Source organism: Flavobacterium frigidum, assembly GCF_048286735.1.
In the GTDB taxonomy this organism is placed as follows: Bacteria; Bacteroidota; Bacteroidia; order Flavobacteriales; family Flavobacteriaceae; genus Flavobacterium.
Genome location: NZ_JBLVPU010000006.1, coordinates 57,672 through 115,342 on the forward strand (window position 1 = coordinate 57,672; position 57,671 = coordinate 115,342).

The window sequence follows — 57,671 nt, forward strand, 5'->3', positions numbered from 1 at the left end:
CCTAAGGGACCAATAATGATAGGTTGTTTGTAATACAACTGCAGCTTATCGTATTTGAAATCACTGTTTAAAAGCCCTTTAAATCCGTGACTGTAATTGACAAAAAAGCGACTATAAGGGCTGTCTACATTGCTTCTTTCTACACCAAAACCGATTGTCTTACGCTTTGGAGAATATTCAATTTGAAAGTTTGCTTCAGATTGTTTGACATCACTTTTTGTAATTCCATTAGCGATATCCGTGTAATAGTCCAGACTAAATGTGGGCGAAGCAGACTCGAGTGTACGGTATGAAATTCCCGCTTGCAACACTAAATTTTTAACAGGCTCCATTTCTATTGCCATATTAGTTAAGTTTATTTTCGTCAATTTTCCATTACTACCCGACGAAAACACTGCTGAAGAGGCAAAACTTCTGCCCAAAATATCGTTTGTAGTTGTTAAACTAGCTCCTATTTGCTCAATGTCTCGCCTATTCCCTAGAGACAAAATGACTCTGTTTTTTTTATCGACCATCCATTTTCCAGAGAGTCCGTATTTAAACTTATCATCATCAAATCCATAAGCAGTATAGGCTTGAACACGCCATGGATCATTCGGCCCAAAATATGTTCTACCGCCAACACGCAAACGAATACCTTCTACTTCATTGTATCCAAAACTCGAAAAAACAGGTCCATAATCGAAATTTTTAAACTCGACATACCCACTTCCTAAAATAGAAACCATACTGTATAATTGCTTAAATCGGTTTACTGTTTGCAACGTATCAAGCATTTTGTATACGCCCAATTCATCTTTGCTTAAATTCTCAAAACGATTCTCATTCCAGTATTCCTCTGATTTTTTATAGACTTCATCATCCATATAATTGACCTCATCCTTGTAGAATGCTACTGGCAACTCTTTATTGAACTGATGATTTCTATAAAAACTGGTACGTTTTCCATAAACACCCTTAGAACTTTCTTTTTTGTTCAAAGCAAAATCAGACATCAAATAATCCTTGGTTAAAAGAAAAACAGAATCACTGACAACTTCAAATTCCTGCTCTAAATAAATATCTTTCACCCAATTGATATTGGCACTTTTGGTAACTGCCATATTAATTTTCTTGATGGCAAATGTGGAATCATTCACCCAAAAATCACCTTTAAATGTTAATTCATTTTTACGCCTTGGATAAAAAACAATATTGTAACACCATTTTTTGTCAATGAAAGCACTGTCTTTTAACACATAATTATAGACATCAATTCCCGTTTTAGATAACGGACTGGTAAAACTTTTATCAAAGAAAGTCAAGTAGTTGTTGTAGATGTTGTAATCTGAATACAAGTCTTTCACAAAAGATAATATCTGTTGGTTTCCATTAAAACCAGATGTTTTACTGGCTTTAATTTTCTCCTTTACTTTATTTAGTTTCGCATCTCCATAAACATCTATCAATGATTCATTGATAAAAATAGGCAAATACGTTTTACCTGTAATTTTCGAAGTATCCATTTGGTTGAAAATGAATTCCATTCCTTTAAACACCCTGTTTTTCATAAAAGCACTGTCAATAGAGTTCATGTCGAATTCTATTTTTTCGTACTTTTCCATTTGGTATTGGTTGTACATAAACAGACCGTTTTTACGCTTTCGTTCCCAAATTTTGCGCAAAATATCTAATGCAGGATTATTTTTTTTAGAAGTTTTACCAGCAAAAACAACTACTTCATTCAAACTTTCGGCTTCACTCAGCTGAATTTTAAAATTATAATTGACTGCTTTGTCTAACGTTATTTCTTTTTCAGAAAATCCTACTGAGGAAATTAGTAATGTAACGTACGTTTTAGCGGATTCTAAGTAAAACTTACCATCTTCATTAGTCACTATTCCTTCACTAGATCCCTTGAAAACTACATTCGCAAATGGAATAGGCTGGTTTTGTTTATCTACCACAACACCGCTCACTTTGGTTTGAGCAAAAGCAATTGTAGTCGAGATCACTACAAAAAACAGAAAAAACAAGAAATTTTTTTTCATAATCATTCAAAAAAAAACTTCATCAAATTAAAAAATTGATGAAGTTTCAAATATAGTTAATTTAAGCTAGTGCCATATTGAATACTTAATGAGCATTTTTATAAAACATATTAAATATCAAATCATTTGGAACTGACTATTTTTTATACATCACTTTTTTTACTGCTTTTACAACATCACCAGCATTTGGCAACCACTCTTTCAACAAAACAGGAGAATACGGTGCCGGAGTATCTGCTGTGGTAATACGTTGGATAGGTGCATCTAGAAAATCAAAAGCACGCTCTTGCACAATATAGGTAATCTCCGAAGCAACACTTGCAAATGGCCAAGCTTCCTCAAGAACTACTAGTCTATTTGTTTTTCTAACCGAAGTTAAAATCGTTTCGTAATCCATAGGACGTACGGTTCTCAAATCGACAATTTCACAAGAAATACCTTCTTTAGCTAATTCATCAGCAGCAATGTGCGCTTCTTTGATGATTTTTCCAAAAGATACAATTGTAACATCAGTACCTTCACGTTTGATGTCAGCAACTCCAAGCGGAATTGTATATTCTCCATCTGGCACTTCACCTTTGTCACCATACATTTGCTCTGATTCCATAAAAATTACAGGATCATTATCGCGAATAGCGGCTTTTAATAAACCTTTTGCATCATAAACCGTAGATGGAACTACCACTTTAAGACCTGGCGTGTTTGCAAACCAGTTTTCTAACGCTTGTGAGTGCGTAGCGCCTAATTGTCCCGCTGAAGCGGTTGGTCCACGGAAAACGATAGGTACATTAAATTGCCCACCAGTCATCTGACGCATTTTGGCAGCGTTGTTTATAATTTGGTCAATTCCCACTAAACAAAAATTAAAGGTCATGTATTCCACAATTGGTCTACATCCGTTCATGGCTGATCCCACTGCAATACCAGTAAAACCAAGCTCTGCAATAGGAGTATCAATCACTCGTTTCTCACCAAACTCTGCAAGCATCCCTTTAGATGCTTTGTATGCGCCATTATATTCGGCAACTTCCTCACCCATTAAGTATATAGACTCGTCGTGACGCATTTCTTCGCTCATCGCTTCACAAATAGCCTCTCTAAATTGTATCGTTCTCATATTTTATGTTGTATGTGTCTAATTTTCGAACAGCAAAAATAAATATTTTAAATCACTTAAAAGCATAAATTTCTCTAAATTAATTCAGGATTTCAAGCGCTATTTTAAGGAGCTATTTCCGGCTCTTCGCTGTATCTTCGTGTGGCTAAAGGAGCCACAAGAAGGATGCCGCTGCTATCCGGGCTACGAAAACGATGTAATAAACCTTAATTATTTTAGTATGATAGTTTTACTAGAACTGACAAATGATTATAAACGATTTTAAAAACACAACTAACTTGAATTTAAAATTATAAAAAAAATCAAGTTTTTTCTTGCAAGAGTTGTTTTTTTTTTTTATCTAGCATGTATAACCTTAAAACATTATACTATGAAAAAATTATTATTTACAGCAGTTGCATTAATTGCTTTTTCTGGATTAGCGGTAGCCAATAACGAGTCAAAAACTGTTAGCAACACTGAAAAATTACCAGTAACAAGAGAAGAAAATACAAAAACGAACACTTTAGAAGAGAAAGATGTTTGGTTTTGCTATAAAGTTTCAGAATCTACAAGTTATAATGGTTTAAACGGCGTAACAACCGTTACAACTACTTATCATTGCACTTGGTATTCCTTAGCGGCTGAATAAACCGAACATTTTAAATATACAAATACGAAAGGGTGAAACTCCCTTTCATTTTTTTAATCAAACCACATATGAATTATAATTTTTTTTCAATCGTACTTATATTGTTTTTTAATTTTACAACTGCACAAACTCTAAAGGCTATTCTTATAGAAAAACCAATTAAAGGAATTGGAGACGAGACAACACTTTCTGACAAAGCACTTAAACCAATGGTTTTTTCCTATCTCTATTCAGAAAATAAATCAATACAAAATTTAATTTCTAACGAAAAATCCTCAATTGATACAACCTATATTGAAAAATACGGAATAAAACACCAAACAACATCGTCCATAAGTCGACCTTCCTCTTTCAATAGATTTAAAGATTTCAACTTAAAAAAATTAAAAATTGTTTTTACTCAAGATAATAAGGACATAAATATAAAAGAATCATTACCCGTATTTAAATGGAAATTAATTAGCGAAAGCCAAACTATTAACGGTTATGTTTGTAAAAAAGCAACAACAATCAATACCACATTCAACTCCAATCAATCCATCGTTGCTTGGTACACTGAAGATATACCAATTAACGATGGACCCATGCACTACAGCGGCTTACCCGGATTCATAATACAAGTGGAGATTAGTGACATTACAGTTTTAACTTTTGACAAATTGGTTTTCAACAAAGAAAACACACCAATCGAAGAACCTAACAACAGAGCTACAGAAATGAGTTTCAGTGACTATTCGAAACAAAGTAACAAATAATGATTCATTTTTTTCAGGATATTTGTTCACTAAAAAAGCAGTTTCTCTGCTTTTTTTTATTGTTTGCTGTACCTATATTTAGTCAAAATAACGTGACCGGTTCAGTCGTGGACATCTCCAGTAAACCAATAAGTCAGGCAACTATACAATTAAAAGATATTAAAAATGATCAAATTTTCGCTTTTTCCTTTTCTGACACTTCAGGAAATTTTCGCCTAGTGGTAGACAAGAAAGGTTTATATATACTAAAAATAAGTTATTTGGGTTTCAAGTCTTTCACAAAGGAAATTGAAATAACAAATAATTTGCTAGACGTAGGCAAAATTACACTCGAAGAAAACAAAATTGATCTGGAAAATGTAATCATTAAGAACGAGGCTGCGGGAATGACTGAAATTGGCGATACACTAAGATACCGGATTGAAAAATTTCTAAATGGTACCGAAGAAACTTTGAAAGATGTCATCAAAAAATTACCTGGCCTAGACATAGACTCGCAAGGCAAAATCAAAGCAAATGGAAAAGAAGTAGACAAACTTTTAATTGATGGAGAGGAATTTTTTATTAACCAACAAAAAATAGCCACCGAAAACATCACTGCTGAAATGGTTAAAAATATTGAATTAATAAAAAACTATACTGAATTTAAGACTATTAAAAAAAACAATAAATCTGAGATTACTGCATTAAACATCAACATCAAAGAACAATTTAAAAATAAACTTACAGGAAACGTATCCGCGGGAGCTGGCGATAACAAATATAAAGTACACGCCACACTATTCAATTTTAGCAAAAAAACGTTATTTAGTCTGATTAGCGATTCTAATAATACGGGGGAACTTTCCATGAATATTGACGATTACACCAAATTTACAAACCAAAAAGAAGAGGGTACTATTGGTGAAACCACATTTTCGAAAAATGATGATTTACCCCGATTTTTAACCATTGGAAATAATGTAAAAGAACGATCCTCCTATTTCACTGGTTTAAATCTGAAATATTCACCCAATAAAAAAACGCAGGTAAACTTCTACTCGATTTTTAATAGTGTAGATCAAATTGAACAACAGTCAAATACGCAATTCTACTACTCCAACTCTGGAGTTTTCTCCAATAAAGACAGTAGATTTAGTACTGAAGAAACCGTTTTTACTAATTCCTCTATAGATATTGCCCACAAACCAAATAAAAAAACATTAATCAGCTATAAAGGGTCTTTTTCGGGCATAAATAAAACCAATTCAATTGAAATTGACAACAACCCAAAACAATTAAACAATGCGACAGAACTAACAGACTACACATTCAATCATCAATTGAATTTCGCTACACTTTTCGAAAATAACAGAGGCTTTAATTTTTCTTTAAAACAGCAAATTCTCAAAAAATCAAACCTTTTAAATATCGAATCCAACCTTCCTTTTTTAGCTTTAAACTTTGAGAATAATGCTTACAAAATTATTCAGAATAGCGACTTAAACAAGAACAATATAGATGTTAACGCCAATTACACCTTCAATGTAAAAAAGACAGCTAACGAATTTTTTATGGAGTCCTCGTCAAGAAAAGATAATTATAAAAGTACTGAAGAGCAGTTTTCGCAATTTGAAAATGACGTAGTCACAGAAAACAGCGTTCAAAGTTTTGGACTACAAACTAAATTTAAATTTTCAGCCAAAACGACATTCTCATCTGCTTTTTCCTACTCCAGAATTAAATTTAAAATGGATAATTCAACCGATACAAAGTGGTTATTTGCACCCAAAATAAGCTTAAAAACAGACTTTAGCTCCACTCATTATATCAAATTATCTTTTTCTAGAAACAACGGCCTCACAGAAGCAGAAAATCTAATACCAAACAGTCTTATTAGTGATTACAGAACCATTTACTCAAATGTAAACCTTAGATTAAACAGTGTGTCACCAAACAATCAAGTAGGAATTGATTATTTCTATTTTGATAATAAAAAAAAATTATCCATTATTTCTAATCTTTCATATTATAAGGCAACAAATATCATGTCCAATAACTCCAGTGCCGATGCAGCGGTAAATTTGATTCAATATCAGCTGGCTCCATTTGAAAACCGTTTTAACTCGATGCTTTATTCAGAGAAAACACTTTCTTTTGTTCCCTATTCAATTAGAGCAAGTACTTCCTATTCCTCTAGTTCTAAAATTTTATTTTCAAATAACCTTAATCAAAATTTAAAAACAGAATCGACTTCTGGATATCTTTCGTTTATATCAAGATTAAGACAAACCAGTTTACAATTTGAAACCGGAGTGGCAGTATCAAAAGACGTATATAAAGATGTCCTTTTTAATAATCGCATTTCAATACTAAATCCTTTTATCGAAACTAGTTTTAAAATCTCCAATACTATATCATTCGTAAATAAATTCTCTTACAAAAAAATAAGCGCTTCCACTTCATCTAACGAAATTTATCAGCTCAGTCCAAGACTTCGTGTAAATTTCCCAAAGTCACAAGTCGAAATAAGCGTAATAGCATACGACATTCTGAACATTAAAAATTACGAACAAATTACACTAACTCGATTCGATAATTTTACAGAAGAAAGAATTTCTCAATCGCTAACAGGTTATTATTTGTTAAATATTAAATTTAAACTGTAAAGTAACGAAAACGAAATAGTTAACAAAAAATATTATGCACGCATAGTATATTATTCAAATTAATATTTTAAATTTGTAAAAGAAATTAAGATTAATAAAAAATATAGGTATGAAAATATTAGTTTGCATCAGTCACGTTCCTGATACTACATCAAAAATTAACTTTGTTAACGGTGATTCTGAATTTGACACAAACGGTGTTCAATATGTAATTAACCCAAACGATGAATTTGGATTAACACGTGCTATTTGGTTTCAAGAACAACAAGGCGCAACGGTAACAGTTGTAAATGTTGGAGGACCTGATACAGAGCCTACTTTAAGAAAAGCTTTAGCCATTGGTGCTAACGAAGCGATCCGAGTAAATGCAACACCTACTGACGGATTTTTTGTTGCCAAACAATTAGCAGAGGTTATCAAAAACGGAGGATACGATCTTGTTATCGCCGGAAAAGAATCATTAGATTATAACGGAGGTATGGTTCCAGGAATGATCGCTGGAATTTTAGGATACAATTTCCTAAACTCTTGTACAAACCTAACGGTTGATGGAACAAGCGTAACTGCAGTTCGCGAAATCGATGGGGGAAAAGAAACAGTAGCAACTAGTTTACCATTAATAATTGGTGGTCAAAAAGGATTGGTTGAGGAAAAAGACTTACGTATTCCAAATATGAGAGGAATCATGACTGCAAGAACAAAAGCCTTAACGATATTAGAGCCAGTAGCCGCAAATGTTAACACTAAAGCAGTGAAATTTGAAAAACCAGCAGCTAAATCAGCAGTAAAATTAATTTCAGCTGATAATTTAGATGAGTTAATTAATTTACTACACAACGAAGCAAAAGTAATCTAACTGTCATAACGTCGAAGGTCAAAAGTCAAAAGGATAGAATTTTACATTAATTTCACTTTAAGACTTTAGACTTTAAAACTTTAAGACTAAAATAAAAAATTATGTCAATATTAATATACGCGGAGTACGCAGAAGGAAAATTTAAAAAAGTAGCATTCGAACTAGCTTCTTATGCGAAAAAAGTAGCTGAAACTTTAGGCACAACGGTTACTGCTGTAACGGTAAATGCCGGAGATGTTTCGGAGTTATCAAAATACGGTGTAGACAAAGTATTAAAAGTAAACAATGACAAACTATCTGGATTTACTGCAAAAGCCTATGCTGATGTCATCAAACAAGCTGCTGAAAAAGAAAACGTAAAATTAGTTTTGCTATCTTCTACAACAGACAGTATTTATCTTTCATCTCTAGTTGCAGTAGCTCTAGAAGCAGGTTATGCATCAAATGTAGTTGGACTACCGATCTCGACAACTCCTTTTCAAGTGAAAAGAACGGCTTTCTCGAACAAGGCATTCAACATTACAGAAATTGAAACCGAAGTTAAAGTACTTGGACTTGCAAAAAACTCATACGGTATTTTCGAAACTCCTTCGACACTTACCGAAGAGGATTTTAATCCTACCATTGGTGACAATGATTTTGGTGTAAAAGTAGAATCAGTAGAAAAAGCATCTGGAAAAGTTTCTATTGCTGATGCTGACATTGTTGTTTCAGCAGGTCGTGGATTAAAAGGTCCTGAGAATTGGGGAATGGTAGAAGAATTAGCTACAGTTCTTGGAGCTGCAACCGCTTGTTCAAAACCAGTTTCAGATTTAGGATGGAGACCTCACGGAGAACACGTAGGACAGACTGGAAAACCCGTAGCTACAAACTTGTATATCGCCATTGGAATTTCGGGAGCGATACAACACATCGCAGGAATCAACTCCTCAAAAGTAAAAGTAGTTATCAATAGTGATGCAGATGCGCCTTTCTTTAAAGTAGCTGATTATGGTATTGTAGGTGATGCCTTTGAAATAGTACCTCAATTGATAGAAAAATTCAAAGCATTCAAAGCTCAGAATTAGAATTCTAAAACATTCACATTACAATTATTGCTGTCCAAAAATAAAAGTTATTCGTACCTTTGCTTTTGGACAGCTTTTTTTATGGTCTATTATCAAAAAATTGCATCCTTATTTTATTAAAAAAAGTACACCGTACTTTTCCATCACAACAATTATGAGCTTAGTTAAATTATCCATAAAAGGAATTTCATACAGTCAAACACAAAACGGAGCTTACGCTTTGATATTGAACGAAGTCGATGGTGACAGAAAATTACCCATTGTCATTGGTGCTTTTGAAGCTCAATCCATTGCTATCGCATTAGAGAAAGAAATAAAACCACCGCGTCCTTTAACACATGACCTTTTCAAGAATTTTGCTGAGCGTTTTGATATCGTAGTAAAACAAGTCATCATTCACAAGTTAGTTGATGGCGTTTTTTATTCCAGTATAATTTGCGAGAGAGATAAAATTGAGGAAATTATCGATGCTAGAACTTCGGACGCAATTGCTCTAGCGCTACGTTTCAATGCTCCAATTTTTACCTATAAAAACATTTTGGACAAAGCAGGAATATACCTCAAAGCAAATCCATTGGAACCCAACAAAGACTCTCAAGAAATTGATGACGTATTGTCTAATCCAGAAACCTTTGGTCGTGAGGAAGAAAGCAATCAATCTGGTTCTACCTATTCTAAGCACAGCTTGCAAGAATTGAATGAATTGTTAGACCAAGCCGTGTCGCATGAAGATTATGAGAAAGCTGCTAAAATTAGAGATGAAATTTCAAAAAGATAATTTTAATATTGCGTTTCATTATGATTTTCTTTAATAGAGATTAAATATTAAAAATTAAGATGTAGTGAAAAATGCTGTTTTATCTATTTTTTATTCACATCTGTTATAAAAATTATTCTATGAAAACAAAAATTTTAGGTGTTGTCGCATCCCTATTCATTTCAACAATTGCATTTTCCCAAGATTATTACCTTCACTGTGGAAAAATTCTTAATACTCTTACTGGTAAAGAATTATCCAACCAAACTATAATTGTTTCTAAAAACAAAATCATAAAAATTCAGGATGGTTTTATTGTCAAAACCAAACCCGAAGACATTGAAATTGACCTGAAAAACAAGTATATACTGCCGGGCTTGATCGATCTTCATGTACATATTGAAGGCGAACAAAATACAAAAAGCTATATGTCAAAATATTTGGAAAACGAGGCTGACATCGCTTTTCAGGCAGTTCGTTGTGCAGAAATCACTCTTCTAGCTGGCTTTACAACGGTACGCGATTTAGGCGGAACAGGTGTTAATATCTCCATTAGAAACGCTATTAACAAAGGAATTGTAAAAGGTCCAAGAATCTTCACTGCAGGGAAAGCTATTGCCACTACAGGCGGACATGCTGACCCAACGAACGGAAGCAACCGAAAACTTGTAGGAGATCCTGGTCCACACGAAGGTGTAATTAATTCTCCTGAAGAAGCAGTAAAAGCAGTAAGAGAACGGTACAAAGAAGGAGCCGATGTTATTAAAATTACAGCTACAGGCGGTGTTTTAAGCGTAGCGAAAAGCGGTAAAAATCCACAATTTTCTTTAGAAGAAATCAAAGCCATTACTACAACTGCCAAAGATTATAACATGTTAACTGCCGCGCACGCACACGGCGATGAAGGAATGCAGCGAGCCATACTTGGCGGCATAAAAACTATCGAACATGGCACTTTCATGAGCGAAGAAACTATGGAATTAATGAAAAAGTATGATGCGTATTTGGTCCCTACGCTTACTGCCGGTAAAGAAGTAGAAAAAAATGCAGAGATTAATGGATTTTATCCCGAAATTGTGGTTCCCAAGGCTAGAGAAGTAGGTCCGCAACTAAAAGCTACTTTTGCAAAAGCATACCAAAAAGGAGTGAAAATCGCTTTTGGAACAGATGCTGGTGTTTATCCCCATGGCATCAATGCTAAGGAATTTGGCTATATGGTAGATGCTGGAATGCCACAGTTAGCAGCCATTCAATCAGCAACAATAACTAATGCTATGTTGCTGGGTATGGGTAATGAAATAGGACAAATCAAAGAAACCTTTCTGGCAGATATTATCGCAGTAAATGAAAATCCGTTGTCAAATATCAAAACGCTAGAAAAAATGTCGTTTGTGATGAAAGACGGAAAAATATATAAAAACTAAAATCAGTACCATTTATACAACTGCAGGATAATGAAGCAATATTTAGACTTAGTACAACACGTCATGGAAAACGGTTGTCAAAAAGGAGATCGCACAGGCACAGGCACTAAAAGTGTGTTTGGTTACCAAATGCGTTTTGATTTAAGTGAAGGTTTCCCAATGGTTACTACCAAAAAGCTACACCTAAAATCAATAATTTATGAATTACTTTGGTTTTTAAAAGGCGATACAAATATTAAGTACCTTCAGGAAAACGGAGTTAAAATTTGGGATGCTTGGGCTGATACCAATGGCGATTTAGGACCCGTTTATGGCCAGCAATGGCGCAACTGGAACGGTGAAGAGATTGATCAAATCTCAGAATTGATTAAAGAGTTAAAAACCAATCCTAACAGCCGCAGAATGCTGGTTTCTGCATGGAATCCCTCAGTTCTTCCTGACACTACAAAATCATTTGACGATAATGTAGCTAACAATAAAGCCGCTTTGCCTCCTTGTCATGCATTCTTTCAGTTTTATGTATCGGACGGTAAATTATCGTGTCAATTGTACCAGCGAAGTGCTGACATTTTTTTAGGTGTTCCTTTTAATATTGCTTCTTACGCGCTACTCACGATGATGATTGCGCAGGTTTGCGACTTGGAACCAGGGGAATTCATTCACACTTTTGGCGATGCGCATATTTACAACAATCATTTTGAACAACTCGAATTGCAATTGTCCCGTGAGCCAAAACCATTACCAAAAATGATTTTAAATCCAGATATAAAAGATATTTTCGATTTCGATTTCGAAGATTTCACACTCGAAGGTTATGAACCGCATCCTATCATAAAAGGTACTGTAGCTATTTAAAGAATAAAAAAACGGTGTTTTAGTTATACGACTAAAACACCGTTTTCATTTCCTGCAAATGCATTCCATTTGAAAGAATCTGCGTCAGGCTCATTGACAAATGTGCCATCAATAACGTACTTAAATTCATAAGAAGCGTTTCTATTTACATCAAATACCCCTTTGAACGTACCATTTTTTAATTTATTCAAAGTTCCTTCAGCACTATTCCAGTTATTAAAATCCCCTACAACCGAAGCGTGATTTGCTTCTTTTGCTGCAACTGAAAAAGTAGCTTTACATACTGGTTTTGTTTTTACAAACTGTTTTTTGATAGCCATAACTATTTCATTTATAGATTTATATGGCAAAGTAAATAAAAGAAAGTGAAGTTTCAACACCAACTATAAAATTTAATAGAATGGTGTAAACTATGTTAATTTATACCTGATTTAATAATTAAAAATAGCTAAATTTACTATTCGGAAATCCGAAAACGTTTTCATTACAAATTATCAACTGGCAAAATAGTGCCTTTCCAAAATATATTTTACCTTTATAAACAAAATTATAATTGATGGAAAAAGAACTACACGAGCAGTACGAATATGCCCGAAGAAGAATAAAACAAAAAAAAGGACTCTATTTCCATTTTGTTGTTTTCGTTTTAGGAAGTTTAATGCTATTTATTGCTAATAAATTTTTCGAAATTGCTGTAGATTCTCATTGGTCTATTTGGATAATTACAATCTGGTTGTTCCTTTTTATTCTACATTTTATAAAAATTTTCATAACAGATCGTTTTATGAACAAAAATTGGGAAAGAGAGCAAATAGACCGACTTGTAGCATTACAGCAAAAGAAAATAGATCAATTACAAACGCAGGTTAACAATGATAACCAACAATAAAAAGTACATTTATAATGATAATAATGATTGCGGCCGTTGCCGAAAATAATGCATTGGGAAAAAACAATGATTTGCTTTGGCACTTACCTAATGATTTCAAAAGGTTCAAATCACTTACCTCTGGACACCACATTATAATGGGAAGAAAGACTTTTGAAAGTTTTCCAAAACCATTACCAAATAGAACTCACATTATCATAACTAGAGAAAAAGGATACAAAGCAGAAGGGTGTATAATAGTAGATAGTATAGACAAAGCGTTAGCGGTTTGTCCCAAAGATCAAGATAAGTATATCATTGGTGGTGGTGAAATTTATACCTTAGGACTTCCCTACGCTGATAAACTAGACATTACTAGAGTACACCACTCTTTTGAGGCAGATACTTACTTTCCAGATATCGATTCTAAAATTTGGGAACTTTCTGATTCTGTGTTTAATAGTAAAGACGATCATCATATGTATGATTTTACCTTTCAAACTTTCCTTAGAAAATAAAACAAAAAAACATCCTTTTTACAGGATGTTTTTTTTTACCATTGATTTAAGAGATGACCTACTCTTGAAAGAGTATTTGATAACATAAAATAAAATTTACAAATAGTAGTAAAACTCCAGAAACGAGGATTATTACATTTGATGTTTTCTGAGAATACATCTCAAAAAAGCCTTTAATACCAAATACCACGAAGGTACTAAAGACGAAAAAAATTAAAATTTCCAAAAACAAATTTAATCCTAAGAACGTGTTTGGCGCTTTAACAACAACACTGTCGTTTAAAACAGTATTTTCAAAACAGCTAACAAGAACAAATGAGATAAAAAACGCTAGAATTATCCACTTGATTTGGTTGATCAATTCTCTTTTAATCATTTAATATGGTTATTTTCCTGAATTACAAATTTGTACAATTAAATCCTTTAACGCAATACCCACTTTTAGTGATATTTCAATTAAAATGAAAATTAACATCACATTCATCTTTTTTTGACTAGAGATAAACTTGTCTCAATTTTTTGAAACTCATTTTAAGTTCATTAAGATTGTATTATATTTGCACAAACTAAAATAATGTCAGAGAAAATAACGCCCTATAAAGATTCAGCCCTCGGTAAAAAAGAACAAGTCGCACAAATGTTTGACACCATTTCTGGAAATTATGACAATCTAAATCGTGTCATTTCTTTTGGTATTGATATCAAATGGCGTAAAAAAGTATTGCATATGGTTGCGAAATCAAATCCAAAGATAATTCTTGATATTGCAACAGGAACAGGTGATTTGGCAATATTGATGGCGCAGACAAAAGCAGAAAAAATTATTGGTTTAGATATCTCTGCTGGTATGCTAGAGGTAGGCGTAAAAAAAATAGCTTCAAAAAACCTTTCTAACACCATCGAAATGATTTTGGGTGATTCTGAAAACATGCCTTTTGAGGACAACTACTTTGACGCAATTACTGTTGCATTTGGCGTACGTAATTTTGAAACTTTAGAAAAAGGTTTGGCTGAAATCTTAAGAGTTTTGAAACCAAATGGCGTATTTGTAATTCTAGAAACTTCTGTCCCAGACAAAACACCTTATAAACAAGGCTACAATTTTTACAGTAAAAACATACTTCCTATAATTGGCAAGATCTTTTCAAAAGATACTGTTGCCTATGGCTATTTATCAGAATCTGCTGCAGCGTTTCCATATGGAGAAGCTTTGAACAATATTTTAAGAAAAATTGGGTTTATAGATGTCGTAGCCTTACCGCAAACTTTTGGTGTTGCTACCATTTACTCTGCTTCTAAAAAATAATATTGAAGATTTCAGCATAAATATGAAAAAATTAATTGTCTTACTGTTTTTTGCTTTTGTAATAAAAGGATACACACAAAATTCTAAAAACATATTTAGCAAAGACCCCATTATTAATTTGGAAAATTTTCAAAAAAAGAGAGTATACTATGGATTTTACCTCGGATTCAATTCCTATGATTTCAAAATTGATTACAAAACAGTAGGACCTGATATTCTCATTAAAAAAACTACCGGATTTAACGTAGGAATCGTAGGCGATTTAAAACTTCAAGAATACATTAATTTACGATTTGAACCTGGTTTGTATTACACAAAAAGAGATTTGTATTATCCTCCAAATTCAGCTTTTACAAAAAATAGTGATGCGTTAAGAGAGGTAAATAGCACTAACATACACTTTCCTTTATTGTTGAAATTCTCCTCTTTGCGTACCGGAAATATTCGACCGTATGCGCTAGGAGGTGTATCTGCAACATTAAATTTATCTAGTAATTCTAAATTAATTGACGACAATCTAGAACAACGATTTCGAGTAAAATCATGGACAACCAATTATGAATTGGGTTTAGGAATTGATCTTTTCTCTGAATATTTCATATTTTCACCATCAATCAGAGGTGTTTTTGGTATGAATGATGAATTAATTAGGGACAAAGACCCAAATAGTCCCTGGACCAGCAATATAGAATCTTTGAAAACTCGTGCTGTGTTCATTAATTTCACGTTCCATTAAAGTCCTTTAAAAATATTATTTGAGACTTTAAATGGCATTAAAATAAATTTTAGCTCCGACAAAACTCACTCAATACAATGGCAGTTGCCGTAGCGACATTAAGACTTTCCGTTTTTTGAACTGCTCCAAAACGAGGAATCGTCAGTCGGTTTTGTACCAATTTTTCTAATTCAACCGATATTCCATTGGCCTCATTCCCCATAATTAGTATTCCCTCGTTGGGCAAAGCCGATTTGTAAATATTATCTCCGTCCATAAAAGTACCAAAAACGGGCAATTTCGACTCAGCAATAAAATGCTCTAAATCAATGTAATTCACATTGACCCTACCGATAGAACCCATAGTAGCTTGAACTACTTTTGGATTATAAATATCGACAGTCTCCTTAGAACATAGAATCTGCTTCACGCCAAACCAATCACACAATCTCAAAATAGTTCCTAAATTTCCTGGATCACGAATAGTATCGAGCGCAAGGATTAATCCAGTTGTTGTAATTGATTCTTCTTGAGGCATCTTAAAAACTCCCAAACAGGTATTTGGGGTTGCTAATGCACTTATTTTTTTTAAATCACTTTCTTGAATAATCGTTTTTTTAAACATTGCCACTTCTTCAAAATCATGCTGGATCGTATACAAATGTTCTAGTACAAAATTAGAAGATAATAACTCTTGAATCCCTTTTACGCCTTCGGCAAAAAATAATTTATTGGCAATTCTATATTTTTTTTGCTGCAAACTCGTTATAAGCTTTATTTGGTTTTTACTAACCATAAAATAATGTACTTTTGGATTAAATATTCTAGAACACTTGAAAAAAACTTCTACAAAAATAACTGCATTTATTCTAATTGCAATACTAATTTGCGCTTGTAACGCTGTAAAAAGAGTTCCAGAGGGGAAATTGCTGCTTACTAAAAACGAGATTGCCGTAAATGACAAAAAAATTAAGGACGAAACTGTTTTTAATCAACTGTATCAAAAACCAAACAGTACTTTATTAGGCTATCGTTTGCGATTGAATCTGTATAATCTTGCCAATCTAAATCCGGACTCTACGTATCAAGCTAAATTTACAAATAATCCAGAAAAATTTAGAAGAAAATCAAAATGGTTGTCTGAAAAGCAAGTAAACAGACTTGGCAAATCATTCTGGTATTACGGAATTCATGATTTCCTAAAAAAAACTGGAGAACCACCCGTTATTATTGATAAAGACAGGGCCGACAAATCCCTTTTGCGCCTCAAATATTATTATTTTAATAATGGCTTTTTTAATGTGGATGCTTCCTATAAAATTGACACGTTGAGTGTCAAAAAAGGGAGAATAAAATATGCTATTACATCTGGAAATGCCTATTTTTTAGATTCCTTAAAAACTACTATTTTGACCCCAGCGTTAGATTCTTTATATGAAACCAACAAATCTAATACCTTCATAAAGTCTAGGAATCAATACAAAACAGAAGATTTTGACAATGAAAAAAATCGTATTAACACTCATTTTAGAAACAACGGTGTTTATTATTTTCAGCCTAATTATGTGACCTTTGACATAGACACCATTAAGAAAGTGAATCAGGCCAACATCAATTTGAGAATTGCAAATTACTCCTACCAGCAGCAAGATTCGAGCAGAACAGAACCCTTTAAAATTTACAAAATAAGTGATGTAAATATATACACGGATTATTCTTCAAGCACCAATAACCAAAAAATCACAGATAGTACTACCTATAAAAACTTTAACTTATACAGCCAAGATAAATTAAAATACAAACCAAAAGCTATTACAAATGCGATCTTCATTACCAAAGGCGGCTTGTTTGCAGATTATAAAACGGTACTTACCACCCGTTATTTAAACAATCTCAAAATCTTTAATTACCCATCGATACAATATGAAGTTGACCCAAGAGACACAACTGCACAATCCTTAATTGCAAAAGTGTATTTGACCCCTCGAAAAAAATATAGTTTCGGCACCAATTTAGATGTTACCCACTCTAACATACAAAATTTTGGTATTGGAGTTAGCGTGTCAGAAACGGTACGAAATATATTTAATGGTGCAGAAACACTAGAACTTGCTGTAAGAGGAAATATTGGATCTTCTAGAAAATTAGCTAATCCTAATAATAATTTCTTTAATGTTTCAGAGTATGGGTTAGATTTAAAACTGAACATTCCTAGGATTTTCATGCCGTTCAGTACTGAAAAAATTATTCCAAAAAGTATGATTCCGTCAACGTTAATCACATTGGGTTTTGCAAAACAACAAAATATTGGTTTAGACAAAGAAAATTTCACTAGTACTTTATCCTACAATTGGACCCCGACTAGAAACTCAACTGCCCGATTTGATTTGTTCAACACACAGTTTGTGCGCAACCTAAACCCGCAGAATTACTTTAATGTATACGGTTCTAGTTATAATGCGTTGAACGAAATTAGCAAAGAATACAATACCAATTCATCTTATTACAACAATAGCATTGACCAAGATTTACTAATTGAAGAAGGAACTGATGGGTTCACTAACGATGTGCTGACTGGCAATGCCAATTTCTTGAAACCACTAGAGCTGGAAGATTTTCAAGCTGTAAAAAGTATTGAGGAACGAAGACTCCGACTTACAGAAAATGACTTCATTTTGGCTACCAGTTTTACTTTTTCAAAAACGACAAAAAAGGATTTAACAGACAACAATTTTTATCTTTTTAAGACCAAAATAGAATCGGCAGGAACTGTTTTAACAGCTGTTGCATCCACAACCAATCAAAAGAAAAACTCTAATGGAAATTATGAGATTTTCAATTTAGAATATTCTGAATACATCAAAACAGAATTTGATTACATCAAACATTGGGATTTATCCAAAGAAAAAATAGTAGCCTTTAGATCTTTTTTTGGCATAGCAATCCCTTTTGGCAACTCTGATTATGTACCGTTCTCCAGAAGTTATTTTTCGGGCGGATCTAATGACAACAGAGCTTGGCAACCTTATGGTTTAGGACCAGGAAGCAGTGGTGCTTTAGATGATTTTAATGAAGCCAATATGAAAATTGCGATTAGTGCAGAATTTCGATTTAAGATATTAGGCAGTTTGAAAGGAGCTCTTTTTGCAGATGCAGGAAACATATGGAACGTATTAGATAATGTTGAAGATGAAAAATCTACTTTCACCCAATTCAAAGATTTAAAAGACATTGCCTTGGGAACAGGATTTGGGCTCAGATACGACTTGAGCTTTTTTGTAATACGTTTTGATTTTGGATTTAAAACCTACAATCCTGCTGATGAAATCAACAAAAGATGGTTTAGAGATTACAACTTTGCCAACTCGGTTTTAAATTTTGGAATAAATTACCCCTTCTAATGCTAATTAATTCTTATTTTTGCACAACTAAAAACTAATAAAAAACAACTAAAAAAAGTACAATGGCACACAATATAAAACCTGGAGTAGCAACTGGAGATCAAGTTCAAGAAATTTTTAATTATGCTAAAGAAAAAGGATTTGCACTTCCAGCAGTAAATGTTACCGGATCGAACACCGTTAATTGTGTCCTTGAAACTGCAGCAAAATTAAACGCACCAGTTATCATTCAGTTTTCGAATGGCGGAGCACAATTCAACGCTGGAAAAGGACTTTCTAATGCTGGCGAAAAAGCTGCAATAGCAGGCGGCATAGCAGGTGCATTACACATTCATACCTTGGCGGAAGCTTACGGAGCAACCGTGATTTTACATACTGATCACTGTGCAAAAAAACTATTGCCTTGGATTGATGGATTATTAGACGCTTCAGAAGCACATTTTGCTAAAACTGGAAAACCTTTATATTCATCACATATGATTGATTTATCTGAGGAGCCAATTGAAGAAAACATCGAAATTTGCAAAGGCTATTTAGAGCGAATGAGCAAAATGGGTATGACTCTTGAAATTGAACTAGGGATTACAGGTGGTGAAGAAGATGGCGTAGACAACTCTGATGTTGATAGTTCAAAATTATACACACAACCTGAAGAAGTTGCATACGCATACGAAGAACTTTCTAAAATAAGCCCTCGTTTTACAATTGCAGCCGCTTTTGGAAACGTACACGGAGTATACAAACCAGGAAATGTAAAATTGACACCGAAAATTTTGAAAAACTCTCAAGATTTTGTTCAAAATAAATTCAATACTGGTCACAATCCAGTAGATTTCGTTTTCCATGGTGGATCTGGTTCAACACTTGAAGAAATTAGAGAAGGCATTAGCTACGGAGTTATAAAAATGAATATTGATACCGACTTGCAATTTGCATTTACAGAAGGTATTCGTGATTATATGGTGAAAAATATTGAGTACTTAAAAACTCAAATTGGAAACCCAGAAGGTGCCGATGTTCCTAATAAAAAACATTACGATCCAAGAAAATGGTTGCGTGAAAGTGAAATCACTTTCAATACAAGATTGGAGCAAGCATTTGCAGATTTAAATAACGTAAATACACTTTAAACTATTTTAAATTTTGAGTTATAAATTTTAAATTCTACTATGGAATAATTTATAATTCAAAATTTATAATTTATAATAATTAGGGATATGGCTTGGTTTAAGAGAAAAGAAAAAGGGATTACTACTGCTACCGAAGACAAAATGGACATTCCAAAAGGACTTTGGTACAAATCTCCAACTGGAAAAATTATCGATGCTGATGAACTAGCGCGTAACTTATTTGTAAGTCCCGAAGATGGTTTTCATGTTCGAATTGGAAGTACTGAATATTTTCAAATTTTATTTGACAACAATGAATTTGTTGAACTTGATAAAAACATGACCTCTAAAGATCCTTTGCATTTTGTGGACACAAAAAAATATGCAGATCGATTGAAAGATGTGATGGAAAAAACCAAACTTAAAGATGCTGTACGCACTGGAGTTGGAAAATCAAAAGGGAAAGAATTGGTGATTTGCTGTATGGATTTTGCTTTTATCGGTGGTTCTATGGGAGCTGTAGTTGGAGAAAAAATCGCACGAGGAATTGATCACGCAATTAAAAACAACTTGCCTTTTGTGATGATTTCAAAATCAGGTGGCGCCAGAATGATGGAAGCTGCTTATTCCTTAATGCAATTAGCCAAAACATCTGTTAAGTTAGCACAACTTGCCGAAGCAAAACTTCCTTACATTTCACTATGTACAGATCCGACAACTGGAGGTACAACTGCCTCTTACGCGATGCTGGGCGATATTAACATTGCCGAACCAGGGGCATTAATTGGATTTGCTGGCCCGCGAGTAGTACGAGACACAACCGGTAAAGATTTACCAGAAGGTTTTCAGACTGCTGAGTTCTTACTTGAGCATGGTTTCTTAGACTTTATTACTCCGCGAAAGGAACTAAAAGATAAGATCAACTTGTATATTGATTTAATTCAAAACAACACCATTAGATAAATGCCGATCTTCATAAAATAAAAATTCCTGTTTGCATTAGTAAACAGGAGTTTTTTATTTTAAGGAATACTTTTTTTTAAAAGTTGTATCGAAATCCCCCATATATATTTCTTCCGGGCGCATTAATTCCTGACGAAAATGTACGGTATTGAGTATCTAAAATATTTTCGACACCTGCAAATAAGGTAGCATTGTGATACACTTCAACACTAGTTTTTACGTTGTAGGTTTCCCAAGCTGGCATTCCGTTAACCGGTGCATATTGCAAATTATCTTCACCACTTGAAGAATAATCACTTCTTTTTTTCTTACCATTGTACAGCAAGTATGCTTCTATGCTTGCCCTAGAATTCGCATACAGAATACCAATTTTCCCAAAAAAAGGCGCTATATGATCTAATGGAGCTTGTGGCGCACCTTCTTCAATAATTCTACCCAAATTATAATTAAAATTAGCATCGACCTTTACTTTTGATACAACCATCGCACTAAATTTAGTGGACAATCCTGTAATAAAAGCTTTTCCCTTATTTTGATTGGCAAAAACCTTACTTAATGTTCCATCATATAAAATCACGCTTTGCCCCTCATATTGAAATGGGGATGTTGCAATAGCATTGTACATTCTGGTATAGAAATACGTGTTTTCAAATTTTATTTTTTTAGAATTAGTTTGCATAACAATCCCGATATCAGCAGTAACAGTTTTTTCTGGTTTCAATTTTGAATTAGGAACTATAAGCGTTCCTTGTACTGATTCGAAAACTTTGGCTAAGTCGTCAATGTTTGGAACTCTAAATCCGCTAGATACATTCGCCTTTAAAGCACAATGCTCTGATGTATTTTTAACAATTCCTATAGTACCGCTATACGTGAAATTATTCTGCTCTATTTTCGAAAATGGTAATGAAAAAAAAGAATTATCAGCAATAGTACTTTTTAGAGCAGTATTACCAACACGAGCGCCTAAATTCCAGAATGTGTTGTCGGCTATTTTATCATTATAGGAAATATAGATTTCGTTTCGCAACATTGCATTATCTCCATTGGGATATCGTGTACTGATTGAATTTTTTGAGCCAGTGTTTATATTAGTAGAATGTGCTGAAGAATTCAAGTTTTCATAATACGATTCTAATCCGTAAAACAACTCCCCGCTTTTAAATTTCCTAGTCAAGTCTACTGCAACAGAATACATTTTCACTTCTTCTTCTCTACTTTGTAAATTATAGTTTCCAAACCTTCTGTTGTGCCTGCTTTCCTTTACATTTTGAAAAGCAACAGTTAGTTTCAAGTCGCTAGAAATAAAAGCTTTTTTCTTATTCAAAGAATAAATTCCCAATACTCGCTCTTGTGGACCATAATACCATTGCGCATGCCTTAAACCTGTTGACGGATCCGTTTCTGTCAATCGATCGTAACGAGGAATATCTGTTGATGTCGAAAATTGTAAATTCAAACCATGCTCAAAACCTAAATTTGTTTTATAGCTTAATTTTTGCATGAGATTGTATTGCTTGAATGCTGTGTTTTTTTGAACGTATTTATCTTTATTCGCAACCAACTGATCCAAGCTATTTATTGTCGCAACAAAAAATGGGCGTTCTCCAAAAAAATCTTCCTTGTGATTTTTATTTTTTCCCATTTTTAAATCTCCAAAATCATTAAACGAAACTAGAGTCAAAGCGGCAAATTTTTTGGAAGCATAATTCAAATTTAAAGCAATAGATTGCTCTTGATTAATCGTACTGTAACGCATATTTACAGCTCCTGTCCATTTGTTCTGGACTTCATCTAAAAACTTTGCTTTTTTTGTTGTCATGCTAACGGCACCACCAAGTGCATCACTACCAAATAATGTAGAAGCAGGACCATAAAAAATACCTACATTATCAAGCATACTCTCATCGACTGTAATAACGTTTTGAAGATGTCCAGCTCTAAATATCAAATTATTCATACGAACACCATCCACTAATAACAAAACCCTACTGGCCTCAAAGCCGCGAATGGAAGGACTCCCACCACCTTGTTGCGATTTTTGAACAAATAATGAGCCCGAGTTGGACAAAACATCTGCGGTACTTTGAAAATTTTGAAAATCCATTTGTGCAGCAGAGATTACCACTACTTGAAACGGCAATGAAACTATTGGAACAGGCACTTTGTACGTCAAGACAACATCAGCAAGCTGGGTAGTATCCCTCTGATTTTGTGCGTATCCAGAAAACGAGAGCACTAACATGCTAAGAAAGATGACTTTTTTTATCAAACTAAAAAATGAGTAAAAGATGAAAGATCAACTGTTATTACATCCCTGTTCTAATTGCTTCAACAGGGTCTAGTTTTGAAGCAGAAATAGCTGGCAATATTCCCGATATTAATCCAATTATTGCGGCCAATCCTGTTCCTAGAATAATATTTCCCGCACTTAAAACAAACTCAAAATCCAATGCATTGGTCAAAATAAGAGAGATAATCCAAACTAGTAAAAGACCAATTATTCCACCAATTACGGACAATATTATAGCTTCAAACAAGAACTGAAACAATATAAATCTGTTTTTGGCACCTAGTGATTTTTGAATCCCAATTAAATTTGTTCGCTCTTTCACGGAAACAAACATGATATTGGCAATTCCAAAACCACCAACTAAAAGTGAAAAACCGCTAATAATCCAGCCCACAACATTCATTTGACCCAGAATCCCATCTATCAAATCTGTAAATCCAGAAAAAACATTTATAAAAAAATTATCAATTTCTCCAGCTTTCAAACCTCTATATCCTCTTAATTTTTGAGATAATTCACTTTTAAAAGCGTCCATATCTACTCCCTTTTCTGGTTTAATTATTATTGCATTTGTTAAAGAATCATTATTATCTCCATACAATTGACGTACAAAATTGACTGGAATATAAGCGGTCGTATCATTACTATCCCCAAATAAACCAGCTCCTTCTTTTTTCAAAACACCAATTACGGTAAAACGTTTGCCATACAAACGAACATTCTTACCTATGGGTTCCGCGCCCTCAAACAATGATTTTGCAATTTCATTTCCTAGTACAATAACTGAACTTCCCGAATTTGCTTCTGATTCATTGTAAAATCTGCCAGTTTCAAATTCTAAGCCTTGAATGTCGATAAATTCATGTGAAGATGGCACAATATTGATGTCGCTTACCGTTTTAGAATCAAATTTTATAGATTCTCTGCGGGTGAATATTTGAAACGCCATTTCATCAGTATTGGTCATAGCGCCTTTTAAATAAGTGTACTCGTCATACTTTATATTTGGAAATTGTTCTCGCTTCCATTGTGGAATTTCGGAAGGTCCAAAAGAAAATTTAATCAAGTAAATCGTGTTTTTATCCAAGCTACTCAAATCTTTAGTAATTTTTCTATCCAAGGAATCTACAGCAGCTAGAACCGCTATAATAGAAAAAATTCCAATCGTAACTCCTAACAAAGAAAGTAAAGTCCTTAACTTATTGTTTCGCAATGCATTCATAGCAAAACCCAAACTCTCTTTTAATAATCGAAAGTAAACTATCATAAATTATTTTTTATATTAAAGTAAAATTCAATAAATAGGATTCAAAATCCTAATGGAAAATGTATTCGTTGCTGACCGAGTCAATTATTATATCTTTACTCAAAAATAGGGATGAAAAATCACTATTATCTCATTTTCAAATGGCTTTATTTTCACATTAAAAAACTATTTTTGCATTTTATAACTATAACTACATAATGAACACAACAAAAAAAATTCAATCGGCATTAATCTCTGTCTTTTCAAAAGAAGGATTAGAACCTATAGTAAGACAACTAAACAGTCAAAATGTTACACTTTATTCTACAGGAGGAACAGAGGATTTTATAAAAAATTTAGGAATTCCTGTAATTCCTGTCGAAGATGTCACTTCTTACCCTTCTATTCTTGGTGGTAGAGTTAAAACATTACACCCAAAAGTTTTTGGCGGAATACTAAACCGCCAAGACAACGAGAGTGATGTGCAGCAAATGATCGAATTTGACATTCCACAAATTGACTTAGTAATTGTTGACTTGTACCCTTTTGAAAAAACAGTTGCCTCGGGCGCAAGCGAAGCTGATATTATTGAAAAAATCGATATTGGCGGAATTTCTTTAATTCGTGCTGCTGCAAAAAACTTCAAGGACACTGTAATTGTAGCTTCGGTAGATCAATACGGCTTGCTTTTAGATTTAATTACAACCCAAAACGGAGCTACAACACTAGAAAACAGAAAATTATTGGCTACTAAAGCATTTCATGTTTCTTCTCATTATGACGCTGCCATTTTTAACTACTTCAATACCGACGAAACAATTTACAAAGAAAGTATTGCTGATGGTCAAGTTCTAAGATATGGTGAAAATCCACATCAAAAAGGCTTTTTCTTTGGTGATTTTGATGCCATGTTTAAAAAAATTCATGGAAAAGAATTGTCGTATAACAATTTACTAGATGTAGATGCTGCGGTAAATTTAATTGCTGAATTTAAAAATGATGGCCCAACTTTTGCCATTTTAAAACACAACAACGCTTGCGGTTTGGCTACCAGAACTTCAATTAGCGATGCCTATGCTGCGGCTTTATCTTGCGATCCAACATCTGCTTTTGGAGGAGTTTTAATTTCAAATACAACAATTGATGTTACTACTGCGGCAGAAATAAATAAATTATTTTGCGAAGTGGTAATTGCTCCCAAATATGATGAAGAGGCCATAGTTATTTTACAAGAAAAGAAAAACCGAATAATTTTGGTTCAAAATGAAGTAGCATTACCACAAAAACAAGTTCGTACGTGCTTAAACGGAATTTTAGTTCAGGACAGAAACAATAGTACTGACAATAAACAAGACTTAAAAACCGTTACAGTAACAGAACCTACTGAACAGGAAATCCAGGATTTAATTTTCGCCTCTAAAATCTGTAAAAACACCAAATCTAACACGATTGTTTTTGCAAAAAACGGGACTCTTATTGCCTCTGGAACAGGACAAACATCACGAGTTGATGCGTTACAACAAGCCATAGAAAAAGCTAAAAATTTTCATTTTGACTTGCAGGGTGCTGTAATGGCAAGCGATGCATTTTTCCCTTTTCCTGATTGCGTAGAACTCGCGAAAAAAGCGGGTATTACAGCTGTAATTCAGCCTGGAGGTTCCATAAAAGACGAATTAAGTATTAATTACTGCAACGAAAATAAAGTTGCTATGGTATTTACAGGAACTCGTCATTTTAAACATTAATTTGTTTAACTTTGCTCGTCACAATTTTATAACTTTTAACCCTTAAAAAACTTATGGGATTTTTTGATTTCATGACCGAGGATATCGCGATAGACCTTGGTACCGCTAATACTTTAATCATACATAATGATAAAGTTGTAATAGACAGCCCTTCGATAGTTGCTCGTGATAGAATTTCAGGCAAAATTATCGCTGTTGGTAAAGAGGCCAATATGATGCAGGGAAAAACACATGAAAACATTAAAACGATAAGACCTTTGAAAGATGGTGTAATTGCTGATTTTGATGCTTCAGAAAAAATGATTAGTATGTTCATAAAGAGCATACCCGCTTTAAAAAAGAGAATGTTTACTCCCGCTTTACGAATGGTAGTTTGTATTCCTTCAGGAATTACTGAAGTGGAAATGAGAGCTGTAAAAGAATCTTGTGAAAGAGTAAATGGTAAAGAAGTATATTTGATTCACGAACCAATGGCAGCCGCTATTGGAATTGGCATTGACATCATGCAACCTAAAGGAAACATGATTGTTGATATTGGCGGTGGAACAACTGAAATTGCAGTAATTGCCTTGGGTGGAATTGTATGTGACAAATCAGTAAAAATTGCTGGTGATGTTTTTACCAATGATATCGTATATTACATGCGTACACAACACAATCTTTTTGTTGGAGAAAGTACCGCTGAAAAAATAAAAATTCAAATTGGTGCCGCTATCGAAGATCTAGAAACTCCTCCAGAGGATATGTCTGTTCAAGGTAGAGATTTACTTACTGGTAAACCAAAACAGGTTGAAGTTTCTTATAGAGAAATTGCAAAGGCATTAGACAAATCCATTCAAAGGATTGAGGATGCTGTTATGGAAACTTTATCTCAAACACCACCAGAATTAGCCGCCGACATCTACAACACCGGAATCTACCTTGCCGGTGGAGGATCTATGTTGAGAGGTCTTGACAAAAGAATTTCACAAAAAACGGACTTGCCTGTTTACATCGCTGAAGATCCATTACGAGCAGTTGTAAGAGGAACTGGAATGGCTCTAAAAAACATTACAAAATTTAAGAGCATTCTAATTAAGTAATTTTTAAGGTATTCCTTTCTTACTTTGAGAAGTACGTTATTTTTAGACTTATAAAATACATTCAGTTATTTACATTATACCGCTAAGAAATGCAGCAAATATTTAATTTTATTTTTAAAAACAGTAATCGGTTACTGTTTTTGCTGCTTTTGGGTGTTTCGTTAACCCTCACCATTCAATCCCATTCTTTCCACAGGAGCAAAATCATCAGCTCTGCAAATTTTTTAAGTGGCGGAGTTTATGAAAGGGTGAATGTTCTAAACGAGTATTTAAATTTAAAAACACAAAATGATGCTCTTGCTCTTGAAAACGCACAGCTGAAAAATCTTTTATTTAATCGTAAAGACACCACTTTAGTCCAGAAATTAGACAGTATCAAGGGTGTTAAACCAAGTGATATTGTAGTGTCAAAAGTGATACATAACTCCTATAATGTACATGAAAATTATCTAACTTTAAATTCGGGTGAGTTAGAAGGTATTAAACCCGATATGGGCGTAATAAACAGTTTGGGAATTGTTGGTATTATTGAAAACACTTCTCCTAATTATGCTACTGTCATTAGTATCTTAAACAAAAAATCACAAATCAATGCCAAAATCAAGAAGTCAAATCATTTTGGTTCTTTGATTTGGAACGGTAAAAGTACCGGATTCGTTCAATTGGTCGATGTACCAAGATTAGCTGCGATACGAAAAGGAGATACCATTGTTACCGGTGGACAATCTGTAATTTTCCCAGAAAATATTAATATTGGAACAATTGACAAGATAGAAATAGACAATCAAACAAATTATTACACGATAACTGTGAGATTGTTTAATGACATGACCAACTTAGGCCATGTGTACATCATAAAAAATAAAGATCGAGAAGAGATTACTAATTTAGAAAAAAAGGGTAAAGATGAATAGCGCATTGTTAGTCAATATTTTTCGATTTATTCTATTATTAGCATTTCAAATTATCATATTCAACAATATGAATTTTTTGGGCTACATCAGTCCTTTTCCATATTTATTATTCATCATACTGTATCCTGTCAATGGAAACAAAACAGGTCTTGTGGTAGCTAGTTTTTTACTCGGTATTATGATGGACATGTTCAGTAATTCAGGAGGGATACATGCAACTGCCTGTTTGCTCCTAGCCTACTTTAGAACCTCTATTTTTAAATTCTCATTTGGTTTAAGTTATGAGTATCAAACGGTAAAATTAAATGACGTATTAACCCCTGAGCGGTTCTCGTTTATTTTACTATCAATAGTCATACATCATTTTACACTATTTTTATTAGAAGCTTTCCAGTTTAGCCTAATTTTTGATGTATTACTTAGAACTGTATTGAGCACTGTTTTTACACTAATTATTTGTATTATTATCATTTATCTTATTAAGCCAAACAAAAGATGAGAAAAGTCTTGTTGCCTTCTTTAATCATTCTAGCAACCTCTTTGCTTGTGGTTCGCATCTTTTATTTGCAAATTGTTGACGATACTTTAAAGCTAAAGTCCGAAAACAACGCCATTAAAAAAAAATACGATTATCCAGAACGCGGTTACATCTATGACAGAAAGGGAAAGCTATTAGTTGCCAATCAAGCTTCCTATGACATTATGGTTATTCCTCGAGAGGTAAAAAACACCGATACTTTAGAATTCTGTCAATTATTGAACATCACCAAAGAAGATTTTATAAAAAAAATTGAGAAAGCTACAGTTTACAGTCCGCGATTACCGTCTGTTTTTTTACCACAATTGAATAAAAGCGAATTTGCTGCTTTTCAAGAAAAAATAAGAAAGTATGAAGGCTTCTATTTTCAAAAACGTTCCTTACGTGACTACGAAGTGGCTTTTGGTGCAAATGTGTTTGGCTTTATTACTCAGGTAAATGAAAAGCTGGTCGCAAAAAATCCGTATTACAATAGTGGTGACTTAATAGGAAGACAGGGAGTTGAAGAAAGTTACGAAGATCTTTTACGCGGAATTAAAGGAGTCAAATACATTCAAAAAGATAAATTTAACCGTGAAATAGGTTCCTATAAAAATGGAAAATACGACACCATTGCAGTACAAGGAGAAGATATCAATCTAACTCTAGATGCCGAACTCCAAAAATACGGTGAAGAATTAATGATCAACAAAAGAGGTGGGATTGTTGCTATTGAACCCAGTAGTGGTGAAATATTAGCATTAGTCACAGCTCCATCCTATGATCCAGGAATACTAGTCGGAAGACAGCGCTCTAAAAACTATACCCAATTATACCGCGACTCCATAGCAAAACCGTTGTATGATCGTGGATTACTTGCAGAATATCCTCCAGGATCACCATTTAAAATACTTACTGGTCTTATAGCATTGCAGGAAGGTGTAGTCGATGAGCAGACCACTTTCTTCTGCAACGGTGGATTTAGTTATGGCCGAGGTCGTTTTCAAAAATGCCACTGCAAATCATTTGGACCACTACAATTACACAATGGAATTTACAAATCGTGTAACGCTTATTTCTCCAATGCCTATTTGAAAACAATTGGCAAATATGCTAAACCTGCTATTTCAGTAGACATTTGGTCCAATCACGTAAAAAGTTTTGGTCTGGGTCAATTTATGGGTTATGATTTACCTACAGGTAAAAAAGGGAACATCCCAGATTCAAAAACATATAAAAAAGTGTATCCAAATGGCGGCTGGAGAGGAACAACGATCATATCTAATGCTATTGGTCAAGGGGAAGTACTGATGACTCCCATTCAATTAGCGAATATGATGGCAACGGTAGCAAATGAAGGCTATTATTACACCCCTCATATTATCAAAAGAATAGAAGGTCATAAAATTGATGAAAAATTCACAACTAAACACGTTACCTCTATTGATAAAAAACATTTCAAACCTATGATTAGCGGCTTGTTTGATGTGTATAATTTAGGAACTGCTAGTGCGCTAAGAGTGGATGGCATTACTATTTGTGGGAAAACTGGTACTGCAGAAAATTATGCCAAAATTGGCGGGATGCGTGTAAAAATGGAAGATCATTCTATCTTTGTAGCTTTTGCACCAATGGAAAATCCAAAAATTGCCATTGCTGTAATGATTGAAAATGGTGGATTCGGGTCTGCAATTGCTGGACCTATTGCCAGTTTACTAATTGAAAAATACCTTCTTCAAAAAATAACTAGAGTTGATCTAGAAAAAAAAGTACTTGCAACAAGTTTACAAGGTCGTTATGCTAAATTAGGGGGATTGTCAGAAGCAATAAAATTACAACTACGCATTGCTGACTCACTCCAAAAAAAGAAAACAGCAATTCCTGCAGTCAAAGCCAAAATAGACACTACAAAAACGAACAAACAAGCCATTTAAATAAAATGAAAAACCAAAGCATAGCCAATAATATTGACTGGATAAGCATTATAATCTATGCTTTATTGGTTATTTTGGGATGGCTCAACATCTATTCCTCGTCACTCTCCTCCATGGAGGATACCTATGAAAAACAATTAATTTTTATTGTATTAACCATACCTTTAATATTTATTGTTTTGTCAGTTGACGGGAAATTTTACGAAAAATATGCTACAATTATATTTGGAATATCCCTGCTAACACTGGCAGGACTATTCTTATTTGGAAAAACGATTGCAGGACAGCGTTGCTGGTATGCAATAGGAAGTTTTACCATACAACCATCTGAATTTGCGAAAGCAGCAACATCATTAGCATTAGCAAAATTTCTAAGTGATACACAAATAAATCTTAAAGAAACGAATAGGCAAATACAGGCACTTGCAATCCTTTTATTACCAGTTTTACTTATATTACCACAACCAGATCCAGGAAGTGCTTTAATTTATAGCATATTCATTATCGTTTTATATCGCGAAGGACTTCCGTCTTGGTATGTTTGGACTGGGTCTATCACCGTACTATTATTTGTTTTAACCTTAATTCTAGAACCACAATATGTAATATTATCTGCCTTACTTGTTTTAGTATTAGTGCATTTTAAATCCCGATTAGCGGATAGAAACATAGTGGTTAGCAGTATTCTTTTGGTCCTAATATCAGGCTTTGTATTTTCTGTAGATTATATTTTTGATAACGTTTTCAAGCAACATCACAGAGACCGATTTAACATCTTACTGGGGAAATCTGTAGACATGAGTGGATCCGGATACAATACCAATCAATCTGAAATAGCTATTGGATCAGGCGGATGGTTAGGAAAAGGATTCCTCGAGGGCACTCAAACCAAAGGAGGCTTTGTTCCAGAACAGCATACCGATTATATCTTTACTACAGTAGGCGAAGAATGGGGTTTTGCTGGTTCCTTAGTTGTAATGGCGCTATTTGCAGGATTGTTGCTCAGAATAATTTACTTAGCAGAACGACAAAAAACAAAATTCAGCAGGGTATATGGCTACTGCGTTGCAGGAATTTTATTTACCCATTTCTTTGTAAATATTGCCATGGTTTCAGGCATCTTCCCTACTATTGGAGTTCCACTTCCGTTTTTCTCTTACGGAGGGTCTGGACTTTGGGGCTTTACAATTTTACTATTTACTTTTATCAAAATGGATGCAAATAAAGTAAACGAATGGTAAAAATTAGCTCTTTAAAATACAAAAAATGCGATTAGGGTATGAACAAACGCTTACTACTGAAAACTAAAACTAGATTACTCAAAACTCCAGTTTTTATAACTACTTCCTTTTTCTAATGTATTTTCGAGTACGTCATTCAATTTTGGAAAAAAATTAATACCCGTTAATTTTTCGATAGCATCTACCGATACCACAAATTGATATAAAGGTGCGTTACTTTCTTTATTAGGGATTAAAAACCCTATCATCTTGCAATTTTTCTCTGATCTTCTGAGCACTATTTTATAAAACAGTTTAGGAACAGCCACTTTCTCTTTACCAATAGTTGCCAAAGTAGGTTCTAAAACACCACCTGTCACCACATAAAGACCATCATATTTAACTGCCCAATACCTCACTTTCTGCTCTAACCTATTCCATACTCCATTATTAAAATTATGCTCTTGCGGTGCAATGTTGGACGTCAAAAAAGTATCATTATATCCATTTACATCAAATTCCATATCACCTGCTGGACAAAGATGTCCTTTATCTAAAGATGACTTTTTATAATTTCTCCAATCAGCAGAGCCAGTCTTAACTTTGATGTCTTTGATAAAAAAAGGGCGTTTGAAATTATTGTTTTTAACATAGCTACTTTTCAACTCATAGGCAACCCATTCTGCTTGTTCATACTCTTCATTATAGGATAAAGAATAATACTGATGCTTTACTATTTGATTGGTGGTAGATACAGGCAAAAAATCAAAAACTAACGCTCTTGTTGTTGCTCTTTCTGTTTTAGATTCGTCTAACGCGCTACTATCAATAGCGAAAGGGCGACCACTACTCACATTATCTTTTGACAGATTTGTTACTTCATCCTTTTTGCAAGAGGACACGAATAAAACAATACTGCTAAAAATAACTACGCTACCAAAAGACTTCCATTTCATATTTGATTCTATTAATTATTTCTATTATAAATACGCATATCACATTAAGAATGACCGTCCATTTCTCAAAAACCAAACTTCAATTTCATTTTTAATACTATCAATTTACTTATTCAAAAAGTTTATTTACCCTAATTTCAAAATAAAAACGCTCCATAAATTCTCAGTGAATTTATAGAGCGCTTTGCTTTACTAAATGTTATAACTTACTTAACAATGCCTATTTATGATTTAGCCAATTTATCCTTTTTAATTTTAACTGGTATATCTTTTGCAGACATTGATCTTGGTTGCAAATCATCCAAAACATTTATTGCTTCCTCCATATAAATATCTTTTGACAAAGCCTCATGCCAACTGTCTCTTTTTTCTTTTAATGAGGCATCTTTACTCATTGCCTCCATTTCATTTGGTAAAGAAGAAAAACTCAATGTGCTTTTATAGTTTACAAGTGGTTTGTATTTTTTAGCTTTCTCTTCAATTTCCGCTTGAGCAACTTTAAATTTATCGATGTTTAGGCTATACACATTCTCTTCACTTCTACTATCAATCCATTTTGCATTTTCTTCAATTAATTGAAAGTTTGGATTAATACTAATTCTATTCTTACTATTTGTAATGGCTTGATTAAAATTAGAATTGTTGTTCCAAATAGTATAATCAGTAGGATCAATTTTATCCCAAGGCATAGCATTATCAATATCACGCTCCCCCATTTTTAAATAAGTATAACGATCTGGCATAACAATATCACTGCTTACTCCTTCTAATTGTGTAGACCCACCATTTATTCTATAAAATTTTTGAGTAGTTGTTTTAATAGCTCCAAGGTCGCCTACTGCATTGCTTCTTACAAACTGATTTAAATCAATTACATTTTGAACCGTACCTTTACCATAGGTTTGTTTACTACCAATGATTATACCTCTTTTATAATCTTGTATAGCTGCTGCAAGAATTTCTGATGCTGATGCTGAAAAGCTATTTACCATAATCACTAAAGGACCATCCCACTCAATTTTTTTGTCTCGATCATACAGAACCTCTTTTCTAATACCCGCAGATTTTATTTGAACAATAGGACCTTGTTCTATGAATAATCCGGCAATATCAACTACTGTTGACAACGATCCACCACCATCATCACGTACGTCAAGAACAATACCACTGACTCCAGCTTTTTTCAATCGGCTAACTTCTAATGCGATATCTTTACCTGCATCTCTACCGTCTTTATTTTCAAAATCAATGTAGAATTTTGGCAAATAAATGACACCATACTTTAATCCGTTCTTATTTACAATGCTAGACTTGGCATACGTTTCCTCAATTTCAACGATGTCTCTAATGATAGAAATAATTTTAATAGTACCATCTACTTTTTTAACTGTAAGACGCACTTCAGAACCTTTTGGTCCTTTAATTTTCTTTACAACATCATCCAGACGCATTCCAACTACATCAACTGCATCGCTTTTGCCTTGAGCAACTTTCATAATTAAATCTCCAGCTTCTAACTCTTTTCCTCTCCAGGCTGGACCGCCTGAAATAAGTTCAGAAATCTCTGTAAGGTCATTCTTTTTTTGTAAACGAGCACCAATTCCTTCCAGTTTACCGCTAATACTTACATCGAAACGCTCTTTTTCTTCTGCTGCAAAATAATTGGTATGCGGATCAAAACGAGCGGTTATAGAATTAATATAAACTGAAAACCAATCATTTCTATCTAAATCTTTGATAAAACCAAAATATTCATCAAGTGCTTTTTTAGAACTTTCTCTAGTTTCTTTTTCTAAAGCATAATAAGACTTCGTTTGATACTTTGGGTCATTTTTCTTTTTGTCTTGTTCAAGTTTTTGCTTATCAACAAGGGAAGAAAGTGTAGATAATTTAATTTGCTTGCGCCACTTATCGTTAAGCTCTGCTGCGTTTTTGGAATAAGGCGCTTTTTCGTAATCGATATTAAAACTTTCATCCACAGCATAATCAAAAGGCTTGCTTAATACACTATTGTAAATTCTAGTACTTTCTTCCATACGTTTCACCAAACGATCGTAAGTAAGATTGAAAAAACTCAAATCTTTATTCAACAACTGATTGTCTAATTGTAGTTCATATTTTGAAAATTCATCAATATCCGATTGCAAAAAGAAACGTTTAGAAGGATCTAAAGCTTGAATATAATCTTTATAAATACCTTTAGAAAAGGCATCATCAATCGTCGAGGGACTGTAATGTCCTTTCTCGATAACAAAAGTCAACAACTCTAATAGTAACTTATCTTTTTCTGGATCTGTTGTCTTTGTAGCATTCATTTTGAATGCAAATAGTGTAACCGATAGGCCTAAAACAACTAGAAGTATTTTATAATTTCTTTTCATAAAGGTAACAATAGTATTCATGAATTTTTTTATCTAAAGTACAGTAAAAACTGTGCCAACGGTGGCATAACTCGCATAAATTTTTGTTAAAGATATAAAATGTTCTTTCCTTTTAACGTAAATAAAACAACATTAACTATTTTTATTTTTTGTTTATAATTTCAGATACATGTAGTTACATTTGTCTTACAAAAAATAAATATACTATCGCTTTTTGAACCCTAAATGATGATGAAAAACAAACCTTTAATTTTGATTACCAATGATGATGGTATAGCTGCACCAGGAATACGTGCTTTAATCGATGTTATGTCTCAAATTGGCGAAATCGTAGTGGTAGCACCAGACAAGCCACAAAGCGCTATGGGACACGCCATTACTATAAATAGTACGTTATATCTCAATAAAATATCAAAAGAGAGTGATCCTTTTTTAGAGTACAGTTGCTCTGGAACACCGGTTGACTGTGTAAAACTTGCTGTAAATGAAATCCTAAAGCGCAAACCGGATCTTTGCGTTTCTGGAGTAAACCACGGATCTAATTCCTCTATAAATGTGATCTATTCTGGAACAATGAGCGCAGCCGTTGAAGCAGGCATAGAAGGAATTCCTGCTATTGGTTTCTCATTATTGGATTATGACTGGAATGCCGATTTTGAAACCATAAAATCTTTTATCCGAAAAATAACTTTAGAAGTTTTAGAAAACGGGCTGCCTAATGGTGTCGTTTTGAACGTGAATTTCCCTAAGTTAAAAGAATCAGAAATTAAAGGAATCCGAATTTGTCGTCAAGCTAAAGCGCTTTGGGTAGAGAAATTTGACAAGCGAAAAACACCTCAAGGAAAAGACTATTACTGGCTTGCAGGAGAATTTGTAAACCAAGACAAGGGAGAAGATACCGATGAATGGGCGCTACAAAATGATTTCATATCGGTTGTACCCGTGCAATTTGACTTGACTGCCCATCACACGATACAAGAACTTAACACTTGGAAATGGAATGAATAAAAAAGACTTGTTTTTAGGTTTTATCCTCGGATTTGTTACAACCTTATTGGGTAGTTATATTTTTATAACTCTTTTCACTGACTTTACTTTTACAGCCGGAATCCAAATCATGCATTCGCAAGGAAAGCTTGGTAAAATCATAACCTTAGGGACCATTTTGACACTAATAACTTTCGGAGTTTTGCTAAAATTAAATAGAGAAACAATGGCACGAGGTGTTGTTTTAGCAGTGATAACGATGACTTTTTTAACCCTATTTATTTAAGAAATAATATAAGTTTATCTTTGCGATTGCAAAATAACGATACAAAAACAAAAACGTGACTGGTTTGTTATCTTACTCATAAATTCCTAATCAATAAAGTATGAAATATTATATTATCGCAGGTGAAGCGTCTGGAGATTTGCACGGTTCAAATTTGATGAAAGAATTATACAAAAAAGATCCCAATGCCAACATTCGATTTTGGGGTGGAGACTTGATGAAAAATGAAGGCGGTACTCTTGTTAAGCACTATCGAGAGTTGGCATTTATGGGTTTCATCGAAGTGATTTTTAATTTAAAAACTATTTTGAATAATATCACAATATGTAAAAAAGACATTCTAGAGTTTCAGCCTGATGTTTTAATTTTTATCGATTATCCAGGTTTTAATATGCGCATTGCAAAATGGGCTCAAGCTTTAGGAATGAAAACACATTATTATATATCTCCACAAATATGGGCATGGAAAGAAAGTAGAATAAGCGCCATAAAACGGGATATTGATAAAATGTACGTGATTTTGCCTTTCGAAAAACAATTTTACGAAGACAAGCATCACTTCCCTGTTGCGTTCGTAGGACATCCGCTCATCGATGCTATTCAAAATCAGCCTGCGATCGATGCCACTACTTTTAGAAGAGAAAATCAGTTGGATCAAAAACCCATAATCGCCATTTTACCAGGAAGCCGAAAACAAGAAATTACAAAAATGCTTTCTGTAATGCTGAGCGTTGTTAATGATTTTCCTGCTTACCAATTTGTAATTGCTGGCGCTCCAAGTCAAGAATTTAATTTTTATAAAGATTTTATTTCGCAGGAAAACATAAAATTCATCTCCAATAAAACATACGATTTATTACGAAATTCAACTGCAGCATTAGTTACCTCTGGGACTGCAACTCTTGAGACGGCACTTTTTAAAGTTCCAGAAGTTGTATGTTACAAAGGCAGTTGGGCCTCCTACCAAATTGCGAAACGAATCATTACACTCAAATACATTTCATTAGTAAATTTAATAATGGATGAAGAGGTGGTCACAGAATTAATTCAAGAAGAATGCACCACAAAACGCATTAGAGGAGAATTGACAAAAATACTAGAAGTAAATCATAGGAATACGCTTTTAGAAAAATATGCGTTATTAGAAAATAAATTAGGCGGAATTGGCGCGAGTGAAAAAACAGCTGCATTAATTATTAATGATTTACAATAACAAGTTTCTATTCATCAAAAAAAACTCTTTTGAAACATTTTACAGGCTTACTACTAGTTCTTATTTTTTTCTTGGCTTGTAAATCGAGTAGTCCAATAGTCACCTCTAAAAAAACAGAACTCAAAAAAGAAAAAATAGTAAAAGGAGCCAAAAGAAAAACAAATCGGCAAGCCGAAGAACTTGTTGAAAAAGCAACTGAAAATCTAGGAGCAAAATACAAGTATGGTGGCACAACTGCTTCAGGTTTTGATTGTTCTGGTTTGGTTTACCACGTTTTCGAACTGCAAAATATAACATTGCCTCGTAACTCTTATCTGCAATCATTAGTAGGCACCGTTTTAGATCCAAATCGAGATGAAATTCAAAAAGGAGACTTAATTTTTTTTAAAACCAATAATAAATCACAAATAAACCACGTAGGAATTGTAATTAAAGCTACAGATAATGAGATACAATTTATTCATTCCTCTACTTCAAAAGGTGTAATTATTTCCTCTACAAAAGAACCGTATTACAAAAAAACTTTTGCGCAATTTAATCGAATCCTTTAAAACAAGGAAATTCATAAACTACACATAAAATACAAAGTTGTTTCTTACTAAAAATGCGTACTTTAGATACATGAAAGCACTCCATTTTCCGTTGACAAGAATAACATTAGGTTTTGTAATAGGCATCCTTTATGCCAATTACTTTCCACTACCAGACTTTGTGTATCATTTTTTACTAGCCACATCCATAAGCGCTTTTGGAGTATTATTCTTTTTGTTTAAAAAAAATAGTCGGAATACTTTTTACTTTGGTCTATCCACTTACGTACTCTCTTTTATAATCGGAATTTCAACACAAATAATTCATACCCATCGATACCAAAAAAGCAACTACATCCACAATACTACAATATTTGAAAAACCGAGTCCCATATCCCTCACTATTCGTGAAAAACTGAAAAGTAATGCCTTTAGCGATCGCTACATAGCAGAGATTAACACTATCGGTAAAGATAAGCAAACGGGGAGGATTATTTTGAACATACAAAAGGACACTTTGCATCGAAAATTCGAAATTGGAACACCATTACTAATTAAATCTGTTTTGTCTAAAAATAAGCCTCCTAACAATCCCTATCAGTTTAATTACAGCCAATATCTAGAAAATAAACAAATTTATGCGCAATTGTATGCTGATGCACTTGATATAAAAATTGGTTCAGAAATTAAGAAAGACATTTGGTATTATTCCTCAAAATTAAGAGCACGAATCATTCATAATTTAGAAAAAAATAACTTCCATAAAACAGAATTAAACGTTGCGGTAGCTTTAATAATGGGACAACAACAGGATATTGACCCAGATATTATTCGGGATTACCAATATGCTGGTGCCGTACATATTTTATCCGTGTCAGGATTACATATTGGATTTATTTTAATTTTTGCAACTTTTATTTTAAAACCCATCCCTAATACAAAACGCGGCTCTTTTATTAAATTACTAATTATTCTGTGTTGTTTGTTCTCGTTTGGGATTCTTGCAGGTTTAGCACCCTCCGTTGTTCGATCCGTGACTATGTTTTCATTTGTGGCTATAGGAAATCATTTACGTCGTAGCGATAATATTTACCATACTTTAATCGTCTCCATGTTATTGATTTTGCTTTTCGAACCATCGTTCCTTTTTGATGTGGGTTTTCAATTAAGCTATTTGGCCTTGTTCTTTATTATTTGGTTGCAACCGCTATTAGCCTCGATTTGGATACCACAAAATAAATTTTCTAAATACATTTGGGACATTCTTACTGTTTCATTCGCGGCACAATTAGGAACACTACCGCTAAGTATTTATTACTTTCATCAATTTCCTGGACTATTTTTTATCACCAACCTCGTGGTAATTCCGCTATTAAGTATTATAATGATTTTGGGTGTTGTAGTGATGACTTTAGCAGCGCTAAACAGCATTCCTTTATTCCTCTCGCAATTATTAGAACAAAGCATTTTTTACTTGAATAAAATTATCAATTCAATTGCATCTTTTGAACAATTTATAATTCATGATATCCCTTTGCATTATTCTGTGATGGTGAGCAGTTACTTTGTCATTATAACAGTCATGATATGGATAAAGAAACCCACTTTTAACAAACTAGCGTTAATGCTAATTGCTATCATTACAGTCCAAATATGTTGCTTAAGCAAGCAATGGGAAATACAAAATGAACAAGAATTGATTGTATTTAATGTCAAGAAGAATACTATTGTTACAGAGAGAAATGGGCATAATATAACGGTTTATGCTACTGATAGCATCTTACAAAACATTCAAAAAAACAACACAATAACCTCCTACCGTATAGGCAGTTTAAGTGCTATCGAAACGAAGAAAAAATTACAAAACTTTTTTTATTTTAACGGAAAAAGGATTTTCATTATTGACAGTTCGGGCATTTATCCAAAAAAAATCAATCCAGATGTTATCATCTTAACCCATTCTACTAAAATAAATCTAGATCGTTTAATAATGACCCTACAGCCAAAAATAATTATCGCTGATGCAACCAATTACGTAACCATTCAAAAACTATGGAAGTCAAGTTGCGAGAAAAAGAAAATCCCTTTTCACGCAACTGTTGAAAAGGGATTTTATAAATTACAGTAAAAATTATTCTTCAACAGGTCCGGCCAAAACTATTTTTGCATTAGCAATCCAAGATTTAACACCTCCAGGTTTAACACCAATTTTACCTATTAATTCGTAATTAATTTTTTCCTTTCTAATTTTTGCCCTTGCAAAACATATTGTAGGCAATTCTTGTACTCCAAAAGCTACTCTTAATGACGAACTACGTTCTAAAGATCCATTGGATTCGTCATCTGTTAAATCTAATTTTACCGCAACCACATTATCTCTAGCCCAAATAGCAAAATCTAATGTATTAAAAATTTGAGTAAACAATGGGCTTTTGCTGGAATTAGCATCTGTAAAGATCAAGAGCATAGGCTTGTTCTCTTTATTACTAATTGAAATAGCACTATCAACATCAGTAATCCAGTTAAAAACTTGAGCGTTAGAATTAAAAAAGATAAGTAATAAAAAAGACAATAGTAGTTTAGTATTCATTTGGGGTTGTTTTGAAATATTTTTCTAAAAATAACAAAAAACAAACACACCTGACAAGTATAATACAAAAACCTTCCATATAATTTAAAAAATTAAGTAAATACTACTTTTATTTTTTAAGAAAGCCGTTGACAACAGCCAACCAAGCAATGGGCCCGCCAGCTACATAACCGGTCCTTCCAATGCCTTCAAAATTAACTTTGCCCTCTTTGGTCGTAGCATTTGCCAATATAATGGTTGGAAACCCTTGAATTCCAAAAGCCATTTGTAATTCTTCATTTTGCTTTTTAATCTCAGGAGTTTGTGGCGCTCTACTAGGATAATCCAACTCTACTAAAACCACATTTTCCTTTGCCCAAGTAGCAAATTCTGGTGTTTTTAAAACCTCTTTTTGCAAACGAATACACCATCCGCACCAATCACTACCCGTAAAAAATAACAATAACGGTTTCTTGGTTTCATTCGAAATTGCCATTGCCTTAGTGACATTGGTTTCCCAAACTAATTCTTGTGCTTCGGCGGCAAACGAGCCTGCAAACAATAACAAAGCAACTATTATTTTCTTCATATTTATAATTTTATTGATTCAAAATCAAAAATGGTGCCTAAAATTTATCGAACACCGTGCATCAATTTTTTCAAAACAGGTGTTAAAAGCATGATAAACAAACCTAATCCTACTGGAATTAAGGTGAATATCAAGAAAAATGTCGTCATCGAATATTGAGCGGTAATCTCATCAATCATGCCACCCATTGTTCCAGCAATTTTGTTTCCTATGGCGATAGCAAGATACCAAACACCAAACATAATACCTATCATTCTACCTGGTACTAATTTACTCAAATAAGATAGCCCTACCGGAGAGATGAACAATTCTCCCAAAGTGTGGAAAAGATATGCAAATACTAACCAAATTAAACTAACCGAAGCTACCTTTGCTCCTGTAGGAATTGTACTTGAACCATAGGCTAAAACACCAAATCCGATACCTAAAAGAATCATTCCCAATCCATTTTTAACGGTGGCTGACGGGTTGTATTTACTTTCCCATAATTTAGCTACCAATGGCGCAAAAGTAATGATAAACAAGGAATTAAGAATACCAAACCATGTAGCTGGAATTTCTGCTTTTACTTGTGCGTATTGGTCTTTAAGCATATAAACAACAATTACCCAAATAATGGCAAAACCAATGGCTAAAACAACGTTACCCAAAGCATACTTTTTAAAAGTTTGCTTGTACAACTTCATCAAAACAAAGGTTATAATAGCCATTGGCGTAACTGTTAATATCGTATTTACGATATTAAAAATCACTTTCGAGTTCCCTTCTAATATTCTGTCAGTGTAATCACTTGCAAAAATGGTCATTGACCCTCCCGCTTGTTCGAATGAAGCCCAGAAAAATACCGTGATAAATGCCAAAATCACAACCGCAATCATACGATCTCTTAGAACCGGTGTATATTGTGAAATTCTTTTTATCAATACAAACACAAAAAGCAATAAGGCAGCAATAATTACAAAATTGCTACCGCTAAGACTTCCCACATTAAAATCAAACAAATTGAAACTTGATATTTTAGAAATCGGATCATTGATAATCCAAGCCAAACCAAGTATCGATACAATACCAATAATTGATAAATCGAAGTTTGAAAAAGGATTTAATTTTGCAATAGACTCGTCTTCGTTGTGGTTTATAATTTCGTCTTTATTAGGCTTTAAACCAATGTCCCCAAAAATATTTTGAGTAAAATAAAATTGCAACATTCCAATTAACATAAAAATTCCAGCCAATCCAAAGCCGTAATTCCAGCCCCAATTTTCACTTTCTCCAATGTATCCGCACAATAACATTCCTAAAAATGCACCAGAATTCACACCCATATAAAAGATACTGAAAGCACCATCTTTTTTTTCTATTTTATCTTTATACATGTGAGATAAGATAGAAGTCATATTCGGTTTAAACAAACCAATCCCCATCACTAATAAAAAAAGCCCCAAGTACATAAAAGCGTGACTCACCTCTTCAAACGCCATTGAAAAATGACCTAATGTCATCAAAAGACAACCATATATAACCGCCCAACGATACCCTATGATTTTGTCTGCAATATAACCCCCTAAAATAGGTGTCAAGTACGCTAAAGCTGTATAAGAACCATAAATTGCCAAAGCATGTTCTCTAGGCCAGCCCCAACCTGGATTACTTCCTATGAGTGATGATGTTAAAAATAGCACTAATAAAGCACGCATTCCGTAGTATGAAAATCTTTCCCACATTTCTGTAAAAAAAATGACAAATAAACCAGCTGGATGTCCTAAAACGGTACTTTTAAAAAATTGATCTGTAGTATTTTGACTCATGTTATTAATTGTTTAATTCTTTATCTACTCCGTGCATTAATTTTTTTATTATTGGCGAAAGTACTAACAGTAGTACTCCGAAACCAAGCCCTGTATAAAATAAATATTCAAAAAGGACTAAGTAACTCTGTTTTGCTAAATTCAAATCTGGCGCTGTACCATTTGAAGTATCGACAGAAGCTATATTTGCTAAAATCGAAGCAATAAATTCTGAACTGGCTGTTGCCAAAAACCAAACGCCCATCATAAACCCAACGATTTTTGTTGGAGATAATTTAGTTACTGCAGAAAGCCCTACTGGCGATAAACTCAGCTCTCCACAAGTATGTAAAAAATAGGCTAATATCAACCAAATAGCAGCTACTTTACCAGTACCAGAAAGATTTATTCCCATGACTAACGCTCCAAAACCTAAACCGACTAAAGCTAATGCTAAAGCAAATTTTACGGCTGTATTAGGATTATATTTTCCCAAATTGGGCCATATCCAAGCGAAAACGGGTGCCAACAAAATAATAAATAAGGCATTAAAACTTAAAAACTGTCCAGCAGATACTTCATAACCAAATATAGTTCGGTCTAGTATTCGGTCCGCAAATAAATTCATAGAGGTATACGCTTGTTCAAACAATGCCCAGAAGACAATCGTAAATACAATCAAAATGGTTAGAGCTATCAATTGATGACGTGCTTTACCATCTAAATGCGTTATGGCATAGTAGACGATATATACAAAAGAAATCCCCCCTGCAATTTTTAAAGCCCAAGAAACTGCATCGTGATTTTGAACCATTTGCCAAAATAATACTGTAGACAAAACACTTCCCGCATAAATTAACCATTCATTCTTAAGTCCAAATGATTTTACCTTTAAAAACGAAGCGTTGTTCGATTCTCCTTTGCCCATTAATAATTTTCTTCCGGAAATAAAAGTCAATAATCCAAAAAACATTCCGACTCCAGCTGCTCCAAAACCATAACTCCAGCCGTATTTTTCACCAAGCCAAACACAAATTAGCGTAGCCAAAAATGAACCTAAGTTGATTCCCATGTAAAACAATGTAAATCCAGAATCTCTTCTTTTATCTCCTGTTTCGTAGAGTTCGCCTACTAATGACGAGATGTTTGCTTTAAGAAAACCAACACCAACAATTATTAATGACAAAGAAAAATAAAATATTTGTAAAGCAGTATTGTCTCGTGTGATCTCGCCAGTCATGGATTGCGTGGCGGCATTCCCTTCATAAGCCATTCCTAAATGGCCTAATACAAGCATTATACCTCCAAAAACAATTGCTTTTCTAAATCCCAAATACCTGTCGGCTATAAAACCTCCTATTACGGGAACAGCGTACACTAAAGCTGCATAACTACCAATTAATAAATTCCCCGAAGTGTCTGAAAACAAATGGTACTTTGTCAGATAAAAAATCAATAAGGCTTTCATTCCATAAAAGGAGAAACGTTCCCACATTTCGGTAAAAAACAGTATAAAAAGCGCTTTTGGATGTCCAAAAAATTCTTCCTTATTCAATGCATCGTCCGTCATAAAGCGCTGTTATAAATTTTCTTTAATAAAATTAGTCATTTTTGTATACAATTGAATTCTAGTTTTTCCACCGTAAATTCCGTGATTATTGTCTGGATAAATTTGGGAATCAAATTGTTTATTGGCTTGAATCAAGGCTTCTATCATTTGCATGGAGTTTTGAACATGCACATTGTCATCTCCTGAGCCGTGTATCAAAAGAAATTTCCCTTTCAATTTGTTTACATGGTTTATTGGTGAATTGTCGTCGTAACCGTTTGCATTTTCTTGCGGTGTCTGCATGTACCGTTCTGTGTATACACTATCATAAAAACGCCAGTTGGTAACCGGAGCTACAGCAATTGCCATTTTAAAAACATCACTCCCTTTCAAAAGGCAATTAGAAGACATAAATCCTCCATAGGACCAGCCAAATATACCGATTCTAGATTTGTCTACAAATGAATAATTCCCTATAACTTTAGCAGCATCAATTTGATCCTCTACTTCGTATTTTCCTAACTGTAATTGCGTTACTTTCTTAAACGCAGCTCCTTTAAAACCAGTTCCGCGACCGTCAACACAAGCTACAATATATCCTTGTTGTGATAACATCATAAACCAGTAATCATCTGTACTGTTCCACTCGTTGTTCACTTGCTGTGAACCTGGACCTGAATATTGGTACATGAAAACAGGATATTTTTTAGTAGGATCAAAATCTTTAGGCTTAATCATCCAAGCATTCAATTGATTCCCTTTATCCGTTTTTAAAACAAAGAATTCTTTTGAAGGTAAATTATATCCTTTCAACTTTACTGCTAATGCTTCATTGTTTTCAATAACCTGAACTTGTTTACCCGCTTTGGCTTCGTTCAAAGTGTAGGTTGTAGGTTGCGAAATACTAGAAAAAGTATTGATATAATATTGAAAATTAGGACTAAATGTCGCTGCATTTGTACCCGTATTTTGAGATAAACGAATTTTATTTTTTCCGTCTAGGCCTATTCTGTAAACATCTCTGTTAATGGAACCATTTTCTACAGACTGATAGTAAACTGTATTTGTCTTTTCATCTAAGCCATAGTAATTTGTAACTTCCCACGTTCCTTTGGTCAGTTGGTTTTTCAGTTTTCCATTTTTATCGTATAAATAAATATGATTGAAACCATCTTTTTCAGAAGTCCAAATAAAACTGTTGTCTTTTAAAAAAGTTAAATTATCAGTTACATCAACGTATGCTTTATCTTTTTCATTTAAAACTACTTTCACAGCACCTGAATTCCCATCAATATAAACGAGGTCTAAATTATCTTGGTGACGATTTAAAACTTGAGCTGATAACGTATTGGCATCGTTCGTCCATTTTAATCTGGCGATGTAAAAATCATTGTAATTTCCTAGATTTATGTTTTTTACTGCATTCGAACTTACATCATAAACATGCAACGATACTACTGCGTTCTTTTCACCCGCTTTAGGATATTTAAATGTTTGCATTGTAGGATACAGGTCTTTTCCAAACATAGACATCGAAAATTCAGGAACCTGACTTTCGTCAAAGCGAATGTAGGCAACTTTCTTGCTATCAGCACTCCAATCAAATGCTTTTACAAAAGCAAATTCTTCTTCATAAACCCAATCCGTGATACCATTGATAATGCTGTTCTTTTGTCCGTCTCTAGTTATTGGAGTCGATGTTGTTGTAGTTACATCGTATACAAACAGATTATTTTCTTTGGCATACGCTATTTTTTTTCCATCAGGAGAAAAGGTTGGTTCTTGCACTTGAAAATCAAATAATTTCTTTAGTTTTTTACTGGCGATATCGTACAAATAATAATCTGCAGTAAAGGAGTGGCGAAAGATTTGATTGGTGTTGCAAGCAATTAAAATCAATTTTTCAGTAGCATCAAACGTATAACTATCAATCCCCTGTGCCAACTCTTTGTGTGCCTTAGTATCAATTAGTGTTGCTACTTTTTTTAAGGTTGCAAAATCATACAAATCAATCTGCATGCTTCTACTCTGTCTGTCTGCATTTAAGACCGTGTATTGATTTGTATTCATCAAGGACTGTAATTCATCCATACCCTTTGCACGAAATGTACCGTTATACATTTCGTCAATTGTGATTTTTTGTTGACCCACAACCGTAAAACATAAGAACAAAAATAATATTATAATTTTTTTAGAATGCATCATAAATATTTAAAGATAAAAACCGTCAATTTTAGTGAAAAAATTACAATTAATGGTCATTTTATATGTTAAATGTAAAAAGTATCATTTACAACTACCTAGAGCTACCATAAATTTGATTGTAAATAAAAGGGCTAAAACCGTATATTTGCAACCAGTTATACCATAATCAATTGAGAATGAACAAGGCTATTAGCGGATTTTCTAAATTATCCAAAGAAGAAAAAATAAAATGGATTGCCAATGAATATTTTTCAACACCTACGGATGCCGTTGCCTTGCTGAAAAACTACTGGAATTCTGACGAAAAACTACAGCAACTACACGATGAATTCATCGAAAATACTATCACTAATTTCTACATTCCTCTTGGAGTTGCCCCTAATTTTCTCATTAACGGAAAATACAGCACCATTCCCATGGCCATTGAAGAAAGCTCAGTGGTTGCAGCTGCCTCAAAAGCAGCTAAATTCTGGTCTACACGTGGTGGTTTTAAGGCTACCGTTCTCAATACCGAAAAAATAGGGCAGGTCCATTTTATCTATAAAGGCGATGTGTCAAAATTGAATTTGTTTTTTGCTCAACACAAAAACAAATTTTTCTCAGAAACCGAATCGATTACCACAAACATGCAAAAACGCGGTGGTGGAATTTTAGACATTATTCTAAAAGACAAAACCGATTTGTTGCCTAATTATTTTCAGCTACATGCTACTTTTGAAACCAAAGACAGCATGGGTGCCAATTTCATCAATTCGTGTTTGGAACAATTTTCTAAAACATTAAAAACAGAAGCACACAATTATACGTTGTTCACAGAAACGGAAAAAGAGATTGAAGTTGTGATGAGTATTCTATCTAATTATGTTCCAAATTGCATCGTAAGAGCAGAAGTATCATGTGCAGTAGCTGACTTGGAAGATAAAAACATTTTACATCCACAGGAATTTGCCGAGAAATTTGTACAAGCCGTTCAAATCGCCGAAGTCGAGCCGTATCGTGCTGTAACACATAATAAAGGAATTATGAATGGTGTAGATGCCGTTGTATTGGCGACGGGTAATGATTTCCGCGCTGTCGAAGCCGGAATACACGCCTATGCCTCTAGAAATGGAAAATACTCGAGTCTTTCTCATGCCAAAATCGAAAATGATACTTTTACTTTTTGGATGGAAATTCCTTTAGCGTTAGGAACTGTCGGCGGGTTAACTTCGTTGCATCCATTAGTAAAATTATCATTGGAAATGCTGGAAAAACCATCTGCCAAAGAATTAATGCAGTTTGTAGCTGTGGCCGGATTAGCACAGAATTTTGCAGCTTTACGCTCTTTGACAACTACTGGAATTCAGGAAGGACATATGAAAATGCATTTGAACAACATCATCAATCAGTTTGAAGCCACTGATTCAGAACGCCACATGATTCAGAAACATTTCAAGAAAAATCCCGTATCGCACAATGCCGTGGTCACTTATATTGAAAGTTTAAGAAAATAATTTTATCTCAAAGCAACAAAAAATAAGATTGCTTCGTTCCTCGCAAAGACAATGAAAAAAAAATTCTACAGCAACGGCAAGCTTTTAATCACGGGAGAATATCTTGTTCTTGATGGCGCCAAAGCTTTTGCTTTACCCACAAAAAAGGGTCAAAATCTCATCATTGAAGATGGAAATAACAACGAAATCATCTGGAAAAGTTATGATGCCGATGGCAGTATTTGGTTTAAAGACACCCTTTCATTTGCTGCTATTTCTAGCGGAATAACAGATGAAAATGAGTCGGTAAAAGCTACATTGATTACCATTTTACACGAGGCATACAAACTAAATCCAGATTTTATTTCAAATTCAAACGGTTATAATATAACGACAGAACTTGGGTTTCCTAAAAGCTGGGGACTAGGAACGTCATCTACGTTGATAAACAATATTGCGCAGTGGCTGCAAATTGATGCCTTTACGTTGCTTAAAAACAGTTTTGGCGGTAGCGGTTATGACATCGCCTGCGCACAAAATGACACTCCTATTGTTTACCATTTGGATCAAGGCGTTCCTTCAGTTGAACAAGTTACTTTTAACCCTAAATTTACAAATCATTTATACTTTGTATACCTAAATAAAAAACAAAGTAGCAAAAATGCTATTGCTGCATACGAAATGAATAAAAAAAATAGTTTGGGTAAAACCATTAGTAACAATAACGATTTAACCGCGCAAATTCTAGAGGCTACCACCATCCAATCATTTGCGACAGCACTGCAAAAACACGAGATTGCAATGAGCATCCTGTTAGAAACAGCAACCATCAAAGAATCACTCTTTCCTGATTTTGATGGTATAATTAAAAGTCTTGGTGCTTGGGGTGGCGATTTTGTAATGGCGCTTTCTGCGGACCATCCTGCTGAATATTTTGCTGCCAAAGGATATGAAACTATTGTAGCTTACGAGGATATGATATTGAGCTAGCCTTATCATTATTACCATTACACCTCTTTTTTTTGGAGCAAGGATCTAAAAAGTTAAAGCAACTCTACAGATACTTAAAACTTGTGAAAGCCATACAAAACTAGTGGCGATACTATTTACAAAACGAAAAATACAAAAAATCCCGATACATTTAAATGCATCGGGATTTCTATTTGAATTAATTACCTTCTAAAAAAATTAGTAACTAAAATCTATTCTGTTATCTTCAATTTTAGCGTTAGCTTTCAATGCAGGAATTACTCTGTTTGCATCAGAAGCACTTTGCGCTTTCAATTTCGTTACATAAGCAGCGTGGCTTTTTAAAACTGGCGCTTTTACAGTACTCACGTTTTTTACAACATAAACACCGCTGTTTCCTTCGATTGGTGCAGATAATTTATTAGCCTGAAGTGCAAATGCGCTCCCCACTACTTTTGCCTCTGGACCTACATTAGGTAACGTGGTATTTTCCATTGTTAAATCTGTAGCTTGCTGAACCGTTCCACCCACTGCTTTAGCAATTGCTTCTAGTGACGAACCTGTCATTTTAGCTTTGATCAACTCTGCTTTTTTCTTGTTTTTAAGGATAGACTCCACATAAGGACGAACAACAGAAACTGCCACTAATCCTGAATTGTCAATACTTTTCAATTTAGCAATTACGTGACCAATATTAGCCACTTCAAATCTTTTTACCGATCCAATTTTTACATCCTTTTCAAAAGCCCATCTTACAATAGTTCTTTGTTTCCCTAATGTTCCGAAGTTCTCATCCATTCCTTTTACAGAAACCGCTGGAGCAACAGTAAGTCCCATTCCTTTTGCTACTTTATTAAAATCTTTATCTGCAGCATCCATTTCTAACTTAGTTGCTTGCGTAAAAATTTTATCAGAAGTTGCTTCTGAAGCTTCGATTTTTTGAGCTACGGTAGCCAAACGGATTCCGTCTTGCTTGTCAGTGATTTTAATAATATGAAAACCAAAAGCAGTTTCTACTAAACCAACTTTACCAATACCGTTACTAAATACGAAATCATTAAAAGGTTTTACCATTTGGTTTGGACCAAAACTTCCTAAATCGCCACCTTGTTGTGCAGATGAATCATCAGAATTAGTAAAAGCCAACATCATGAAACTATCTGGATTAGCATTTACTTGTGCCAAAATACCTTCAGCTTTAGCTTTAGCTTCCTCTTTCGTTCTTTTTTCTTTTTGATTTGGAACTTGTGAACCTTCATATCCAATTAAAATATGACTCGCCTTAGCATTAACACCAGATTTCATACCTAAAGATTTAGAAATACAGTAGTATTTTCCAAATATATACGGACCATAAACAGCACCTGCAGGAAGGTTAAACAACTTATCTGCATCTACAGCAGGTAAATCTTTTTTAGCAATATAAGTTGAATCGTAAGGAACATCTGAATTAGAGTTCACAAAATCAATTGTGTTTGCAGTAGTTCTAAATCCTGGCAATGTATCGTTTTTACCAGTAGCTTGGTTGTAAACTACACTTCCAGACAACAATGAATTTATTTTTGTTTTAACTTCTGTTTCATCAGCAGGCGAAGCTTTATCTTCGATCAAAACATATTCTACTTCACGAGACTCCTCTGCTTTGTATTTTTTTTCATTTTTCTTCATGAAATCAACGATCTCAGCATCTGTGATTTTTACATCACTATCTTTAATTGTAGAGTATAAACCTGCTACATATGCAAAGTTCACTTTATTTGATTCCATTTCGTATTTAAACTTTCCTTCGCTTTCAGTTGTGTATACACCGGCTTTGATCATGGTAGTATACATTTGGTATTTTGCGTTCAAATCGGCATCCTTCTCTCTATCTTTTAAGAATTGAGCTTGAGCAGGGTTTGCCTTGAAATATTCTTTGAATTTTACAACATCAAATACACCTGCAGCATTTAAAAATAATGGATTTCCTCCAATGTTTTGATCCGCTTTCAAAACTTCTAATAAGTGCTTTTCACCTACTCTAAGTCCTAGTTTTTCAAATTCAGTTGTTAGTAAAGCCACAGAAACTTCTTGCTCCCAAACTCTGTTTGCTGCCTCCGTTGAAGTAATACCCTGCCCACTTTTTTCTACATTACTTACTTTCACTCTAAAATCTTCAAAAGAAATATCTTTTCCATCAATGCTTCCTACATCTTTTGATGTACTATTGAAACCACCGCTATTAAAAATATCACCTATGATAAAAGCTAATAAACAAAACCCAATAACGAGTATGAGAAGAAGTGAACGTTGTCTAATTTTTTGTAAAACTGCCATTTTTTTGTTGTTAATTTTTATAATCAGTTTGCGAAAATACAATTATCTAATTAATAATTATACTAGTAGCGTTTTATTTTGCAAGAAATTTTATTTTCCCAAAAAAAATCACTCTTGCCGTGTCATTTTTACTAATTCTATTTTCTTATTTGTGGCCTCTTCAATGATAAAATGATAGCTACCAATGGTAATCACCTCTCCTTTTTGAGGAATTTCTTTTGTGAAATCGACTATAAAACCCCCGAGAGTTCCATAGGAATCACTTTCCGGAATAGCAAACTTGTAGGTATTGTTTAAATATTCAACATCAAATCGAGTAGAAAAAATAAAAACCCCATCACCCAAGTCTTTTTCTATTAGCTCTTCATTTGAATCGTGCTCGTCTTCTATTTCCCCAAAAAGCTCCTCTACGATGTCCTCAATAGTTATAATTCCTGAGGTTCCGCCATATTCGTCTATAACTACTGCTACGCTTTTACGTTTCTTAGTTAGCAAATTCATAGCATCCTTTATAAAAATAGTTTCAGGAACAAACTCAACCGAAATCACCACTTCTTTGATATTTTTTGGCTTTTTAAACAAATCAAATGAATGCACATACCCAATAATATCATCTAGCGAATTTTGATACACTACTATTTTTGAATAGCCTGTCTCAATAAACAATTCTTTAAGATTTTCAATAGAATCAAATAAATCTACAGCAATAATCTCAGTACGAGGACTCATTACATCTCTCGCTTTTACTCCTGAAAATTCTAATGCGTTTTGAAACATTTGTATTTCAGAGTCTACCATTTCATTATCCTCCACGCTACTCATTTGCTCGGTAATGTAATTCCCTAGCTCGATTTTACTAAAATACAACTGAATTGTATCTCCATCTGTTTTAAAGAATTTGCGTAAGATAAAATCTGAAACCCCAATATAAAAGGCCGCTATCAAATAGAAAAACTTGTAAAATACAAATGCTGGGACAGCAAAAATCTTAATCAAAGAATTGGCATAAATTTGAAAAAAAACTTTAGGAAGAAACTCTGCAGTAATTAAAATTACGAATGTCGAAATCACGATTTGCAACAGCAGAATAAATCCATTAGAAAAATGAAATGACAAATCCCCAAACCACAGCAGCACTAGTTTGCCTATAAAAAAACCATAGACCGCTGTAGCCATGGTATTACCAATAAGCATTGTAACGATGAAATTAGTTGGTTTTTCTGTAAGTTTCGTCAGAATTTTTGAAACGAAATTATCTTGTTTTTTTTGAATCTCAAGATAAATTTTATTGGAAGAGACAAAGGCTATCTCCATTCCTGAAAAAAAAGCACTTAGTATTAGACACAATATGATAATACTAATTTCCATTTATTAGGATTTTTTGTTTCGATCCTCAAATTTTTTGGCAAATTTACGTCTAAAGAAAAACATAAAAATAGCCAATCCTGCAATCATGAAACTCAACCAAAAGGTCCCTGAAGGATCACTTAATTTAGTAATTCCGTCGTAAATAAAATACGCTCCAAAAACCAGGTAAACGTATTGTGTATATTTTAAGTAGTTCATATTGTTTTGATATTAATCGGTAGATTGTATTTCGCCAGTTATTTTTTGGGAATTTATCACTTTAAAGTCTTTGCTAAAATCGATTCCTTGCCCATTGGAAGTTCCCTTTGGATCTGATAATTTAAATTTTCTTTCTGTAAAAAACCATTCGTTTTTTTGATCAAAATACAATTGCTCTGTCTCTAAGGTTTTCCCATCTTCAGTAGAAATTTTTACTTTTCCTTGCAAATCAATAATGTTGGTTCCTTTGTAGGAAATCGCATAATTGGATTTTATGAATGTTTTCTTTGCCTTTTTATCAAATAAAGTGACGTCAATCCCTTTTGGAAATTCAGTAAAAGGAAAATCAACACTGGTGTAATCTAACATTTTAGAACTAACCAAAATGGCTGTAATTCTGCCTGAGTCGGTATACTTTAAATTTACCATATCTGCATCACTACCAGGAACAAATTCAGAGAAGTTAATTTTTTGAATTTCCTTAAAATTACTTTCGCACCCAAAAAACAGTGTCACGGCAAATACCGTGACAACTAATTTGATATACTTTTTTTGGACTAAAGTCATACGCTATACTTTGCATAGACAACTGGCACTGCTACCAATCCTTGTTGTTAGTTGAATTTTCGTTTTTCAAACCATTTGTCGTTAAGTGAGAAACTCACACTTAAATTTGCATAGTTTTCCTGAACAAGAGCTGCTTTTGTGGTCCCTTTTTTCCCTAGTTCGAAACCAAAATTTACATTCGAAAAAGTCCCTGTTATTGGCAATCCTAAACCAAAAGTCAATCCCATATCATTGATAGACTCATTGTTGATCACTAATCCTGTTTTTTCATATTTAAGACCAGCTCTGTAAACAATTCTTTTAGCATAACTCGTAAACGAATTATAATTCGGAATAAAATAACCTCCTAAGCTTACGCTACCGTATTTACCATGGCCCACATTAGCCTGATCGTTATAATCATTTGCTTGACCAGAGGTTTTGCCATAAGCAATTTTCCCTCCTACAAGCCACTTTCGAGCTTCTCCGATTCCTCCACTCAAGGCTATTTTACTTGGCATGGTTAGACTAACTTCTGACTTTACATCATCCAAAGCATCAACAACTCCTAAATCAAAATTCTCATTAAAAACTACTGTAGCAATATTTCGTGTATTTTTAGATTTTAAAGTGCTTTCTAACGAATACGTTAAACTACTAAAAATTGTTATTTTTTTATAAACCTTGGTTTGATACATCATTCCAAAATTAAAATTTACTCCTGATAAATCCGCTGAATTCAATTCACGTGTCCCTACTGGAACTCCGTTAATATATTCAAAGCTTGTACTTTCGATTTTTCCAAAATTATAATTTGCATCCGCACCAACACTTAACTTACGATTTATTTGATATCCAACACCCAAAAATGCTTTGTTTAAACCACCAGTACCATTAAAACGTCTGCTGTTTTCTGTAACATTTTCTGCGTCATACTTAATTTTATATCCAACAGAAGAATACGGAATCAATCCAAAACCAACTCCTAACTTACCCAAAGGCAATCCAACTGCCATATAATCTAGTGTTGTTCTTGTAGCTTTGGCAGATTCTGTTGCGTTCTTTAAAGTTGCTGTCGCATATGTACCACCTAAAGTAAAAGTTGTACGAAAAAGCCTTGCGTAACTTGCTGGATTCTGAATATTCATGTGAATACTATCTTGCTCCACAGCAACACCAGCCATAGAACGATTTTCAAGCGTTCCTTTGAACCTTACATCCCCAATCCCATAAAAAGAGTACGGTGATGATGTGCCTTCTTGTGCAAAAGACACTAATGATAAAAGCAAACAAGCGCTTACTAGAATTTTTTTAATCATTTTTGATTTTATATTGAAATGTTTGGTTCAAACTCTCCAGAAGAAAATTTGAATTGGCAAATATGGTATTTTTTAATCGTTTAGCCAAAAAATCTGCATCTCCACCCGTTAAAATTATTATAAAATTTGAATACTTTGCTCTGTACGCCTCAATAAAACCATCGATTTCAAATACAAGACCATTCACTACGCCAGAATGAATGGATTCCGTTGTAGCGTTTCCTATGAAATTTTTTGGACTATCCAAAGACAATAAGGGAAGCTTGGCGGTAAAATTATGCAATGCTTCATAACGTAATCGCAGTCCTGGTGAGATAGCGCCACCTAAATAATTATTTTCAATATCAATAAAATCATAAGTAACGCAAGTTCCTGCATCGATAACCAATCGATTCATCATTGGGAACTGCAATGTTGCTCCAGCAGCAAGAACCATTCTATCTATCCCTAATGTTGCAGGTGTTGCATAACTATTGTTAAACGGAAAAGGATCGTCATGATTTAAAAAATGAACATTTACACTATTATCATACTCCAAAAAAGATTGTTTTTCGACATCACCAACAGATGAAACGACCAAATCTGCTATATTCTCAAAATTTTTTAAAATATTTTCAATTTTTTTTTGCAGTTCAATCTTTGAAAAAATAAAAATTTCAAAAAGGGTATCACCCTCAAAAACAGCGGCTTTAATTCGGGAGTTTCCAACATCAATAACTAAAATCATAACTAAGTTTTTATGGAGGCGAAGGTACGAATTGATTTTTTTTAAAAAATGTTTTGGATAAACTAAAAATGATTCTATATTTGCACCCGCAACAGCGAGGTACCTTAGCTCAGATGGTAGAGCAATGGACTGAAAATCCATGTGTCCCTGGTTCGATCCCTGGAGGTACCACAAAACCCACTAAGAAATTAGTGGGTTTTTTGTTTTATGTAGTGTACCTGAAAAATTGCAATTCTTATTTATAAAAATTAGCTTCTAAACTAAAATTACTTTGCACTTAAATTATTCAATTAACTAGCAAGAAAGATATATTGTCGCAATTATTAAAAGAGTTTTTGCCAAAGATTAGAAGGATTAAAAAGATTTTTAAAATTACATAACGAATTAATTTGTGCTAATATTTGAAATCTGTCGCAAAAAAATTTAGTGCTTTATTAAATTACGTCATTAAATTTTAGCCATCACTTAAAACACAACTTTTATGTTTACCATCGATTTATAAAACTTTGCTATACCTAAGGAACATCATTTTATACAGTCCGTGGCTATGAAGTCCTCTTCAAATGGTTAAAAAATCAAAAAAAAGCAAAATTATCTATGCAAAAATGGGCAATTATCTGCTTATAAATTGCAAATAATTACCCATTGTAGCACATTCTCAGTATTAGAAACAAAAATGTAGAAGTTTACTATTTTCTAATTAAAGCACTACTGTCAACACGTGATGGCGTATCCTTTCCGTTGATGATTGAAGCCGAACTAATTGCAATAGCTTTTATAATTTCAGTCATGTTTACCATATCTAAAGTTTCAATTTCATCACTTACTTTATGATAATTAGGTTCGTTATCCATTTTTGAGGTAGAAATCGTGTGTGCTGGAACGCCAAGCTTTGCGAGAGTAGCATTATCGGAACGATAAAATAATTGTTGTTCTGGATAAGGATCTGGATAAAATTTAAACGCTGATCCTTCTAAATTCTTCTGAAGTATTTCACCCATATTTGATTTTTCAAAACCAGTTATGTAAGCGGAATTTTTACCCCACTTTGATTCTGTTCCTATCATTTCTAGGTTAAACATAGCCACAACCTGCTCTGGATTTAATTGTTTTGAAAAATATTGAGAGCCATAACCTCCTATTTCTTCAGCCACGAATGTGGTAAATAGGATTGTGCGCTCATTACTATTTAGTTTTTTAAAATATTTGGCCAACATGATCACGGCTGTTGTTCCCGCAGCATCATCATTGGCACCATTGTAAATAGAATCAGTTGCATCATGTTGCTCTCCTTCGGCTGGTGACCCAACACCTAAATGATCATAATGCCCAGAAAACACTACATATTCATTTGGCTTACTTTTTCCTGCTAAGACACCTACTACATTGTTTAATGCTTTTTTTGTTACTACGTTAGTAGCTTCAATAGAGAATTGTGTTGCTTCCATTGTTCCAAAAACAAAAACCACCGCATTTAAGGCAGGATTAGCACTCATTTGCGGAATGTGCTTTATATTTTGAATTCGGGATTTGAAAGAGGCATCTACTAGAACCAAAAGATTCTTACCGCTTTGATAGTATTCGTAAAATTTTGGACCAAATTTATCTCCAGCATTAATTTTCACAACTTGAACGTCACTTTTTTCAGTCATAAGAACTTGTGGCTCATATGAAAAGGATACTACATTTGCTTTATCCATTGTTTTACCATCAATAATCACTTTGAGAGCGCC

General features: G+C 33.7%; 48 protein-coding genes and 1 tRNA gene (2 of these 49 cut by a window edge). 29 read left to right on the forward strand and 20 right to left on the reverse strand.

Annotated elements, in window-relative coordinates:
- Window positions 1-2,030 carry the 5' portion of a DUF5686 and carboxypeptidase-like regulatory domain-containing protein gene (locus ACNQGO_RS05340; protein ID WP_417984568.1) on the reverse strand. The gene continues 457 nt to the left of window position 1, outside the view, so only the first 2,030 of its 2,487 coding nucleotides appear in the window; the start codon lies at window positions 2,028-2,030; its stop codon lies off the left edge, out of view.
- 136 nt (window positions 2,031-2,166) lie between these two features.
- A complete protein-coding gene (locus ACNQGO_RS05345) occupies window positions 2,167-3,147 on the reverse strand; it encodes a pyruvate dehydrogenase complex E1 component subunit beta (protein WP_417946200.1) in 981 nt (326 codons plus the stop codon).
- Between the two features lie 370 nt (window positions 3,148-3,517).
- Between ACNQGO_RS05345 and ACNQGO_RS05350 the strand changes: the two genes are divergently transcribed.
- The 8 genes from ACNQGO_RS05350 (at window position 3,518) to ACNQGO_RS05385 (ending at window position 12,140) form a co-directional block, all read left to right on the forward strand.
- Complete coding sequence (locus ACNQGO_RS05350) at window positions 3,518-3,778, forward strand: hypothetical protein (RefSeq protein ID WP_417984570.1); 261 nt, start codon at window positions 3,518-3,520, stop codon at window positions 3,776-3,778.
- Between the two features lie 68 nt (window positions 3,779-3,846).
- Window positions 3,847-4,533, forward strand: a complete 687-nt coding sequence (locus ACNQGO_RS05355; protein ID WP_417984572.1) for a GLPGLI family protein — start codon at window positions 3,847-3,849, stop codon at window positions 4,531-4,533.
- 92 nt (window positions 4,534-4,625) lie between these two features.
- A complete protein-coding gene (locus tag ACNQGO_RS05360) occupies window positions 4,626-7,181 on the forward strand; it encodes a carboxypeptidase-like regulatory domain-containing protein (protein ID WP_417984574.1) in 2,556 nt (851 codons plus the stop codon).
- A 109-nt stretch (window positions 7,182-7,290) separates the two neighbouring features.
- On the forward strand, window positions 7,291-8,037 hold the full coding sequence (locus ACNQGO_RS05365) for an electron transfer flavoprotein subunit beta/FixA family protein (protein WP_417984576.1): 747 nt from the start codon (window positions 7,291-7,293) through the stop codon (window positions 8,035-8,037).
- Window positions 8,038-8,138: 101 nt separating this feature from the next.
- A complete protein-coding gene (locus ACNQGO_RS05370) occupies window positions 8,139-9,104 on the forward strand; it encodes an electron transfer flavoprotein subunit alpha/FixB family protein (protein WP_309755929.1) in 966 nt (321 codons plus the stop codon).
- Between the two features lie 154 nt (window positions 9,105-9,258).
- Window positions 9,259-9,882, forward strand: a complete 624-nt coding sequence (locus ACNQGO_RS05375) for a bifunctional nuclease domain-containing protein (RefSeq protein WP_309755927.1) — start codon at window positions 9,259-9,261, stop codon at window positions 9,880-9,882.
- Between the two features lie 119 nt (window positions 9,883-10,001).
- On the forward strand, window positions 10,002-11,285 hold the full coding sequence (locus ACNQGO_RS05380) for a metal-dependent hydrolase family protein (protein ID WP_417984578.1): 1,284 nt from the start codon (window positions 10,002-10,004) through the stop codon (window positions 11,283-11,285).
- A 30-nt stretch (window positions 11,286-11,315) separates the two neighbouring features.
- Complete coding sequence (locus tag ACNQGO_RS05385) at window positions 11,316-12,140, forward strand: thymidylate synthase (RefSeq protein WP_417984580.1); 825 nt, start codon at window positions 11,316-11,318, stop codon at window positions 12,138-12,140.
- Between the two features lie 23 nt (window positions 12,141-12,163).
- Here ACNQGO_RS05385 and ACNQGO_RS05390 read toward each other — a convergent pair whose 3' ends face one another.
- The gene (locus ACNQGO_RS05390; protein WP_417984582.1) at window positions 12,164-12,460 is read right to left on the reverse strand and encodes an isoamylase early set domain-containing protein; all 297 of its coding nucleotides are present in this window, start codon (window positions 12,458-12,460) and stop codon (window positions 12,164-12,166) included.
- A gap of 236 nt (window positions 12,461-12,696) precedes the next feature.
- Here ACNQGO_RS05390 and ACNQGO_RS05395 point away from each other — a divergent pair, with 236 nt between their 5' ends.
- The 4 genes from ACNQGO_RS05395 to porT all read left to right on the forward strand — a co-directional run bounded on the left by ACNQGO_RS05395 (window position 12,697) and on the right by porT (window position 15,568).
- Complete coding sequence (locus tag ACNQGO_RS05395) at window positions 12,697-13,029, forward strand: 2TM domain-containing protein (RefSeq protein ID WP_309754870.1); 333 nt, start codon at window positions 12,697-12,699, stop codon at window positions 13,027-13,029.
- Between the two features lie 14 nt (window positions 13,030-13,043).
- Entirely contained in the window at window positions 13,044-13,526 is a 483-nt protein-coding gene (locus ACNQGO_RS05400; RefSeq protein WP_417984584.1) for a dihydrofolate reductase, read from the forward strand.
- Between the two features lie 574 nt (window positions 13,527-14,100).
- Window positions 14,101-14,832: a bifunctional demethylmenaquinone methyltransferase/2-methoxy-6-polyprenyl-1,4-benzoquinol methylase UbiE gene (gene ubiE, locus ACNQGO_RS05405; RefSeq protein ID WP_417984586.1), complete on the forward strand. Its 732-nt coding sequence runs from the start codon at window positions 14,101-14,103 to the stop codon at window positions 14,830-14,832.
- A 22-nt stretch (window positions 14,833-14,854) separates the two neighbouring features.
- Window positions 14,855-15,568, forward strand: coding sequence for a type IX secretion/gliding motility protein PorT/SprT (gene porT, locus ACNQGO_RS05410; RefSeq protein ID WP_417984588.1), 714 nt, complete (start codon window positions 14,855-14,857; stop codon window positions 15,566-15,568).
- A 49-nt stretch (window positions 15,569-15,617) separates the two neighbouring features.
- On the opposite strand, the gene ACNQGO_RS05415 is transcribed toward porT, so the two are convergent.
- A complete protein-coding gene (locus ACNQGO_RS05415; RefSeq protein ID WP_417984590.1) occupies window positions 15,618-16,343 on the reverse strand; it encodes an RNA methyltransferase in 726 nt (241 codons plus the stop codon).
- Window positions 16,344-16,380: 37 nt separating this feature from the next.
- Here ACNQGO_RS05415 and tamL point away from each other — a divergent pair, with 37 nt between their 5' ends.
- From tamL to accD, 3 genes are all read left to right on the forward strand, one after another.
- Window positions 16,381-18,948 (forward strand): translocation and assembly module lipoprotein TamL, encoded by a 2,568-nt coding sequence (tamL, locus tag ACNQGO_RS05420; protein ID WP_417984592.1) that lies wholly within the window; start codon window positions 16,381-16,383, stop codon window positions 18,946-18,948.
- Between the two features lie 62 nt (window positions 18,949-19,010).
- Window positions 19,011-20,078, forward strand: a complete 1,068-nt coding sequence (fbaA, locus tag ACNQGO_RS05425) for a class II fructose-bisphosphate aldolase (RefSeq protein ID WP_417984594.1) — start codon at window positions 19,011-19,013, stop codon at window positions 20,076-20,078.
- An 87-nt stretch (window positions 20,079-20,165) separates the two neighbouring features.
- Window positions 20,166-21,020, forward strand: coding sequence for an acetyl-CoA carboxylase, carboxyltransferase subunit beta (gene accD, locus ACNQGO_RS05430; protein ID WP_417946220.1), 855 nt, complete (start codon window positions 20,166-20,168; stop codon window positions 21,018-21,020).
- A gap of 76 nt (window positions 21,021-21,096) precedes the next feature.
- Here accD and ACNQGO_RS05435 read toward each other — a convergent pair whose 3' ends face one another.
- Window positions 21,097-23,292 (reverse strand): TonB-dependent receptor plug domain-containing protein, encoded by a 2,196-nt coding sequence (locus ACNQGO_RS05435; protein ID WP_417984595.1) that lies wholly within the window; start codon window positions 23,290-23,292, stop codon window positions 21,097-21,099.
- A gap of 37 nt (window positions 23,293-23,329) precedes the next feature.
- Window positions 23,330-24,580: an ABC transporter permease gene (locus tag ACNQGO_RS05440; protein ID WP_417984596.1), complete on the reverse strand. Its 1,251-nt coding sequence runs from the start codon at window positions 24,578-24,580 to the stop codon at window positions 23,330-23,332.
- Window positions 24,581-24,777: 197 nt separating this feature from the next.
- On the opposite strand from ACNQGO_RS05440, the gene purH reads away from it, so the two are divergent.
- From purH to rodA, 6 genes are all read left to right on the forward strand, one after another.
- Window positions 24,778-26,304: a bifunctional phosphoribosylaminoimidazolecarboxamide formyltransferase/IMP cyclohydrolase gene (purH, locus tag ACNQGO_RS05445; protein WP_417984597.1), complete on the forward strand. Its 1,527-nt coding sequence runs from the start codon at window positions 24,778-24,780 to the stop codon at window positions 26,302-26,304.
- Window positions 26,305-26,357: 53 nt separating this feature from the next.
- Window positions 26,358-27,386, forward strand: coding sequence for a rod shape-determining protein (locus tag ACNQGO_RS05450; RefSeq protein ID WP_114754800.1), 1,029 nt, complete (start codon window positions 26,358-26,360; stop codon window positions 27,384-27,386).
- 89 nt (window positions 27,387-27,475) lie between these two features.
- Window positions 27,476-28,300 (forward strand): rod shape-determining protein MreC, encoded by an 825-nt coding sequence (gene mreC, locus ACNQGO_RS05455; protein ID WP_417968936.1) that lies wholly within the window; start codon window positions 27,476-27,478, stop codon window positions 28,298-28,300.
- Window positions 28,293-28,799, forward strand: coding sequence for a rod shape-determining protein MreD (locus tag ACNQGO_RS05460; protein WP_417968934.1), 507 nt, complete (start codon window positions 28,293-28,295; stop codon window positions 28,797-28,799). The genes mreC and ACNQGO_RS05460 overlap by 8 nt, the downstream gene beginning before the upstream one ends.
- On the forward strand, window positions 28,796-30,751 hold the full coding sequence (gene mrdA, locus ACNQGO_RS05465) for a penicillin-binding protein 2 (RefSeq protein ID WP_417984598.1): 1,956 nt from the start codon (window positions 28,796-28,798) through the stop codon (window positions 30,749-30,751). The genes ACNQGO_RS05460 and mrdA overlap by 4 nt, the downstream gene beginning before the upstream one ends.
- Before the next feature lie 5 nt (window positions 30,752-30,756).
- Window positions 30,757-31,992 carry a rod shape-determining protein RodA gene (gene rodA, locus ACNQGO_RS05470; RefSeq protein WP_417984599.1) on the forward strand — a complete coding sequence of 412 codons (1,236 nt, stop codon included), beginning with the start codon at window positions 30,757-30,759 and terminating at the stop codon, window positions 31,990-31,992.
- Window positions 31,993-32,066: 74 nt separating this feature from the next.
- Here rodA and ACNQGO_RS05475 read toward each other — a convergent pair whose 3' ends face one another.
- Both ACNQGO_RS05475 and ACNQGO_RS05480 read right to left on the reverse strand, forming a co-directional pair.
- Entirely contained in the window at window positions 32,067-32,927 is an 861-nt protein-coding gene (locus ACNQGO_RS05475) for a DNA/RNA non-specific endonuclease (protein WP_417984600.1), read from the reverse strand.
- Window positions 32,928-33,151: 224 nt separating this feature from the next.
- Complete coding sequence (locus ACNQGO_RS05480; protein WP_417984601.1) at window positions 33,152-35,329, reverse strand: carboxy terminal-processing peptidase; 2,178 nt, start codon at window positions 35,327-35,329, stop codon at window positions 33,152-33,154.
- 207 nt (window positions 35,330-35,536) lie between these two features.
- Here ACNQGO_RS05480 and surE point away from each other — a divergent pair, with 207 nt between their 5' ends.
- The 5 genes from surE to ACNQGO_RS05505 all read left to right on the forward strand — a co-directional run bounded on the left by surE (window position 35,537) and on the right by ACNQGO_RS05505 (window position 40,452).
- Window positions 35,537-36,316, forward strand: a complete 780-nt coding sequence (gene surE, locus ACNQGO_RS05485) for a 5'/3'-nucleotidase SurE (protein ID WP_417984602.1) — start codon at window positions 35,537-35,539, stop codon at window positions 36,314-36,316.
- Entirely contained in the window at window positions 36,309-36,581 is a 273-nt protein-coding gene (locus ACNQGO_RS05490) for a hypothetical protein (RefSeq protein ID WP_417984603.1), read from the forward strand. Before surE ends, ACNQGO_RS05490 begins: the two co-directional genes overlap by 8 nt.
- Before the next feature lie 100 nt (window positions 36,582-36,681).
- Window positions 36,682-37,794: a lipid-A-disaccharide synthase gene (lpxB, locus tag ACNQGO_RS05495; protein WP_417984604.1), complete on the forward strand. Its 1,113-nt coding sequence runs from the start codon at window positions 36,682-36,684 to the stop codon at window positions 37,792-37,794.
- A gap of 29 nt (window positions 37,795-37,823) precedes the next feature.
- Window positions 37,824-38,345 carry a C40 family peptidase gene (locus ACNQGO_RS05500; RefSeq protein WP_417984605.1) on the forward strand — a complete coding sequence of 174 codons (522 nt, stop codon included), beginning with the start codon at window positions 37,824-37,826 and terminating at the stop codon, window positions 38,343-38,345.
- A 70-nt stretch (window positions 38,346-38,415) separates the two neighbouring features.
- Complete coding sequence (locus ACNQGO_RS05505; RefSeq protein WP_417984606.1) at window positions 38,416-40,452, forward strand: ComEC/Rec2 family competence protein; 2,037 nt, start codon at window positions 38,416-38,418, stop codon at window positions 40,450-40,452.
- Between the two features lie 3 nt (window positions 40,453-40,455).
- Here the strand turns inward: ACNQGO_RS05505 and ACNQGO_RS05510 are convergent, their stop codons facing one another.
- The 5 genes from ACNQGO_RS05510 to ACNQGO_RS05530 all read right to left on the reverse strand — a co-directional run bounded on the left by ACNQGO_RS05510 (window position 40,456) and on the right by ACNQGO_RS05530 (window position 47,020).
- Window positions 40,456-40,914, reverse strand: coding sequence for a thioredoxin family protein (locus ACNQGO_RS05510; protein ID WP_417984607.1), 459 nt, complete (start codon window positions 40,912-40,914; stop codon window positions 40,456-40,458).
- A gap of 109 nt (window positions 40,915-41,023) precedes the next feature.
- Complete coding sequence (locus ACNQGO_RS05515; protein WP_417984608.1) at window positions 41,024-41,482, reverse strand: thioredoxin family protein; 459 nt, start codon at window positions 41,480-41,482, stop codon at window positions 41,024-41,026.
- A 44-nt stretch (window positions 41,483-41,526) separates the two neighbouring features.
- Window positions 41,527-43,290 carry a peptide MFS transporter gene (locus tag ACNQGO_RS05520; protein WP_417947884.1) on the reverse strand — a complete coding sequence of 588 codons (1,764 nt, stop codon included), beginning with the start codon at window positions 43,288-43,290 and terminating at the stop codon, window positions 41,527-41,529.
- A 4-nt stretch (window positions 43,291-43,294) separates the two neighbouring features.
- Complete coding sequence (locus tag ACNQGO_RS05525) at window positions 43,295-44,839, reverse strand: peptide MFS transporter (protein WP_417984609.1); 1,545 nt, start codon at window positions 44,837-44,839, stop codon at window positions 43,295-43,297.
- Between the two features lie 9 nt (window positions 44,840-44,848).
- Window positions 44,849-47,020, reverse strand: coding sequence for a S9 family peptidase (locus tag ACNQGO_RS05530; RefSeq protein WP_417984642.1), 2,172 nt, complete (start codon window positions 47,018-47,020; stop codon window positions 44,849-44,851).
- Window positions 47,021-47,199: 179 nt separating this feature from the next.
- Here ACNQGO_RS05530 and ACNQGO_RS05535 point away from each other — a divergent pair, with 179 nt between their 5' ends.
- Both ACNQGO_RS05535 and ACNQGO_RS05540 read left to right on the forward strand, forming a co-directional pair.
- Window positions 47,200-48,516 carry a hydroxymethylglutaryl-CoA reductase, degradative gene (locus tag ACNQGO_RS05535; RefSeq protein WP_417984610.1) on the forward strand — a complete coding sequence of 439 codons (1,317 nt, stop codon included), beginning with the start codon at window positions 47,200-47,202 and terminating at the stop codon, window positions 48,514-48,516.
- A 51-nt stretch (window positions 48,517-48,567) separates the two neighbouring features.
- Window positions 48,568-49,485: a GYDIA family GHMP kinase gene (locus ACNQGO_RS05540; RefSeq protein ID WP_417984611.1), complete on the forward strand. Its 918-nt coding sequence runs from the start codon at window positions 48,568-48,570 to the stop codon at window positions 49,483-49,485.
- 198 nt (window positions 49,486-49,683) lie between these two features.
- On the opposite strand, the gene ACNQGO_RS05545 is transcribed toward ACNQGO_RS05540, so the two are convergent.
- The 6 genes from ACNQGO_RS05545 to ACNQGO_RS05570 all read right to left on the reverse strand — a co-directional run bounded on the left by ACNQGO_RS05545 (window position 49,684) and on the right by ACNQGO_RS05570 (window position 55,938).
- Window positions 49,684-51,780 carry a peptidylprolyl isomerase gene (locus ACNQGO_RS05545; protein WP_417984612.1) on the reverse strand — a complete coding sequence of 699 codons (2,097 nt, stop codon included), beginning with the start codon at window positions 51,778-51,780 and terminating at the stop codon, window positions 49,684-49,686.
- Between the two features lie 108 nt (window positions 51,781-51,888).
- Entirely contained in the window at window positions 51,889-53,148 is a 1,260-nt protein-coding gene (locus ACNQGO_RS05550) for a hemolysin family protein (protein ID WP_417984613.1), read from the reverse strand.
- 3 nt (window positions 53,149-53,151) lie between these two features.
- Window positions 53,152-53,346, reverse strand: a complete 195-nt coding sequence (locus ACNQGO_RS05555; protein ID WP_309755206.1) for a hypothetical protein — start codon at window positions 53,344-53,346, stop codon at window positions 53,152-53,154.
- 12 nt (window positions 53,347-53,358) lie between these two features.
- Window positions 53,359-53,913 carry an LPS export ABC transporter periplasmic protein LptC gene (gene lptC, locus ACNQGO_RS05560; RefSeq protein WP_417984614.1) on the reverse strand — a complete coding sequence of 185 codons (555 nt, stop codon included), beginning with the start codon at window positions 53,911-53,913 and terminating at the stop codon, window positions 53,359-53,361.
- A 47-nt stretch (window positions 53,914-53,960) separates the two neighbouring features.
- Window positions 53,961-55,211, reverse strand: a complete 1,251-nt coding sequence (locus tag ACNQGO_RS05565; RefSeq protein WP_417984615.1) for a BamG family beta-barrel-assembly machinery protein — start codon at window positions 55,209-55,211, stop codon at window positions 53,961-53,963.
- On the reverse strand, window positions 55,204-55,938 hold the full coding sequence (locus ACNQGO_RS05570; RefSeq protein WP_417984616.1) for a type III pantothenate kinase: 735 nt from the start codon (window positions 55,936-55,938) through the stop codon (window positions 55,204-55,206). The genes ACNQGO_RS05565 and ACNQGO_RS05570 overlap by 8 nt, the downstream gene beginning before the upstream one ends.
- A 98-nt stretch (window positions 55,939-56,036) precedes the next feature.
- Here ACNQGO_RS05570 and ACNQGO_RS05575 point away from each other — a divergent pair.
- Window positions 56,037-56,109: transfer RNA gene (locus tag ACNQGO_RS05575), tRNA-Phe, on the forward strand.
- A 518-nt stretch (window positions 56,110-56,627) separates the two neighbouring features.
- Here ACNQGO_RS05575 and ACNQGO_RS05580 read toward each other — a convergent pair.
- Window positions 56,628-57,671, reverse strand: the 3' portion of a protein-coding gene (locus tag ACNQGO_RS05580) for a M28 family metallopeptidase (protein ID WP_417984617.1). Its footprint extends 267 nt past the window's final position; the window shows 1,044 of its 1,311 coding nt (coding positions 268-1,311); the start codon falls outside the window, past its right edge; the stop codon is at window positions 56,628-56,630.

What these genes read in the sequence shown, in the direction of transcription:
- ACNQGO_RS05345 (WP_417946200.1), bottom strand. Translation starts at nt 3,147, where the DNA reads ATGAGAACGATACAATTTAGAGAGGCTATTTGTGAAGCGATGAGCGAA.
- ACNQGO_RS05350 (WP_417984570.1), top strand. Translation starts at nt 3,518, where the DNA reads ATGAAAAAATTATTATTTACAGCAGTTGCATTAATTGCTTTTTCTGGA.
- ACNQGO_RS05355 (WP_417984572.1), top strand. Translation starts at nt 3,847, where the DNA reads ATGAATTATAATTTTTTTTCAATCGTACTTATATTGTTTTTTAATTTT.
- ACNQGO_RS05365 (WP_417984576.1), top strand. Translation starts at nt 7,291, where the DNA reads ATGAAAATATTAGTTTGCATCAGTCACGTTCCTGATACTACATCAAAA.
- ACNQGO_RS05370 (WP_309755929.1), top strand. Translation starts at nt 8,139, where the DNA reads ATGTCAATATTAATATACGCGGAGTACGCAGAAGGAAAATTTAAAAAA.
- ACNQGO_RS05375 (WP_309755927.1), top strand. Translation starts at nt 9,259, where the DNA reads ATGAGCTTAGTTAAATTATCCATAAAAGGAATTTCATACAGTCAAACA.
- ACNQGO_RS05380 (WP_417984578.1), top strand. Translation starts at nt 10,002, where the DNA reads ATGAAAACAAAAATTTTAGGTGTTGTCGCATCCCTATTCATTTCAACA.
- ACNQGO_RS05385 (WP_417984580.1), top strand. Translation starts at nt 11,316, where the DNA reads ATGAAGCAATATTTAGACTTAGTACAACACGTCATGGAAAACGGTTGT.
- ACNQGO_RS05390 (WP_417984582.1), bottom strand. Translation starts at nt 12,460, where the DNA reads ATGGCTATCAAAAAACAGTTTGTAAAAACAAAACCAGTATGTAAAGCT.
- ACNQGO_RS05395 (WP_309754870.1), top strand. Translation starts at nt 12,697, where the DNA reads ATGGAAAAAGAACTACACGAGCAGTACGAATATGCCCGAAGAAGAATA.
- ACNQGO_RS05400 (WP_417984584.1), top strand. Translation starts at nt 13,044, where the DNA reads ATGATAATAATGATTGCGGCCGTTGCCGAAAATAATGCATTGGGAAAA.
- ubiE (WP_417984586.1), top strand. Translation starts at nt 14,101, where the DNA reads ATGTCAGAGAAAATAACGCCCTATAAAGATTCAGCCCTCGGTAAAAAA.
- porT (WP_417984588.1), top strand. Translation starts at nt 14,855, where the DNA reads ATGAAAAAATTAATTGTCTTACTGTTTTTTGCTTTTGTAATAAAAGGA.
- ACNQGO_RS05415 (WP_417984590.1), bottom strand. Translation starts at nt 16,343, where the DNA reads ATGGTTAGTAAAAACCAAATAAAGCTTATAACGAGTTTGCAGCAAAAA.
- fbaA (WP_417984594.1), top strand. Translation starts at nt 19,011, where the DNA reads ATGGCACACAATATAAAACCTGGAGTAGCAACTGGAGATCAAGTTCAA.
- accD (WP_417946220.1), top strand. Translation starts at nt 20,166, where the DNA reads ATGGCTTGGTTTAAGAGAAAAGAAAAAGGGATTACTACTGCTACCGAA.
- ACNQGO_RS05440 (WP_417984596.1), bottom strand. Translation starts at nt 24,580, where the DNA reads ATGATAGTTTACTTTCGATTATTAAAAGAGAGTTTGGGTTTTGCTATG.
- purH (WP_417984597.1), top strand. Translation starts at nt 24,778, where the DNA reads ATGAACACAACAAAAAAAATTCAATCGGCATTAATCTCTGTCTTTTCA.
- ACNQGO_RS05450 (WP_114754800.1), top strand. Translation starts at nt 26,358, where the DNA reads ATGGGATTTTTTGATTTCATGACCGAGGATATCGCGATAGACCTTGGT.
- mreC (WP_417968936.1), top strand. Translation starts at nt 27,476, where the DNA reads ATGCAGCAAATATTTAATTTTATTTTTAAAAACAGTAATCGGTTACTG.
- ACNQGO_RS05460 (WP_417968934.1), top strand. Translation starts at nt 28,293, where the DNA reads ATGAATAGCGCATTGTTAGTCAATATTTTTCGATTTATTCTATTATTA.
- mrdA (WP_417984598.1), top strand. Translation starts at nt 28,796, where the DNA reads ATGAGAAAAGTCTTGTTGCCTTCTTTAATCATTCTAGCAACCTCTTTG.
- rodA (WP_417984599.1), top strand. Translation starts at nt 30,757, where the DNA reads ATGAAAAACCAAAGCATAGCCAATAATATTGACTGGATAAGCATTATA.
- ACNQGO_RS05475 (WP_417984600.1), bottom strand. Translation starts at nt 32,927, where the DNA reads ATGAAATGGAAGTCTTTTGGTAGCGTAGTTATTTTTAGCAGTATTGTT.
- ACNQGO_RS05480 (WP_417984601.1), bottom strand. Translation starts at nt 35,329, where the DNA reads ATGAATACTATTGTTACCTTTATGAAAAGAAATTATAAAATACTTCTA.
- surE (WP_417984602.1), top strand. Translation starts at nt 35,537, where the DNA reads ATGATGAAAAACAAACCTTTAATTTTGATTACCAATGATGATGGTATA.
- ACNQGO_RS05490 (WP_417984603.1), top strand. Translation starts at nt 36,309, where the DNA reads ATGAATAAAAAAGACTTGTTTTTAGGTTTTATCCTCGGATTTGTTACA.
- lpxB (WP_417984604.1), top strand. Translation starts at nt 36,682, where the DNA reads ATGAAATATTATATTATCGCAGGTGAAGCGTCTGGAGATTTGCACGGT.
- ACNQGO_RS05505 (WP_417984606.1), top strand. Translation starts at nt 38,416, where the DNA reads ATGAAAGCACTCCATTTTCCGTTGACAAGAATAACATTAGGTTTTGTA.
- ACNQGO_RS05510 (WP_417984607.1), bottom strand. Translation starts at nt 40,914, where the DNA reads ATGAATACTAAACTACTATTGTCTTTTTTATTACTTATCTTTTTTAAT.
- ACNQGO_RS05515 (WP_417984608.1), bottom strand. Translation starts at nt 41,482, where the DNA reads ATGAAGAAAATAATAGTTGCTTTGTTATTGTTTGCAGGCTCGTTTGCC.
- ACNQGO_RS05520 (WP_417947884.1), bottom strand. Translation starts at nt 43,290, where the DNA reads ATGAGTCAAAATACTACAGATCAATTTTTTAAAAGTACCGTTTTAGGA.
- ACNQGO_RS05525 (WP_417984609.1), bottom strand. Translation starts at nt 44,839, where the DNA reads ATGACGGACGATGCATTGAATAAGGAAGAATTTTTTGGACATCCAAAA.
- ACNQGO_RS05530 (WP_417984642.1), bottom strand. Translation starts at nt 47,020, where the DNA reads ATGCATTCTAAAAAAATTATAATATTATTTTTGTTCTTATGTTTTACG.
- ACNQGO_RS05535 (WP_417984610.1), top strand. Translation starts at nt 47,200, where the DNA reads ATGAACAAGGCTATTAGCGGATTTTCTAAATTATCCAAAGAAGAAAAA.
- ACNQGO_RS05540 (WP_417984611.1), top strand. Translation starts at nt 48,568, where the DNA reads ATGAAAAAAAAATTCTACAGCAACGGCAAGCTTTTAATCACGGGAGAA.
- ACNQGO_RS05545 (WP_417984612.1), bottom strand. Translation starts at nt 51,780, where the DNA reads ATGGCAGTTTTACAAAAAATTAGACAACGTTCACTTCTTCTCATACTC.
- ACNQGO_RS05550 (WP_417984613.1), bottom strand. Translation starts at nt 53,148, where the DNA reads ATGGAAATTAGTATTATCATATTGTGTCTAATACTAAGTGCTTTTTTT.
- ACNQGO_RS05555 (WP_309755206.1), bottom strand. Translation starts at nt 53,346, where the DNA reads ATGAACTACTTAAAATATACACAATACGTTTACCTGGTTTTTGGAGCG.
- lptC (WP_417984614.1), bottom strand. Translation starts at nt 53,913, where the DNA reads ATGACTTTAGTCCAAAAAAAGTATATCAAATTAGTTGTCACGGTATTT.
- ACNQGO_RS05565 (WP_417984615.1), bottom strand. Translation starts at nt 55,211, where the DNA reads ATGATTAAAAAAATTCTAGTAAGCGCTTGTTTGCTTTTATCATTAGTG.
- ACNQGO_RS05570 (WP_417984616.1), bottom strand. Translation starts at nt 55,938, where the DNA reads ATGATTTTAGTTATTGATGTTGGAAACTCCCGAATTAAAGCCGCTGTT.